Genomic DNA, 57671 nt, shown 5'->3' with positions numbered 1-57671 from the left:
CGGCGCCGGCAAGACGACCCTGCTCAACCACCTGCTGCGCAACAGCTCCGGAGCCCGAATAGGCGCACTGGTCAACGACTTCGGGGCCGTCAACATCGACGCCATGCTGATCGCCGGCCAGGTCGACGCGATGGCCTCGCTGTCCAACGGGTGCATCTGCTGTGTCACCGAGGACGGCGAGGTGGCCGAGATGCTGGGCAAGCTGGCCGCGGTCACCCCACGGCTGGACCTGATCGTCGTGGAGGCCAGCGGCGTGGCGGAACCACCGGCGCTGGCCCGCACCATCATGGCGGTCGACGACAAGCGATTCCACTATGCCGGCCTGGTCCTGGTGGTCGACGCGACCACGCCGGCCGAACTGGGCCACGGGGTGGCCGTGGCCGACCTCGTGGTGCTGAACAAGGCCACGGCGGCAACCGATCTCGACGCGGTGCGCGCTGCGGTGCGAGAACTGAACCCGGGCGTGCCCCTGGTGCCCACCGACTTCGCCAAGGTGCACCCGAGACTGCTCATCGACCCGGCGCCGCGACCGCTGCGGGCACAGATGTCCTTCGACGAACTGCTGCACGATTCCCATGACGACCATGAACACCCGGCGTATCAGAGCGTCGAATTCCGCACCGACACGCCGCTGAACCCGCGGCAGTTCATGGCCGTCCTGCGGGACCGGCCTCAAGGGCTCTACCGCGCAAAGGGTTTCGTCGATTTCGGTCCGGGACACCGGTACCTGCTTCAGCTGGTGGGTGGCTCGGTGCGATTCGAGAAACAGCGCCGCGCCGGCACCGAGTTGGTGTTCATCGGTACCGACATCGACGTCGACGGCGTGCATGCCGCGCTCGGCGAGTGCACCCGGGTCCCCGCCGACGAGCAGGCCATCCTCGGCGTCCTCAAATACGTGGTGTAGGTATCCTGACCGCTCACCCAGTTCGAGGAGTCGCGTTGTTCAAGGTCAATGAGTATTTCGACGGTGACGTCGCGTCGATCGCGTTCACGACGCCGGACGGACCCGCGACCGTCGGCGTGATGGCGGTCGGCGAATACGAATTCGGCACGTCGGCGCGCGAGATCATGCGAGTCGTCTCCGGTGCGCTGACGGTGAAGCTTCCCGGCCGGGACGACTGGGAAACCTTCGCTGCCGGAACACAATTCAGCGTGCCCGCGGACAGCAAGTTCGGCGTGCGCACCGAGGTCGAGACCGCTTACGTGTGTGAGTACCGCTGAGGTTCAGCTGAACGGCTTGCGCTGATCCAGCCGGCGTGAGGCCAGTCCCGCCGCGCGCCACGCCCGGGCCGTCCAGTCCGCATCCTCGTCGGTGACCAGGTTGCCCATCATCCGCACCGCGGCCGTCATCAGGAACTCCGATCGCATGGCCAGCGGCCCGGTGGCCGGCAGGAACCGTGGATAGGTGAGCAGCAGTGCCAGCCGCCGGGCCACCGAGAATCCGCGCGCGTAGTGCTCGGTGAGCACCGCCGGCCAGGCGTCGGTGAGGTCGCCGGCGCCCACCAGTTCGGCGGCCAGCCGGCCGGTTTCCAGGCCGTAGTCGATGCCCTCCCCGTTCAGCGGGTTGACACAGGCCGCGGCGTCGCCGATCAACATCCAATTCGGCCCGGCCACACCGGTTACCGCTCCACCCATCGGAAGTAACGCGGACAACCCGGCCCGCGGCTCGCCGGTGAATCCCCATTCTTCGCGGCGCAGCCCGGCGTAATAGGACATCAGCCGCGGCAGCCGGACGTCGGCGGGGCGCTTGGCGGTGGCCAGCGCGCCCACCCCGATGTTCACCTCGCCGTTGCCCAGCGGGAAGATCCAGCCGTATCCGGGCAGGACTTCGCCTTCGGGGGAGCGCAATTCGAGGTGTGAGGTGAGCCAGGGTTCGTCCGCCCGCGGGGTCGCGATGTATCCGCGGATCGCCACCGCATAGACGGTGTCCTGGTGCCAGGTGCGGCCGAGCGCCCGGCCCAGCGTCGAACGGGCGCCGTCGGCGACGATCAGCGTGCCCACGCCGATCTCGGTGCCGTCGTCGAGGGTCAATGTCGATACCCGGCCATCCGAACCATGCTGGACGGCAACGGCCTTGGCGCCCAACATCATCTTCGCGCCGTCGTCGGAGGCCACCATCCGGATCCGGTCGTCGAGTTCGGTGCGCGGCACGGCGCTGCTGGTCGACGGGAACGACGGGCCCGGCCAGCGGATCTCGACATCGGAGCCGAATCCGGACATCCGCAGACCGTGGTGGCGGATCCGGCCGTCCAGCCAGGTGCCCAGGCCGAGGCGTTCCAGCTCGGCCACCGCCCGGGGAGTCAGCCCGTCGCCGCATGCCTTGTCGCGGGGGAACTGCGCCGAGTCGATCACCAGCACGTCCCGGCCGGCGCGCGCCGCCCAGGCCGCGGCCGACGAACCCGCGGGTCCGGCACCGACGACCACCACATCTGCCTGACTCAGCATGCCCCCAGTATGTTGGACGAATGAGGACACCGGCGAGCGTGGTGGCGGGGGTCGACTTCGGGGATCCGGAGTTTGCCGCACGGGTGCGCGAGGGGGTAGCCCGGGTCGAGGATCTGATGTCGGTTGAGCTGGGCAAAGCCGATGAGTTGATGGCCGAGGCGGTGCAGCACCTGTTCCAGGCCGGTGGCAAGCGTTTCCGGCCGCTGTTCACGGTGCTGTCGGCATCCCTGGGGCCCCAGCCCGATCACGCCGATGTCGCGATCGCCGGCGCGGTGATCGAGCTGGTGCACCTGGCGACGCTGTATCACGACGATGTGATGGATGAGGCCCAGGTGCGCCGCGGTGCCGACAGCGCCAACGCCCGCTGGGGCAACAACATCGCGATCCTGGCCGGCGACTACCTGTTCGCCACCGCGTCGCGGCTGGTGTCGCGGCTGGGTCCGGACGCGGTGCGGGTGATCGCCGACACGTTCGCCCAGTTGGTGACCGGCCAGATGCGCGAGACCCGGGGCGCGGTGACCGGCGCCGACGAGGTCGAGCACTACCTGAAGGTGGTCTACGAGAAGACCGCGTGCCTGATCGTGGCCTCCGGACGGTTCGGGGCCACCTTCTCCGGCGCCGGGCAGGAGCAGATCGAGCGGCTGGCCCGACTCGGGGGCATCGTCGGCACCGCCTTCCAGATCTCCGACGACATCATCGATATCGACAGCGACCCCGACGAGTCGGGCAAGCTGCCCGGCACCGACCTGCGCGAGGGCGTGCACACGCTGCCGGTGTTGTTCGCCCTGCGGGAGCCGGGTGCCGACGGCGACCGGCTGCGGGTGCTGCTGAAGGGTCCGGTCGAAAACGACGCCGAGGTGGCCGAGGCGCTCGAGCTGCTGCGCAGGTCGCCCGGGATGGCGCGGGCCAAGGAAGTGGTGGCCGATTACGCCCGGCAGGCGCGTGCCGAGTTGGACCAGTTGCCGCAGGGGCCGGGGAGGGCCGCGCTGGCGACACTGGTGGATTACACCGTCAACCGGCACGGCTAGCGAGTGCAGGAACCTACGGGGGTTGCTCGGCGTTACATGGGGCGAGAACTTTCGTAGGAAGGGAAGCAGATGACCTGGCATCCACATGCCAACCGGATGAAGACGTTCGTGTTGCTGGTCGGCATGTCCGCGCTGATCGTTTTCATCGGGTCGCTGTTCGGCAACCCGTCCATCCTGTGGCTGTCGGTGCTGTTCGCGGTCGGCATGAACGCCTACGTCTACTTCAACAGCGACAAGATGGCGCTGCGGGCCATGCACGCGCAGCCCGTCACCGAGATGCAGGCACCGGCGATGTACCGGATCGTCCGCGAGCTCGCCACCACGGCACGCCAGCCGATGCCCCGGCTGTACATCAGCGACACCGACGCCCCGAATGCCTTCGCCACCGGCCGCAACCCGCGCAACGCCGCGGTCTGCTGCACCACCGGCATCCTGCGCATTCTCGACGAGCGTGAACTGCGGGCCGTGCTGGGGCACGAACTGTCGCACGTGTACAACCGCGACATCCTGATCTCCTGTGTGGCCGGTGCGCTGGCCTCGGTCATCACCGCGCTGGCCAATATCGCGATGTTCGCGGGCATGTTCGGCGGCAATCGCGAAGGAGGGTCGAATCCCTTTGCGCTGCTTCTGGTTTCACTACTCGGGCCGATCGCCGCGACGGTGGTGAAGCTGGCCGTGTCACGTTCGCGCGAGTACCAGGCCGATCAATCCGGGGCGGAACTGACCGGTGATCCGCTGGGATTGGCGAGCGCGCTGCGCAAGATCGCCTACGGCGTGCAGGCCGCGCCGCTGCCGCCCGAACCGCAATTGGCCGACCAGGCCCACCTGATGATCGCCAATCCGTTCCGGGCGGGGGAGAAGATCGGCAAGCTGTTCTCCACCCACCCGCCGATGGAGGATCGCATCCGCCGCCTGGAGAATATGGCCGGCCGCCGGCTCTGAGTGATTTCGGCGGCTGACCCGCGCTGGCCGCGGGTCAGCGCGCCGAAATCGCTGTGCGGATGGACGCTATGGTGCGTTCGGGATACTCGCTGACGTCCAGCCAGGTGAATCGCAGCACCTGCCAGTTGTTGAGCACCAGGTAGTTCTGCCGGCGCCGGTCGCTGCGAAACGTCTCCGGATCACTGTGGAAGGCCCACCCGTCCACTTCGATGGCCACCCGGCGACGCGGGAACGCGATATCGATCAGATAAGGCCCGGCCGGGTAGTTCGTCCGCCAACCGGTGATCTCGGCCAGCCGGAGTGCTTTGACCAGCAGACGTTCGGCCTGGGAGCGGGCGCCGTCGTCCGCGGCGATCAACAATCGCCTGGCCGTCGGCGAACCGTAACGGCCCTTGTTGCGTAGGTGCGCCTGCCAGAGTTCACGCATCTGTGAATCTCCCTGGAGTGCGGCGTCCATGATCGCGGGGCCGCCACCGCGTCGGGCCGCGGCTTCCACGACGGTCAAGGGCAACGCCGTCACGCAGAGTCCGCGACATGACACGAGATCGCGGGGGTCCAGATCGCGCCGGCGGACCCGGCAACCCGCACGACGCCTGCCGTGGCTGGCTCTGGGCGCCGTGACCTCGATCGTGCTCGGGGCGAACCGCGTCAATCCGTGCCACCACGCGGCGGAGAGCCCACTGGCGGACGCCCTGGGTCCGTACCCCCAGACCGCGGCGCGGATACGGGCGGCGTCGGTGAAGGGCCGATCGTCGACAAAGTAGACACCGCGGCTGCAACGGCGCCAGTGGCCCGAGGCTACGAGCCGCTGGACGCTGTCCGCGCTGAGTCCGGCGGCGCGCGCCTGCTCGAGCGTGATGACGCCGTCATGTCTTCGGAGAAGATCGTCGAGCACATCGGTTCTGACGCCGCCCGAGCGGCCAGGGTTCCCTTCCCAGCGATTTCGGCGCGCTTACCCGCGGTCACCGCGGGTAAGCGCGCCGAAATCACAAAGGGGTCAGGCCGCGCCGACCAGGGTCTCGACGAAGGTCGGGGTGACCCGCAGGACATCGGCGCTGGCGATGTCGTAGAACAACCCGATCACCTCCATGCCGGGACGTCCCGCCACCAGCGGATGCTGCGTCAGGGTCTGCACCTGCACGGCAATGTTCACCATCGACAGCTGGTCCACGGTGCTGAAACCCGCCGCGGCGGCCGACCGTGCCACCGGATGGCTACCGCCGTTGAATGCTTCCAGCGTCGGGCCGCCGTGCGCCAGCCACGATTTGAGGTGCGCGTCGTCGGGGGCGCCGTCCAGCAGCGCCTTCATCGCACCGCAGCTGGAGTGACCGCACACCACGACGGAGGACACCCCGAGTTGGTCGACCGCGAAGGCGATGGCCGCCTCGACCGAGGCGTCGGTCTGGCCGGCCGGGATCATGTTGCCCACGTTGCGGACGGTGAACAGGTCACCCGGACCGCTGCTGGTGATGATGTTGGGCACCACCCGGGAGTCGGCGCAGGTGAGAAACAGCGTCTCGGGTTGCTGCCCGTCGGCGAGCTCTTTGAGGTGCGGCCGGAGCACCGGGGCCGTCCTGCGGTGATAGTTGGCCAGGCCGTGCAGCATCGACGGCACGTGCTGGTGCTGCCACGAACTCCACGGCGCCACCCCGGACCGCTTGTCGAACGGGGTGAATCCCCGCTCGGGCGGGCCGTCCACGGCGCTGCCCATCTCGACCGCGCCGACGTCGTGGATGTGGACGCTGCCCCCGGTCGTCTCGTGCTGGCGGCGCCACGCCTCGATGGCCTCATGCGCGGCGTGGTCCATGAAGTCGACCGACAACTCGACCGTCACGTGCGCGCCGTCAGGAACGGCGGCCAGCGCGCTGGTGAGCTTGGGCAGCGACAGGAACGTGCAGGACCCTTCGACATCCACCCGCCACTGGTTGTCCGAGACCTCCGCGGTGGCGATCTTGACGCGCACCACGCGCCACACGGTGAGCGCGACGGCGAGTGCCAGGCCGATCAGCACGCCCTCCAGCAGGTTGAGGAACACGACGCACAGCAAGGTGGTCACATACACTGCCAGATCGCCTGTGCGACGGGCTGTTTCGATGTGCGCGATCTTTACGAGCTGGATGCCGATGACGATCAGCAGACCAGCCAGCGCGGCCGACGGGATGAGTTGTGCCAGCCCGGCGAACGGCACCGCGAACACCAGGATCCAGACGCCGTGCAGGATCGCCGAGGCCCGCGTCTTCGCGCCGGCGGCGACGTTGGTGGAGCTGCGCACGATGACGCCGGTGACCGGCAGGCCGCCGACGGCGCCGGAGGCGATGTTGGCCGCACCCTGCCCGATCAGCTCGCGATCGAAGTTCGTGCGGGGGCCGGTGTGCATCCGGTCCACCGACACCGCCGACAGCAGGCTCTCGACGCTGGCGATCAGGGCGACGGTCAGCACGCCGGTGGCGAACGCACCCCAGTTGCCCTCGGGCAGGCTCGGCAGCGCGAACGCGTCCAGCAGGGAACCGTCGAGCGCGACTCTGGGCACGTCGAAGGAGGCGATGACGCTCAGCGCCGTCACGCCGACGATGGCGACCAGCGGGCCGGGCACCTTGCGGATCCGGGCCGGCACCCACCGCCAGCCCACCAGGATGGCGATGACCAGCGCGCCGAGGAACAGTCCCGGGCCGTGTGCCGATACCAGCTGACCGGGCAATTCGGTGACGTTGGCCCAGGCCGAGCTGTGCGAGCTACCGCCCAGCAGGACGTGCACCTGTTGCAGGGCGATGGTGATACCGATGCCCGCGAGCATCGCGTGCACGACCACCGGCGAGATCGCCAGGGCCGCGCGGGCGACGCGGCTGAGCCCGAACAGCACCTGCAGGATGCCGGCGCACACGGTGATGGCGCAGGTGACCTTCCAGCCGAACTCGGCCACCAGGCCGGCCACGATGACGGTGAGACCGGCGGCCGGCCCGCTGACCTGTAGCGGCGAACCGCCGATCGCGCCGGCGAGGATGCCGCCGACGGCGGCGGCGATGAGGCCGGCCAGCACCGGTGCCCCGGAGGCCACGGCGATACCGAGAGACAGGGGCAGCGCCACCAGGAACACCACCAGTGACGCCGGTAGGTCATATCGCAGAATTGTTTGCCGCATGTGAAAAGCTCCCATCGAGGGATTGAGGGTACTAACGACGTCTTTGTCGTCGTTGGAATCGAAATAAGGTGCAGTGCAAGCAGTTACGACGATCTGCGGGGCAATTGCTATGAGCGAGCGTATTTATCGTGATGACATGCGGTCAAGGAAGATCCCGGCTTGCATACCGAACCCAAATCTTTGACTGTGTGCTGTCTTTCATTGTGCTGTGAAAAGTGATGTACCGCAGATTGTTTCGGTGCGTGTCACTTGCCTACGTGAAAGGTGATGTGGGTCATAGCGTTGTAACGTCTAAGAACTCGCTATGAACTTAGTGACAGGCCGCTGCATGGTCCGCAGAATGGGTGTATGGCCACGATGTCGCTACCTCCTCGTACCCACCAACCCCGCCAGGCGATTCTCGGCCAGCTGCCCAAGATCCACCGCGTCGACGGATCACCCATCCGGGTGTTGCTGGTGGATGACGAACCGGCCCTGACCAACCTGGTCAAGATGGCTTTGCACTACGAGGGTTGGGTGGTCGACGTCGCGCACAACGGCCATGACGGGGTGGCCAAGTTCGACGAGATCGAACCCGATGTGGTGGTGCTCGACATCATGCTGCCCGACATCGACGGGATGCAGATCCTGTCGCGGGTCCGGGAAGCGCAGGGGTACACCCCGACACTGTTCCTCACCGCGAGGGATTCGGTGCTGGACCGGGTGTCCGGGCTGACCGCAGGCGCCGACGACTACATGACCAAGCCGTTCAGCCTGGAGGAACTGGTGGCCAGGTTGCGCGGACTGCTGCGCCGGTCCAGCCACACCACCCCACCGGCCGACGAGGTGCTGACCGTCGGCGACCTGAAACTCGACGGCGCCAGCCGCGACGTCACCCGGGCCGGCGCGCCGATCGCCCTCACCGGCACGGAATTCGAACTGCTGCGCTATCTGATGCGCAATCCGGGCCGCGCGATCAGCCGCGCCGAGATCCTGGACCGGGTGTGGAACTACGGGTTCGGCGGCAAGTCCAGCATCGTCGACCTCTACATCTCCTACCTGCGCAAGAAGGTCGACACGGATCGGCCCGCGATGATCCAGACCGTGCGCGGGGTGGGCTACATGCTGCGGCCGTCGAACGATTCGGCGTGATTTGGTGGCCCCGGTCGCTGCGCCGGCAATTGGTGCTCGGTGTGACAGCTGTCGTGACCGTCGTGCTGCTCGCCGTCGGCGTGCTGTCGGTCTACAGCCTGCGCACGTACGTGGGCACGATGGGCGACACCGAGCTGTCCCGCTCGATGGCCGCCTTCAGTCATTCGTTTCACAAGTTCCAGCTCAAAGAGCATGTGATCGATGCCGATGCGTTGTCGGCGTTCGTCGGTCAGGCGCCGGGCAATCTGATCGCCGTGGTGCAGGACGGGGAGGTGGTGCAGTCGGCCATCTTCTCCGATGGGGAACCGCGGCCGGCGCCGCGCGCAGTGGTCGACGCACTCGACAACCTGGACTGGTCCGCGCCGGGGCCGCGGACGGTCAAGCTGCCGGAGCTGGGTGCCTACCGGCTGGCCAGCGAGGTGTCCAGCGACGGCGACGTGTTGTTGTGCGGGGTGTCGCTGGACAGCGCCAATCAGGTGATCGCCCGTAAAACGGTGACCCTGGCGGTGATCATCGTGATCGCACTGATGGTCACGGCGCTGAGCACCGTGCTGGTGGTCCGGTACGCGCTGCGGCCGTTGCGTCGGGTGGCGTCCACCGCGGCCAAGGTGGCCACCCTGCGCCTGGACGCCGACGATCCGCGGATCCATGTCCGGGTGCAGGAGCGCTACACCGATCCCGACAGCGAGGTCGGCGTGGTGGGTGAGGCGCTGAACCAGCTGTTGGCCAACGTGGACAGTGCGCTGGCCGAACTGGCCGCGTCCGACCGGCGCACCCGGCAGTTCCTGATGGACGCCAGCCATGAACTGCGCACTCCGCTGGCCGCGATACAGGGCTACGCCGAGCTGACCCGCCAGGACAGTGCGATGCTGCCGCCGACCACCGAGTACGCCCTGGCCCGGATCGAAGCAGAGGCCCGGCGGATGACGGGGCTGGTGGGGGACCTGCTGCTGCTGACCCGGCTCGGCGAAGGGCAAGACCTGGAAACCGACGATGTCGATCTGGGCGACCTTGTCGTCGATGCGGTGAACGACATCGCGGTGTCGGCGCCCTCGCACGACTGGGTGACGAACCTGCCCCAGGTTCCGGTCTGGGTGCGCGGGGACCGGGCGCGGCTGCACCAGGTGCTGGGCAACCTGCTGACCAATGCCCGGATGCACACCCCGCCGGGCGTCACGGTGACGATCGGGCTGCGTACCGAGGGCGGAAGTGCCCTGCTGACCGTCATCGACAATGGCCCGGGAATTGATGAGGAATTGTTGCCGAACCTGTTCGGCCGATTCGTTCGCGCCGACAAATCCCGGTCCCGGGAATTGGGTAGCACAGGGCTCGGGTTGGCCATTGTCGCGTCCATCGTGGAGGCCCATAAGGGATCGGTGACTGTGCAGTCCTCCTCTGAGGAAACAGTTTTCACGATCACGCTGCCGCTGGTGCCGGCGCGGCAATTGATATGAATTCGGCCTGAATCGCCATTGTTTGCATTTGATATGCATTGATGGCCATGAGTGCAAAAAGGCCATAGCCTGGAAGGGTATTCAAAAGATCCGGAAAGGTAATTACGCACATGATCAAATCACTGGCACTCATTCCCGTCGGACTGGCCGCCGCGGGTCTGGCGCTGGCCGCCCCGGCCGGCGCCGCCCCGGCCGGACCTTCGACCGCGCAGCAGACCATCAGCCAGTTGGAGGCCGAGGGATACCGCGTCATCACCACCAAGGTCGGGGCCGGCTCGATCGACCAGTGCAGCGTCAGTGGGGTCCGTCCCGGACGCGATATCACCGAGCTGAAGGCGATGCCGCGCGGCAATACGCAGGAAGTCGTGCGATATACGACGGTTTACGTCGATCTGGCCTGCGCGAGGTGACCGGGTTAGGGTGTGGCCATGCTGAGCAAGATGCTGATCGCGCTGGTGAGCGCCGCGGGCGCCGCGGTGATCGGTATGCCCGGCATGGCCACGGCCGAGCCGGCACCGGCGCCCGCCCCGCCTCCACCGCCCAACATCGGCGGCTACGAGTTGGCCAAACCCTCGGAGTTCATGCAGATGGACGGGTCGATGTACGCCTTCGTCGTCCCCGGCGGGCTCACCTGCATCATGATGCGCACCACCGGTGACTACGGCTGCGGCGGGCAGCTCCCGGCCCCGCCGGTGGAGGCCAATGCCGTCACCGGTGGACAGGTCGGACCGCCCGCATTCGTCATGAGCCGCGCGTCGATCTACGGATCGCTTGTCGGCCATGTCAACCCGCTGCTGCCGAACACCAAGATCAGCTACAAGAACGTCACCTGCGGTACCGACGGTGTGATGACCACGTGTCAGAACTCGTTCGACCAATCCGGGTTCGTGCTCAGCCCGGCGGGCAGTTTCATCATCAACCAGACCAATCCGCTGGTGGACCGTCCCGAGGGCACCGCGCGCAACCCGTTCTTCAACTGATTCGGCCCCTGGAAAAGGGGAGTGGTCAACGCCTTTCGGCAGTCGATCAGAAGCCCGAGCCGTACACCTCATGGCCGGGCTTCTCGACCATCAGCCCGTTGTAGGCGTCCTTGACGGTGGCGCCGTGGTTGATCACCCCGTCGACCTCCCGTGCGATCGGCATCGCGATGCCCCATTCCTTGGCGAACTCCATGATCACCGACGCCGCCTTCACGCCCTCGGCCACCTGATTCATCGAGGAGATGATCTCCTCGACGGTCTTGCCCTGGCCGAGTTGCTCCCCGACGTGGCGGTTGCGGCTGCGCTGGCTGGTACACGTCACGATCAGGTCCCCCATCCCGGCCAGCCCGGCGAAGGTGTCGCGATGCCCACCCATGGCCACCCCGAGTTTTGACATCTCGGCCACGGCCCGGGCCATCACCATGGCCCGGGTGTTCTCGCCGATACCCAGCGAATAGCCCATGCCCACCGCGATGGCATAGACGTTCTTCAGCGCGCCGGCCATCTCGACACCGACCACGTCGTCGGTGGTGTACGTGCGGAAACGTCTGGTGCGGAACAGTTTTCCCAAATTGGCGGCGAGGTGCTGGTCCGGCATGGCCAGCACGGCCGCTGCGGCATAGCCTTCGGCGACCTCGCGGGCGATGTTCGGCCCGGCCAGGATGCCGGCCGGATGCCCGGGCAGCACCTCGTCGACGATCTGGCTCATCCGCATGTTGGTGCCCTGCTCCAGGCCCTTGACCAGCGACACCACCGGCACCCACGGCCGCAGCTCGCGGGCCAGTTCCACCAGGACGCCGCGAAACCCGTGCGAGGGCACACCCATGACGATCACGTCGGCGCTGTTGGCCGCCTCGGAGAAATCGTTGGTGGCCTTCAGCCCCTCGGGCAGTTCGACCTCGTCACCGAGGTAGCGCGAGTTGCGGTGGTTGTCGTTGATGTCCTTGGCGGTCTCCTCGGATCGCACCCACTGCAGGGTCGGGCCGCGCCGCGCGCAGATCGACGCCACCGTGGTGCCCCACGATCCGCCACCCAGGACCACGACATTCGGTTCGCGTTGCGCTGCCATGCGGCCAGGTTAGGTCGGCCGTCGCCGCGTTGGTGGCCGATTCGATTGTTGCGCGGAAACCCTCCCGGGCTGTGCGACGATCGAATGGGTCGGTGGGGGGTGTGGCGTGGTTTCGTTGGCTTCGGTTTCGCTGGTGGCGGCGTCGCACCCGGAGGCTCTGCTGACTGCCGCCGAGCAGCTCGGCGGTCAGATCGCCGGACTCGATTCCGCCATCGCCGGCGAGCACCAGATGATCGCCCAGCTGCGCGCGTCGTGGTCGGGAGCGGCCGCCGACGCCGCGGTGGCGCGCGCCGAACAGCACGTCGCCGCGTTGCAGGAGCTACGGGGCCGCACGCTGGCCTGCCAGGCGGCGTTGCGGCGGGGCGGTGGCCGGCTGTCCTCGACCCGGACCGGGTTGTTGGCGATCGTGTCCGGCCTGCGGGCGCTGGGCTGGCAGGTGTCCGACGACGGGACCTGCACCGCGCCGGCGTTCCTGCCGCCGGTGTTCGCCGGGCTGGCGGTGGCGTGGACCGCGATCGTCCAGAAGCTGTTGGCGCTGTTCGACGAGATCGACCGGGAGACCTCGGACGCGGTGCGGGCGGCGGTCGGCGGTGGCGCGCCGCAGCGGCCGCCCGGCGCGCCACCGCCGCAGATACCGGCTGCCGGCACGGCACCCGAGGAGGTGAAGAAGTGGTGGGATTCGCTGTCCCCGGAGCAACGGGACAAATATGTCGCCGAGCACCCGGCCGCGCTGGGCAACCTCAACGGGATCCCCGCCGACATCCGCGACAAGGTCAATCAGGCTGTGATGACCGAGGACCTCAACAGGGTGCGTGACGCCGCCGCCCACCATGGCGTCTCCGAGGACGAGGTCATCAAGGACCCGGCCAAATACGGTCTGACACCGGATGACGCGACGCGCTTCTACAACGCGCGGCGCACCAGCGAGGGGCTGACCCACCAGCGCGGCGCGGATCCACAGAACCCGCGGCCGGTGCTGTTGTGGGCGTATCAACCGCTGGCCGATCACGGGCAGGGTCGCGCCGCCATTGCGATCGGCAACCCGGACAAATCCCGCAACACCGCGGTGATCGTCCCGGGCACCGGCAGCAGTGTGCGCGACGGTTGGTTGGCCGACGGCCACGATGACGCCATCAAGCTCTACGACCAGTCCGCGCTCGCGGACCCGGACGATCCCACGGCCGTCCTGATGTGGATGGGCTACGACGCGCCGGACAGTTTCACCGATACCCGCATCGCCAATCCGGATCTGGCCCGCTCGGGCGGAGCGCTGCTGGCCGCGGACGTCAACGGCCTCTCGGCCACCCACGAAGGCGCCTCGCATGTCACGGTCATCGGGCATTCCTACGGATCGACCACGGTGGCCGACGCCTTCGCCGGCAGCGGCATGCACGCCAACGACGCTGTGCTGATCGGTTGTCCCGGAACGGATCTGGCCAAGAGTGCGGCCGACTTCCATCTCGACGGCGGCAAGCTGTACGTCGGGTCGGCGTCCACCGACCCGGTCAGCTGGATCGGCACCCCCGGCGCCATCCCGGCCAACGTGCTCAATCAGCAGCTCGGCTATCCGGTCGGATTGCAGGCCGGCCTGGGAGCGGATCCGGCCGGTGACGAGTTCGGCTCGGTGCGGTTCCACGCGGAGGTCGCCGGCCACGGCGGCTTGAGTGTGCACGATCATTCGCACTACTACGACATGGGGAGTGAGTCGCTGCGTGCCATGACCGATATTGCCAGCGGCAATGCCGACCGGCTGGCGGGCGACGGGCTGCTGGCCGACGGGCGCCGCCAACCCCACATCACCACACCCGATCACGTCGACCTGCCGTTCGGAATCGATGTTCCGCTGCCTCACATCGATTCCGACGTCCCCGGTTCGCCGGCCTTCATCGACCCAGAAGCAGACCGTTCAGGAAGTTCGGTGACCACAGCTCATGAATACAAATAGGGTGGCGGCGACCATCGCCGCGGCGTTGATGCTAGGAGGGTGTGGGGTGGATAACGGAGCACGCGACCCCGATCGGCCTGCCAATCAGCTGACGGCTGAGCAGTCCACCGAGCAGGTGGTCGCCGTCGGCAGGCAGTTGAGGAAAGTGGCTGGGCTGCAGGGTGTTTCGGGTGGCTTCTCGTTCGAGTCGTGCAACGACCAGGGGGATCCGCCCTATCGCGGCAAGGTGGAGATGAGTTCGGTACTGCCCGCCGGCGTCACGCCCGACGCGTATGCGCGCCGGGTCGCCGATGCGATGGTGGCCGCCGGTTGGACCGACGGACCGCCGCCGGGCAAGAAGCCGTACGGCACCGTCATCAACAAGGACGGGCTGATGGTGGTGATGGGCCGGGCGCACGTGGCCGGCCGGGTCGCGTACACGGTGTTCGGCGAGTGCCGGGACACCACCGATCACCGCAACGACGGTGCGACGGTGGGCCGCCCGATCACCGATGAGCTGTTGAAGGACAGCTGACCGGAGCCCCTTGCCGGGCCGTTGGTCCGAACCGACGCGTGCGGCTCGCAGTAGCCGCCTTTTGGCGCGCGCGTGGGGTAGTTCGATCGATGGACATGATGGGTAGCCCGAGCGGCCGACAAATTTCGGGGGAAGGCGTTAGGCTGATCGCAATCCTTTTGAGTCTGCAAATACATTCCGATCTTATCGAGGAGAGACAGTGAAGAGCACCCTGATCGTTGCCGGTCTGATCGGAGCCGCCTCCGCCGGCGGCTTCGCCTTCGCGGCGCCCGCGTCGGCATCGTGTTCGCCCTCGTTCACGTCGATCCCGTGCACCATCGTCACCAACGTCGCGCAGGCGCCCGGGCAGATCGCCGGCAATCTCGCGGTGGCGCCGCTCGTCACGGGCGTGCGCCTGGCGCAGGCACCTGAGGAACTCGGGAAGAGTCTGGTAGCCACGCCGCAGACGCTTGCCAACAGTCTTGCCGCCGCACCCGGTCAGTTGGCGGGCAATCTGGCAGGGGCGCCGGCCCAGCTCGCCGGCGGGTTGGCGGCGGCACCCGGTCAGTTCGTCCGCGCCATCAAGAACGGCGGCGTCGATCCCGAATCGCAGTAAGCGTCCGCACCAGAGCTCGGAGCCCGGAGACACCCAGTGTCTCCGGGCTCTTTGCACTGCGCGTGTGCGCGGTCCCATCTACTTGATTTCACAAGCAGTTTCAGCGGCGATGTATTTGACTGTGCAAGTTCTTTGCCGGGCTGACCTGGCAAACTTGCACCACCGTCACGTTTGCTGGAGAAACAACAGCTCAGCGTGTCAGAAGCGGCTGTTCGTTTTGGTGGTCCAGCGATCAAAAGTAACTCACATGTTCTCCATAGTTGCGCTAGGCTGTGCGCATCATTTGCGCGCGTTTGCGGCACGTCGCCAGACCTAGGAGTAGCAGTGAAGAGCACCCTCATCCTCGCCGGCATGATCGGCGCCGCCAGCGTTGGCGGCTTCGCGTTCGCGGCGCCCGCGCAGGCGTCCTGTTCACCGTCGTTCACGTCTATTCCGTGCACGATCGTGACCAACGTGGCCCAGGCACCCGTAGTGACCGCCTCCAACCTCGTGGTCGCGCCGCAGCAACTCGCCGACAACCTCGCGGTGGCACCCGGCCAGCTCTTCCTCAGCCAGGGCTGCCCGTCCGTCGGAAACGTGACGCCGCCCTGTGGTCTGCCCGCCGCGCCGGGCCAGCTCGCCGGCGGCTTGCTGGCCGCGCCGGGCCAGCTCGCCACCAACCTCATCACCGCGCCGCAGACGTTGGCCGACAGCCTCGCGAAGGCGCCCGGACAGCTCTTCAAGGCGGTCCTCAACGGCGGCGACGGGTCCTGAGTCGCTGACTCACCGACCAAGCAAAGAGCCCGGAGACCTGCGAGTCTCCGGGCTCTTTGCGTTGGTGAACGTCAGCGGTAGTTGACGAACTGCAGCGCCACGTCCAAGTCGGAACCCTTGAGCAGGGAGATGACGGCCTGGAGGTCATCGCGCTTCTTCGAGCTGACCCGGACCTCTTCGCCCTGGATCTGCGCCTTGACGCCCTTGGGGCCCTCGTCGCGGATGATCTTGGTGATCTTCTTGGCCTGCTCGCTGCTGATGCCCTGCTTGAGGGTGCCCGTCACCTTGTAGGTCTTGCCTGAGGGCTGCGGCTCACCGGCCTCGAACGCCTTCATCGAGATGTCACGGCGGACCAGTTTCTCGATGAACACGTCGATGGCGGCCTTCACGCGCTCCTCGGTGGAGCTGACGATTTCGATAGCTTCCTCACCTTTCCACTCGATGGTGGTGTCGGTGCCGCGGAAGTCGAAACGGGTCGCCAGCTCCTTGGCTGCCTGGTTGAGCGCGTTGTCGACCTCCTGGCGATCGAACTTGCTGACGATGTCAAAGCTGGAATCCGCCATTGGATCCTCCCTCTCGGTGTGCTCTCTGGGTGGGCCGTTTTCGTCTTAGGTACATCCTCGTTGTAACCTTCTCTTCGCACCAAACCGGAGTCCGGCGGTGCGACACCCGGCAGGTTGCCCGAGCGGCCAATGGGAGCGGACTGTAAATCCGTCGGCTAACGCCTACACAGGTTCGAATCCTGTACCTGCCACACTGATCAGGCCCCCTCTTCGGAGGGGGCCTGATGTGTTTGTGGGGGCGACGGTCATCTTTACCGAATCTTGAGCCAACGCTGAGCGTGCCCATACCGGCCCCGGTCAGGCTGAGGTGAGTGCGGTGACGACGCTCGCACCGAGCGCGCGCCGTGGTCGACCCCGAAAGGAAGCCTCGTGAAAAGAACTGTGCTGGCCGGCGCGGCCGCGGTGGCGGCGGCAGTCACACTCGCCGCATGTAGCAACACCACGCCCGCGGCAGGGCCGTCATCGGCCGCGCCATCCACCTCGGCGTCGGCGACGCCCTCGGCCGCCGCGCACAACCACGCCGACGTGATGTTCGCGCAGATGATGATTCCGCATCACCAGCAGGCGATCGAGATGAGCGACATGATCCTGGGCAAGCAGGGCATCGACCCGAAGGTGACGGATCTGGCCACCCGGATCAAGGCGGCGCAGGGGCCCGAGATCGATCAGATGAAGGGCTGGCTGTCCCAATGGGGCATCCCGAGCATGGCGCCCTCATCGTCCATGCCGGGCATGGGGATGCCAGGTATGGACATGCCCGGCATGCACGGGGGCGAGGGCATGATGTCGGAGCAGGATATGGCGGCGCTGCAGAATGCTCAGGGTGTCGCGGCGAGCAAGTTGTTCTTGACGCAGATGATCGCGCATCACGAAGGAGCGATCAGGATGGCCGAGAACGAGATTCAGACCGGCCAGTTCCCGGATGCGGTGACCCTGGCCAACAACATCAAGACCAGCCAGCAGGGCGAAATCGCGACGATGAAGTCGATCCTGGGGACGTTGTAGCGGACAGTCGGCAGTCAGGTGGCCGGACCGGTGATCGGCACGACCAAGGTCAACGTCGCGCCGTGTCCGGGGCCGGCGCTGGCTGCCGTGAGGTCTCCTTGGTGCGCCTCGGCGAATGCTCTGGAGATGGCGAGGCCGATCCCGGCGCCACCGTGCTGCCGGTCCCGGGCGGCGTCGACACGATAGAACCGTTCGAAAATGTAAGGGAGGTGTTCGGCCGGAATGCCATCGCCGTCGTCGGACACCGTGATCGTGAGGTTCTGCGGGTCGGCGGCGACCCGAACGTCCACCTGGCCGCCGGCCGACGTATGCCGCAGGGCGTTGTCCAACAGATTCTGCAGCACCTGACCAATTCGTTGCGGATCCCAGCGAACCTCGGGCAGTTCGGCCGGAACGTGGCTGGTCAGGGTAACGGATTTGGCGGCATAGCCGGCCGTGGCCGCCGCGAGCGCATTTCGCACCATCAGGCCCGGAGCGCTGTCCTGCAAGGCGAGCGACGTGCCCGCCTCCTCTGCGCGCGCCAACGCCGCGAAGTCTTGTGAGAATCGCACGAGGCGATGCGCCTGGCCGCGCAGCATGGACATCGTCTCGGCGTCCATCATCCGTACCCCGTCTTCGACGGCCTGTAGATAGACCTCCAAAACTGCGACCGGCGTGCGGATTTCGTGGGCCAGATCGCTGAACATCCGTTGTCGTGTGAGCTCCACGCTGCCCAGTCGCTGCGCCATCCGATTGAAGGCGGCGGCCAGATCATCGAAGTCTCTTCCCAGGCCCGCCGGTGCAACCCGAATGTCGTAGTGCCCCGCGGCCAAGGCGCTGGCCGCCGCCGACACCTCGGACACCGAACGTTGCAGTCGGCGGCTGAAGTAGGCGCTCACCACCAGCGCGGTGAGGGCAGCCACCGCGACCGCGACCGCGGTCGAGAGCGCGGTGGCGTAGCGGTAGGCCTGTTCGGCATGGAACTGCTCGTCGGATCCGTGGCTGACACCGGCCCGGCGCAGATGTTCGCGGAACAGCGGCGGACCGACCATCGCGGCGACGACCAACGTCGTCAGCCCACCGGTCAGCAACACCAGCGCCTGGGTGCCCAGCAATCGCGCGCCCAGGCCGAACGTCGGTCGCCGCCAACCGAAAGCGCTGCGCTGCAGCGGCGTCGCGGAAGTCATGCGCCCGCGCCCATGCGGTATCCGACGCCCCGTATCGTCTGGACGAAACGGGAATTGACTGCGTCGTCGCCGAGCTTGCGGCGAAGTTGACCTATGTGGACGTCGACGAGGTGATCGTTGCCCATCCACGAATCACCCCAGACCGCCTGCAGTATCTGGGTGCGGGAGAACACCACGCCGGGCCGTGCGGACAGCGTGGCCAAGATGTCGAACTGGGTGCGGGTCAACGGGATCGGCGCATCGTGCAGCGTCACGTCCCGGCGGTCGACATCGATGGACAGTGGCCCGAACACCCGCGGGGGAGCGGTCTCCGGCGGCGCGGGGCGGGGCAGCTCGGCGAGCGCCGACACGGTGCGGGGACGGCGCAGCATCGCCCGGATACGCGCCACCAGCTCCCGTGGATTGAAGGGTTTGGTGACATAGTCGTCGGCGCCCACGGACAGGCCCACGATGGTGTCGATCTCGGCGTCTCGGGCCGTGAGCATCACCACGTAGGCGTCGGAGAACAAACGCAGCTGCCGGCACACCTCCACGCCGTCGATACCCGGTAGGCCCAGGTCGAGTACCACCACGTCGGGATCGACTTCACGAGCCAATACGACGGCGTCGGTACCGGTATGACATACCGTCACGTTGAAGTGCTCACGCTCCAGGTAACTGCCCACCACCTCAGCCAGGCCCACCTCGTCATCGACGACCAGCGCGCGAAACACCGGGCCAGGACCCGCCGATATTGCAGTGTTCATGGATGTATCGTGCCGCTTCTGTGCAGCGGCACGCCACGGCGAGCTGATTTTGTCCGGATCTTCATGATCGCCTCGATCCGGCGCCGCGTCGATCGGCCTGTACGTATACGTAGTGCTGGCGTACGTAGTCGGAACGTGTTCATCTTTTCGCCTCGGGTACTTCCATTTTCGTGACGCGGCCGAGCTGAGTGAGCGATCTACTACATTGGTCAGTAGTTGTGGCGCGACGGTTCGAGAGTCGGCGCCTTGGCGTGACCGCGTTGTGGTCAGCGGCACGCGTCGATCCGCGGGAGGGCCGGGCCGGGGCGGTAGGCTCCGGGGAACAGATGAAGGGTGTCAGCAGTGGGCGTGCGGGGTTTCGGGGATCTGGAAGCCGTGGTGATGGATCGGGTCTGGAACCGTGATCCCGACACCGTGACGGTGCGTGACATCTTCGAAGAACTCTCCGGCGAGCGGCAGATCGCCTACACCACGGTGATGTCGACGATGGACAATCTGCACACCAAGGGGTGGTTGGAGCGCGAACGCGACGGTCGCGCCTACCGCTACTGGGCCGTCATGACCCGTGAGGAGCACACCGCCCGACTGATGCGCGAGGCGCTGGTTGATGGGGGCCGATCCGAACTGGTCTTGAGCTACTTCATCGAGCAGATCGATCCGGCCGAATCCGAGAGCTTGCGCGAGGCGTTGCGCCGCCTCAGTCGCAGAACCGCGAAAGCCCGGAAGCGGTGAGCGCGCTGGCCGGGTTTGTCGCCTACAACATTGCCTTGGTGTTCGCGGGGCCGGCGCTGCTGACCCGGCTGACCCGCAGCGGCCACGCCCCGCGGGCCGCAGTGGTGGTCTGGCTCACCGCAATTGCGAGCGCGGTGAGCACGTGGATCGCCATCGCCGTGTTCGTCACCATGGATGTCATCGCCCATTGGGGGCAGCCGACTTCGTTCGTGGCGTCCTGCCTGGAGTTCCTCTGTGACGTTGCATCCGGCGCTGCCGGCCTGGTGCCACAGCTTGCGGTCGCGGCCGCGGTGCTGGCGCTGTCGGTGGTGGCGGTGATCTTCGTGGTGCGGCTGGCCCGCGTGATCATGCGGCTCAGCCGACACGCTCGCGATCACGGTGCGGCGATCAGGATGGTGGGCCGCAGGATGGCTGGGCACGATATCTACGTCGTCGACGCCGCCGAACGCGCCGCCTACTGTGTGTCGGGCCGGCCGTCGACGATCGTGGTGACCAGCTCCGCGGTGGCCGCCCTCGGCGAGCGCGAACTCGGCGCGGTGATCGCGCATGAGCGCGCGCATCTGACGGGACATCACCTGCTCATCGTCACCGTGCTGCGCGGCCTGGCAGCCGTCATGCCACGGGTCGAGCTGATATCTCGTGGCGCACGCGAAGTGGGCCGCCTGCTGGAGATGTGCGCCGACGATACCGCGGTGCGCCGGTACGGTGAGCGCGCCCTCCTGGACGGGCTACTGGCGCTGGTCGGCGCCGCTCCGGCGCACGCGCTTGGTGCCGCTGACGTCGCGGCGTTGCATCGTGCACGACGCTTGGCGGCGCCCGCCACCCAGCGTGCGCGGTGGGGAACCAAGGCCGTGCTTGCCGGTGCCTGCGTCCTCATCGTGGCCGGACCGGCAACCGTGACCGGCCTTGTGCTGTCCGGATTGTGGATGTGCACCGGGTAGCGTTCCGGGGCCCCACGAGTCAATACTCGATGATCCGCGTGACGTTCGGAGTCATGCCGCCGGTACGCACCGGTGAGATCTTGACCGGCACTCCGGTCTGTTGGGCTTCCAGCATTTGACCGCCACCGAGGTAAATGGCCTCGTGTTGCCCTCCGCCGGGCCCCCAGAACAGCAAGTCACCGCGTTTGGCCTGGGACGGTGGGATCTTGCGGCCGGCATCGTATTGATCACCGGAGTAGCGCGGCAGCAGGATGCCGACGCCGGCAAAGGCATAGCGGACCAGGCCGGAGCAGTCGAAACCGACTGTGCCGGCGCCCGAGTCGATTCCCCGACTCGGTCCCGTCAAACTGCCGCCGCCCCAGGAATACGGAACGCCCATCTGTGAGCCCGCCCGGCGGATCACGTATTCGATCGCTTGACGGCCGTAGACCCGATTGCCGCTCAAGGTCGGCGCCGGATCGGCCGTCGGTGCCAGAATTCCCAGACTGCCGAGGAACTTCCGGCCCAGATCCACCGTGGTCTGCGCCGCCTTGGCGCTCGCTTGCAGCGACGCATTCGCGATCGCCAAGGGATCCCCGGGCGCACCGGCACTGAGAACACCGGGCAACAAGGGGTCCCACGGGCCGGTATTCGGCTGCGCGTGAGCGGGACCGGTGGCGATCAGCAGGGTGGTCAGCGTAGCGCCGACGAAACCCAGCACGGCGCGGCGGACGCCACGCGTACCGCTTCGAACGTGGGCGACCGGCGCTCTCACGCCCAGTGCACGAGTCAACACGTCGTGGGTCTCCTAGTCGGCCGGATATCTATCTACGGTCAAACCAAGTACGTAGTAATGCCGTATGTATCCGTCACGCTACCGCACAATCTCCCCATCTGTAACATCACTCACAAATTCCGACGTTGTAATTCGCAGTGCGCCTTAACTATTCAGTCCGATGGCAATCGTTGGTCGCGGTTCGGTCACGTTTTCCCGTCGAAGCGGTGTCAGTGCCGGCCGTGGCTGCTCAACACCTACGTAGTAAGTCAGTATTTGATCATGCGCGCGCACTCCTCAGAGGTAGGTCCGACCGTTTTGTTCGTCGGCGAGGTGACACGTGACAAGGTCCAGACCCTGAGCATCGACGTGAAACGTCGCGAGGTGCGGCGCGACCGCGACCGCATCGTGCTGAGCCGAACGCAATTCGACATCTTGTCCGTACTGGCGCGCGACCCCGGAACCGTCTCGACCCGTGCCGAGATCGTCGCAGCGGTATGGGGTCCGGCGTGGCGGGGTAGCTCCAACATCCTCGATGTGCACATCGGTCACCTCCGCAGGCGCCTCGGTGACCGTACCGACCGTCCGCACATCCTGTTGAACGTGCGAGGCGTCGGATTCCGCCTGAACGCTAGTGGTTGAGGATCGCGCGGGTACTGGCCTCCGGGCTCAGGTCGATGCGGCGAAGCAACTGTGCGTTGAGCGCGACCACCACCGTGGACAACGACATCAGGATCGCTCCGACCGACATGGGCAACACGAATCCGACCGGCGCCAGGACGCCGGCGGCCAGCGGTACCGAGAGCAGGTTGTAGCCGGCGCCCCACCACAGGTTCTGCTTCATCTTCCGGTAGCCGGCACGGGACAGTTCGATCACCGACAGCACCGACCGCGGATCCGAGCTTGCCAGGATGACCCCGGCCGATGCGATCGCGACATCGGTCCCGGCGCCGATGGCGATGCCGACGTCGGCCTGCGCCAATGCCGGGGCGTCGTTCACGCCGTCGCCCACCATGGCCACCTTCTTGCCCTCGTGCTGCAAGCCGGATAGCTTCGCCGCCTTGTCTTCCGGTCGCACACCGGCGAATACGCGGTCGATCCCGAGCTCCGTCCCGACCGTGTGAGCGACAGCCTCAGCGTCACCGGTGATCATCACGACCTCGATGCCGAGCTTGTGCAAGGCCTCGACCGTTTGGCGCGATTCGGGCCGAACCTCGTCGGCCAGCCGGATACCGCCGATGACAACCCCGTCGCGCACGACGTGCAGGATGATCGCTCCCTCGGCACGCCACGCCGCGGCAGCACCGACTTCGTCGGCTCCGACCTCCGCGAGCAGCCGAGGGCCTCCCACCCGCACTTCGTGGCCGTCCACGGTCGCGGTCACACCAACGGCGGGCGAGGACGTAAAACCGCTTGGGCGAGACAGTTTCAGTCCACGATCCTGTGTGGCGCGCACGATGGCGCGCGCCAGCGGATGTTCACTGTCCGATTCGGCCGCCGCGGCAGCCGCGAGTACCGCATCGCCGTCGAGGTCACCGATGGGCTCGACCGCGGTGACGGTGGGTTCGCCCTTGGTCAGGGTGCCGGTCTTGTCGAACAGCACGGTGCCCACCGTGCGCATACTCTCCAGCGCGAGTCGATCCTTGATCAGCACACCGCCGCGTGCCGCCCGCTCGGTTGCGATCGAAACCACGAGCGGAATGGCCAAACCCAAGGCGTGTGGGCACGCGATCACCAGCACGGTGATGGCCCGCACGACCGCGGCATCGGGATGCCCGGCAGCCGTCCACACCGCGGCGGTGACAGCGGCTGCGGCCAGGGCGAACCAGAACAGCCAGCCCGCCGCGCGGTCGGCGAGGCGTTGGGCCCGGGATGAGGAGTTCTGGGCCTCGGTGACCAGCCGCTGAATACCGGCCAGGGTGGTGTCGTCGCCGGTCGCCGCTACCCGGACCCGCAAGCCGGAATCGGTCGCGACCGTACCCGCGGTCACATTGTCACCGGTTTCCCGCGATACCGGCCGTGATTCACCGGTCACCATCGACTCGTCCATGTCCGCCCGGCCGTCGACGATCATGCCGTCGGCGGGGACGCTGGCTCCGGGCCGGACCACGACGACGTCACCCACGCGCAGCTCGGAAACGGCCACGGTGACCGTGCGGTCGCCGTCGATCTTCTCTGCTTCGTCGGGTAGCAGAGCAGCCAGCGAGTCGAGGGCGGAGGTCGTCTGGGCCAGGGAACGCATCTCGATCCAGTGCCCGAGCAACATGATGGCGATAAGCAGCGCCAGTTCCCACCAGAATTCCAGTTCGTGGTGCAGCAGGCCCAAGGTGGCACCCCAGGACGCCAGGAAAGCGACCGTGATCGCCAGCCCGATCAGGAGCATCATTCCCGGTGCGCGAGACCGGATTTCGGTGATCGCTCCGGTGAGGAAGGGACGTCCGCCCACGACGTACATGAGTGTACCGAGGACGGGGGCGACCCAGCGGGAGCCGGGGAAGTCCGGTACTTGATACCCGATCAGCATCGCGAACATCGCCGAAAAGCCCACCACGGGAATCGCGATGATCAGGTTGATCCAGAACAGCTTTCGGAACTGCGCGACGTGGTCGCCGCCGTGACCGCCGTGACCGCCGTGTCCGGCATGTTCGTCGTGGTTTGTCTCGACGGCGTGGTGACCGCCGTGCGGATGGGTCATCATGGCTCCTTCTCGTGCGGCTGGTATCAGTGACCGCCGGAATGTCCTTCACCGGGGGTCGGCGGAACCGCTGGGACGCCGCTCGAGTCGCGCGCGGCGTCAACGACAAAGGTGGCGGTGTGCACCGCGCCGTCGATCCGGAAGTCGAGGTAGAGCAGATAGCGCCCCGCGGTGGGGGCGGTGGCTGCGAACGAGACCGCAGGGCCGCCGATGTCGCCTTGTTGTGGTTGCGCGCCCTCCGGGTGGACATGCAGGTAAGCCATGTCACCGTCGCGCAAGGCGACGAGGTGGCCGAACGCCCCCAGGTATGGCTGCAGTGTGGTCACCGCCTGGCCATCACGGCTTATCGAGGCCGTGAGGCGACTCTGGCTGCCCGCGATCAGGGTGCCGTCCAATCGCACGGTGTACCCGCCGACCTGGTCGCTCATGCGCGTGGTCGATGGATGCTCCGGGGTGAATGGGCCGGCCACGTCGATGGTGCGGGTGAGCGTCAGTTGCGTACTGCCCGGGCCGGCGGGCACAAAGTCGGCGAATGCGCGATAACTTCCTGCCGCGCTCCATCTCCACGGTATCGACCAAGTGCCCGTGCCCCTGTCCAACACGGGGTGCACGTGGGCGAAGTTGCTGCCATCGGAGCGAACCAGGATGAGGTGCAGTTGTTTTTCGTGCACGGGCACGTAGTCGACGACGGGGTTGCCCGCAGGGTCGAGAATGGAGAAGGTCAGCGCACCAAGGTCGCCGACGGTGCGCGGAGCCTGGATTGGATTCAACGTATATCCGCGTTCTGCCAGTGACAATCCCGGGGCGGCGGCACCGTCGGGCGCGTGGCTTCCCATTGCGCTGTGGTCGCCGTCGGAGGGCGACGCGGCATTCTGCCCCGACGGGACCGTCGCTTCCGGGCCCGACAGCGTCGCCGCGGCGTACCCACCCGCGAAAGTGATCGCCAGTCCGGAAGCGAAGGCGACCAGCCGTCCCGCGGCGTTCATGACACCCGCACCGCGAGATATCCAGCTGCACCGACCGCTGCCAAGACATCCGCGTCATCGATGGAGTCGCGGGCCGAAACGCTCAGCTTGCCGGTCTTGGCGCTGACTTCGACGCTCTGCACATTCGCGATCCGGCCCACCTCGGTCCTGACCGATGCTTCGCAGTGGCCGCACGACATTCCGGTGATCTGGTACTCGCTGGTGCCCATCCTGGCCTCCGTTCTCGATACCCCGTGGGGGTACGTTCCATATCACCATATACCCCTATGGGGTATGCGTAAAGCGCGTCGGACCTGAATTGCGGAGCGATGGGTCACAGTCTACGTAGTAAATACGTAGATCGGTGCGCGAACGGACCCGGGTGCCGTCGGCTCCGTCATCGCACGTTTGCCCGATGGGCCGGACGTCCGAGCCGTCAGAATGGTCGGGTGGTCATGTCGCGCGCCGGCGGCGACTCGTTCGCCTCCGGGGCATGGCGCGTGAGGGGTGGTTCCAGCAGGCGGGCGTCGGTCTTCGGTGGATTCATGGCGCCACTCGATTGTGCGGCCGTGGGCCGCAGTTGGGTGCGCGCCCCGTCCGCGCCGTGGGGTGAAGTCGAGATATCGTCAAAGTGCTGGGCGCGCAGTGATTTTAAGTAGGTCATCGTCGGCTGGTGCACGCTTCGCCAGCCGCGCTTCGTGGCGCGTGCGCCGGGGTTGGCAACCGGAGTCGGGTGATCAGCTAAAGGGGCAGCTAATGGGCTTTCTCGTAGTTCACCGGGCCACTTTGCAGGCGCATTCGGTTCGCCAGAAGGTGATCGGCGAGAGGGTTTATCAGCGATGGTTTCGGTCGGAAAGGTAGCCGGGGTGAGTCGGTCGATTTTCGGCCCCACCGTCGCCAAGGGTTCATGCAGCCTGAGCTTTCGTCAGGTGGTAATCGAGATGGACTGTGGCGCACAATGATATGCCAATGTGTCCGGTGTTGCTATGCGCGCGCATCGCATTTGCTGCGCGAATCGATGTGCGCCGATATTGGCTGCGGGCCAGTACGATTCGGGGGTCGGCCGGAGTGCGGTCATTCGTATCCGGTGGCGGCGAGGGTGTGGTACGCGATCGGGTGTGCTGGTGGTGTCGCCGAAACCGGGTGTTTGCGGTCGGTCGTGCCTGCTTTGATGTGGGCGGTTCACGTTGTGAGCGAACAGCTTTCGATCGCAAACATCACTATGCATCGACGTTCGCCATGTCGTAGTGTCGGCCGCACACGGGGGGCGCCTGGTCTCGCCTGCGCTCCGGTTTCGTGGATACCCACAAAGGAGGCGCAGTGACGGCACGTCACCGGGTGAAGAAGAACAAACGCACCACCAAAATCCTGGTGGTGCCCGCCGTCGCGGCGCTGCTTGTGACGGGGGCCGTCCAACCACCAATGACTCATCCCGCGCCGACAGAGGTGCATCAGCCACACCGAGCCGTCTCTGCCGACGCCGTGGCCCTGGCCGCACTGGCGCTGTTCGCGGTGCCGGGTGCCGGAGTCAACTTCCCTCCTGGGGCGCTCGCCGAGCAGGACGGCGGCATCTGGCAACGCATCCAGGACGTCACGCTGCTCACCGATCGGACCCGCTATCCAGGCGACGTCACGGCGGCGTCACTCGACTCCGGGGCCAGCTGGCTGACCGAGCTGATTCTGGCGAGGGACCACTCGACCACGGTCAGCGGGATCGACACCGGATCGTTCGGCGGCCGGGTCGCCGCCGAGGCGCTGAACCGGGTGGCGGCCACCGGTTACGACATGTCGAGTGTTTTTGCGGTGTTCTACGGAGACTCGAACACCCCGGGTACCGGGCTCTTCGATCGGTACCGCCCGACCGAGCCGACCTTCGGATCCGACATCCCCGGTGGAGCCGTCCCGTTACCCGACGGGACGTACCTTCGGGTCAATCGTGAGTACGATCCCATCGCGTATTTCCCGCGGTATCTGTGGAATCCGGTCAGCTGGCTTCAGATCCTGGCCGGGTTCGTGTTCGAGCATTCGCGGCTGGGCAGTTTCGATTTCGATGATCCGGAGAATGTGACCACCATCGACGGGAACGTCGTCACGGTACGGGTCAACAGCCCGGTCATGCCGATTCTGATGCCGCTCAAGCTGATCGGTGTGCCGACCAGGATCATCCAGGCGCTTCAAGATGTGATGCAGCCGATGGTGGAGAGCACCGGAATGTACGAGACGGGAAAGGTGGGCTTGCTGCCCACACCCCAGAAAGTGGTCCAGTACCTGACGGCCATCGTCAAGGGGTTCGAGAAGGCCGGCCAACGGCTGGCGGGCACTCTGCCTCCCGATGGGCCGCCGAATCCGCCGCCCACGACCGACGCACCCACGACGACGTCGGAGATCATCGACGCGATGGAAGCGCGTGACAAGGAGCTCAACGGAACGACCGCGTCGACCGCACGGTTCTCGACCGCTCGGGCGGTGGCCCCGGGCGGCACGGCTGCCGTCGCTTCCGCGGGGCCTGCGCCGACGACGCCGGTGGTTGCCTCACCAGCGGAGGGCAAGACGGAAGAGGTTTCTAGACCCGAGGTTTCCGGAGCACCGGTTCAGCCGAAGGACAACGAGTCGGTTCACGACAACGCACCCACCCCGAGCATCCCGGCCCCGGATGAACAACCCAAGACCACCAGCCCCGAACCTGGTACCGACAAGGCCGACGGTTCGCAGACGCAACACAGGCCCTCGCTGACTGCACGGAAACCGAAGCGTAATGCACCCAAGGCCACCACCGTCTCCGATCCGCCACCCCCGAACACCTCCGCGCCTGCTGCCGAAGCCGGCAAGGATGGCGACGGCGACGCCAAATGAGAACGGCCGGAAGCGTGTCCGGGTAGGACAGGCTTCCGGCCGTTGGTCGGAATCGATCTGATCAGTTGCCGGGCTGCACCTCGGCCGCGGCCTGCACGACGGTCGCCGCAGGAGCCGGGATGCCGAGACGGCCCACCACGAAGTCGGCTGCCTGGTCGGCCATTCCGTTGCTCTTGTACGAGCTGTGGGCGGAGCGGTCCAGACCGCCGGGGTAGCAGACCGGGTCGCCGGCGGCGCACAGCTGAATCGTCTTCGCGGCGTAGGCATCACCGATGGTGATCGGGGGAGCGCTGCGGTCGGCCAGGCTCAGGAACCAGTTGTCCGGGGTGCCGAACAGGGCGACGGCCGCGACGTGGGAGGCCACGGAGGCGGGCATCGGACCGGTCAGGCCGGCGGGCAGCGCCACCCCGGCGGGCACCACGCTGGAGGTGGTGTAGCCGGCGACCGCGGCGCCCTGCGAATACCCGCCGAGCACGATCTTGGTGGACGGGCACTGGGCGGCGATCGCCTGAATCCGGTTGGCCGCATCGGCGACTCCGTCCACGGCCTGCCCGAAGTCCAGCGACGCTGGGTAGTTCACTCCGTACACGTCCACCGTCTTGCCGGGCAGGCGGGCATTGAGGGCGTCGACGAACGACTGGCCGGTGGCTCCTACGCCGGGGCCCTCGAAGGTGCCGCGGGCGAACACCACCTCCACGGTCGCGCACGAATCGTCGGCGGCGCTGGCCGTGGCGGCGGGCCCGGCGAACAGGCCGACGGCGATCGCCGCCAGCGTCAGCGTGCTGAACAACGTCGATTTCGCGATGCGGGCCGGCAGTGATGCGCTCATGAGATGGTCCCCGTCCTTGGGTCTTCGTAGCCATCGCTTCGTAGAGGTGGCATCTGAGAGCTATAAGTCGGGATTCGTGAGCTGCGATTCCATGCGTGTCAAGTGATTCATCTCACCAGCGCAAAGGTCGCTCGCAGGGATGTTTCGCGGTGCCGGCGATGTTTGCCCGCGAACCGGGACGTCCGCCGGGTTACGGACTGCCCGGAATCGTGGTCACCGGCGCTTCGCCGGAATGCCCACTTCCGCCGGAGCCGCCGCTGCGCGACGACCCGCCCGACGATGACTCGCCGCCCGATGACGGCGCTTTGGTCACCGGCGGCGCCTCGACGGTGACCGCGGGTGCCGGCTCCGGCGCCGGTGTGGACGCCGGCTCGGGAGCGCGAGTGGGTGCCGTGTAAGCGGGCTCCGCCGGGGTCACCGGGGTCACCGGTGTCACCGGCTCGATCGGGACCTCGGGGGACGACGTCGGTGGCGCGCTGGATGTGGCCGTGGAAGTGGAAGTGGCAGTCGTGGAGGTCGTCGGCGAGGTGGTGGTCGTCGTGGTGGGCGTGGTCGACGTCGTCGTGGGAGTGGTCGTCGTGGTCGGCGTGCTGGTGACGGTGGTGGTCACGGTGGTCGGCGGGGTCCACGGATTCAGGGGTGGGAACACCACGATGGGCGGAAGGGGGATCGGGATCGCCGGAACACCGACCGGCGCCGGGGGTGGCGGCGGTGCCTCGACAGGTGCGGGCACCTGCGGAGCGGGCGCCAGGGCGGGCGGACTCACGCTGCGGGACCGCACCGCCGGGGCGGCCGGCGCCGCGGCCGGCGGCGTGAGGACCGCGACCGGCAGCGCCACCGGGTCCGGTTCGTGCGGAACGGGCGGGAGATAGCGCCCGGGCACGGTGTCCGACTGTGCGGGTGGCGGCTGTGCGCTCACCACCGCCGCGGGCCGGATGTTCACCGCCACCGTGACGGCCAGGGTGGCGAGACTGGCCACCAGGAATCCCACCGCGCTGCCCATCAGGATCAGCCGCGGCGGCGGAGCCGGAATGGCCGTCGTGTAGTCGGCGTCGTCTTCCTGCTCGGGCACGAACTCGGCGAGCGCCTCATCCGAGATCTCGTTGTACCCGGGCCAGGGTTCGTCGTCGGAGGCCTGCGAATACGCCAGCTGGGGAGCCAGTTCGGTATCGGCAGAGTTGACCGGGGTGGCCTGGGTGGCCGCCACGACTGGCGCGGCCTGGGTGGCCTCCAAGACCGGGGCGGCCTGGGTGTCCGCCACGATGGGCGCCAACTGGGTGGCCGCAGCGGCGGGCACCACCCCGGCGGCTTCTGCGCTCTGGGCGGCGCCGCGTGCGATCGCGTAACCCGCATCGACCGGTACCTCGACGGGCGTCGTCGAACGAAGTTCTGCGGCAATCGAATCCAGGTCCAGACGTTGCCCGGTCAACATCACCTTGACCTGTGTCGGCGCCTGCTGCAGCACCGCGGCGCACGCGACGGCGGCCCCCGCGGCGCCGATGGGCACCGACGCGAGTACCGACGTCAGCTCCGAATCCCTGTCGACCACCGTCAGCGACACCGTGTCGTCGGCGGCCAGCAACAGCGAAGCGTCGGCGCCCTGGCTGCGGGCCAGCGCCACCGCGGCTTCGGCCTCGGTCACCACGTCGACGTTCTGCACCCCGGCCTGCACCACCGTCTGACGCAGCGTCTCGGCTTGGGCGGGGTCGGGCAGGCACAGTCGTGTCGCGGCGAGCCTGTTACCCGAGTCGGTCACCTCGCGGTAGGTGCCGATGATGGTTTCGGCGAGCTCGGACAGCGCATCGTCGGGCAGATCGAATGCGTACTGGTCGAACACCTGGGTGCCCGGCGACCCGATCATCGCCAGCCGCGCCACTCGACCGGTGACCGCCACCCCGAGGACTACGTCCACGGATCCACTCCTTGCCTCATGCGTGCTTTGCCACCCCGACGCTTCGACCGTTCCAAGCTACCGCACAGCCCGGGCGTCGAGCAGAAGTCAATACGCTGGTGGTCTCACCCATGGAAGGATCTGGCTTGTGAGCGACAGCGTCGGCTACGTACCCCAACGCACCAACCGGGTGCGCGACGGACTGGCCGTCGCCCTGCTGGTCCTCGCGGCGCTGCTGCCCTGGAACCTGCGGTTCGGGCTGGGAATCGGCGGTAGCGACGGGTGGCTGGTCGGCGCACTGGCCGCGGCCGGTGTGTCGGCCGCCGGCGCGGCGCTGCTACCGCATCTGCGTCCACTCACCGACATCCGGCGCGTGTGCCGGGCCCGGCTGCTGCTGTGCAGCGGTTACCTGGTGATGGTGATCGCCTTCGTCGGTTACCACCTGGTGCAGACGGTGCAACACGGCGGCACCGGTGCGGTGCCGCCGGGCGTCGGGCCGGGCATGCTGCTCGGGGTGGCCGGCGCGCTGCTGGCAGCGCAACCGCCGATCACGTCGATCACCATCGAGGACAACGGTTTTCGGCTCTGGTACGGAGTGGCGCGGATGATCGGGTTTCTGTCGATCGCGCTGGCGATCCTGTCGGTGGCCTTCAACCTCTACTGGCGGCTGCGGTACCTGTTCGTCACCGAGGGCACCTTCGGTGGGCATGACGTGGGTGTCGTGCTCACCACTGTGCTCTACGGCGCCGAGGCGCTGGCGGCACTGGTCATCGCCTCGCGGTGGCTGACGGAGCGGACGGCCGCGGCACGCCTGGCGACCACGGCGCTGGGCCTGTCGGGCGCGGTGGCGGCCACGCTGGTGTGGCTGACCGGCATCGGGCGCGATATCGACGCCTTTCACGGCATCGCCCAGAACACGTCGACCGCCGCGATCGGCTACGAGGGCTACCTGGCCTGGGCGGCCGTCGCGGGAATCGTCGCGCCGACGACGCTGTACGCCGTCTTCCTGATCAAGCCGCCGACCATCGGCGCCTACCGGGGCGCCGCGCAGAAATGCCTGACGCTGATCGCTTTCTGGGCGTTCGCGTCCGCCGCGCTGCGGGTGGTCGACTACCTGGTGGCACTGTCGCTGGATCTGCCGCGGGCGGCCTACGACAGCGTCGCGATGACGGTCTTCAATCTCGTTGCCGCGCTGCTGGCGCTATGGCTGCACCGCCACCTCGACAACGTCGCGGTGGCGGCGGCCTTCAGCGGCGTGCTGTTCGTCTTCAGCGTCGCGAACGTGGCGATCGGGGTGGCGCTGGCGCCCCGCTACGACGTGCCGGCCCCGGACGCGGTCTATGGCAACAATCTGGCCCAACAGATCACCAGCACCTTCGACGTCACCGTCAGCGTGCTGAGCCTGACCGTGTTGGCCGTCGTGCTGTTCACCGGACCGCTGGCGGGCTATGTCATCGCACGGGGTCGGCGTGGCGACGGGGGCAACCAGAGGGCCGACGTTCTGGCCCCCGAACCGCCGACCGTCGTCCGCCGAGAACAACCGGCCACGGTGCCCAGAATCGTTCGGCGCAGCGAAGATTCGACGACCGTGCTGGAAGCGCCCGCCACCACCGTTCTGGACGCGCCCACCACCGCGATCCGGATCCAGCGCAGGCCGTCAAAGCCGCGATGAGCCGGAGCGGTCAGTCGCGCCGGTTCAACGCCCAGATATGGGTCGACAGTGCGGTGGCGAACGCACACCACGCCGGGTACAGGCCCAGTGGCGCGGCCTTGGCCCCGTTGACCCGCACGGCGCGACGAGTCAGATCGGCGCTGCTGATGGTCAAGGCACCCGCGGCCAGCGCCGCGGTCCCCAGCTTGCGCCGGCTGAAGAAGATCCAGGACCATGCCGCGTTCAGCGTCAGATTGGTGACGAGCGCGGCCGTATAGGCCTTGCGCTGCGCTGTCTCGCCCCGGGCCGCGAGCTCGTCGAGCGTGGCAGCCGAGGTGACGGCGATGTCGGCGTACAGGGCCGGCCACACGATCGGAAAGGCTTGGCGCGGAGGCTGATACGGCGGCTTGCGCAGATGCTCGTACCACGGGGACTGGGCGGGACGACTGGCCAGGCCGCCGATCACGGCGGTGGCGGCAACTGCGGCCACGGACGGGATCAAGGTGCGAAGTGCCATACCGACCAACATAGGTGAAGCGCTAGATCATGTCGTTGCGCGTCAACCACCGCATCACCGGCCAGCCGACGAACACCGGTAGCCAACAGGTCAGCACGCGATAGAGCAGCACCGAGGGCACCCCGATGGCGGCAGGCACACCGAAGGCGGCCAGACCACCGATCAGGGCGGCCTCGACCGCGCCGACGCCACCGGGAGTCGGCGCCGCCGACGCCAGCGTCCCGCCGACCATCGTCACCACCGTGACGGTGACGAAAGAGGTGTCACCGCCGAACGCTTCGACACTGGCCCACAAGGCCAGCGCCGCGCCCAGCGTGGTGCCCGCGGCACCCAGCACGATCAGCCCCAGCCGCTTGGGCTCCCGGGACAGTTCGACGAGATCCCCGGTCACTTCCTTGAGCTTGGGCCGCAATGACGAGGCCAGCCAGCGGCGCAACTTCGGCACGGCCAGAAAGAACCCGACCAGCCCCAGGGCGACGCCGGCGGCCAGGTACAAGACCGTCGTGCTCGGGACGAAATGCGACAGGTTGGCCGAGGCGCCCGCCAGCGTCGTGAACATGATCAGCAGCAGCAGGTGCACGATCACCTGAACCGTCTGCTGCAGGGCCACCGCCGCGGTCGCCCGCAACGGGGTCAGGCCCGCCTTCTGCAGGAATCGGGCCGACAATGCGAGGCCGCCGACGCCGGCCGGGGTGGTGGTGGCCGCGAACGTGTTGGCCACCTGCATGATCGACAGGTTGCGCAGGCTGACCAACCCGTCGGCGCAGGCCCACAGCGCCGCCGCGGCACCCAGGTAGGTCAGGGCGGACACCGTCAGGCCGAGCAGGGCCCACCACCAGTTCGCCGAGCCCAGTTCGGAGAAGAAGGTCGGCACCGTGCTGATGAACGGATACGCCACGTACACCAGCGCCACCAGCAGCACGAGCTGGATCACCTGGACGCGGGTGAAACGGGTGATGGCCTCGGGCCTGATCTGGCCGGCGCCGGTCTGGGTCTGCACTTCCTCGCGGGCCGCCTTGATCACCGCCACGGCGTCCGGGACGTTCTCCCGGATCCGTTTCGGTACCGCCGATTTGGTGAGCCGCCGTGATGCGGTCAGTACGGCGTCGCGGCCGAACGCGTCGATCGCGGCCGTGACCGCCGTCGGCGAATCGTAGAGCGCCGAGGTGGTCACCAGCAGATGGGCGATATCGGACTGCAGTTGTTGTTCGGTGGCGCCGTACTCGCTGTAGGTGAATCCGCCGAACCGCACCGCGCCGTCGTCGACGGTGATCTCCTTGGCGCGAAGGTCGCCGTGCGAGATGCCGTGCTCGTGCAGCACCCGCAGCGCCGCCCAGACCGCACCGGCGGAGGTGCCGGTGGAGGACAGCGGTGCGCCGCGCGCGGGTTTGCGGGAGTAGATGGTCCAGCCGCGGTCCAGTGCGGCCATCGCCACCGTCGACGTGTTCGCCAACTCCAGATCGCCGATGGCGATGGCCATCAGTGCGCGGTGCTCGACGGCACGGCGCATCGAGGTCTGCAGGGGAGCGGTTTCGTCGTCGCGCAACCGGAACTTGCCCCACAGCTGCCGCATGGCGCCGCCGCTGCGCTGATTGGGCCCGTACAACTCGACGACTGCGGTGGCGTCGGCGCTGGTGGCCGCCAGCACCAGCGGTCCCGGCCCGGGCGGGCGGATGACCGCCAGCGTGGTGACGATGAAACCACGCCGGTCCAGAGCCCGTATCGCACCGTCCAGCGGGACTTCCAGGGCCGGGGTGCCCACCACCCAGACGACCAGCGCGCCGACGAACCAGCCGACCGCGAGCCCGAGCAGGGTGCGCGCCGGGACCACGGCGCTGACCACCAGGTGGATGGGCACGAAGGCCAGCAGCAGCGTCCACCACCAGCGCCGCAGCCGTCGCGACAACCATGGACCGGACACCGTGAGCACCGCGGCCAGCAGCGCGATCCAGCGGGGATCGTCGAGGAACTGGGACAGCTGGGTGTCCAGCCGGTCGGACAGATCGAAATGCCATTGCGGGGCGGCGATGCCGTTGCCCGAGATGGACAGCGACAGGACGGCGAGCACGCCCGCGGCGCCGTAGGCACCGAGCAGTTTCCACTGCCGCGACAGCACCAGGCTGACCAGGATGACGAACGGCAGCGCCAGGATGGCCACGCCGTAGGCCAGGTAGACGAGGTTGGACTGGGTCGGGGTGAGCACCCCGATGATCTCTGAGACCGACCGCTCCAACGCCACCCAGTCGTTGCGGGTGATCAGCGAGCTGGTGATCACGGTGGCCAGGAACAGCGCGGCGAGCAGTAACCGCAGGATGTCGTTGGTGCGCCGGGTCAACGGTTGCAGCAAGCTCCCGGTGACACTGATGTCCCGGCCGTCGACACGCACGTGGACAACGTAACCGCTCCTCGCGCGAAGCACGGGTACCGGCGCTGTGGGAGGATGCGGGGTATTCGCGGCCGGCGTGTAGACGTCCGTCTGGCGCACCGCACCCGGGGCGAGCGAAGCGACGGGGAAGTTACGCGGGGAGAGCGAAGCGACGGGGAAACGAATCAGACTCGGACAGTTTGGAGCCGCTATGCGTGCGAATCGACTATCGGGACCGCTGTTCGCGGCCGTGCTGGCGCTGGCTGCCGTCCTGGCGGCGGTGGTGGCCACGCTGGTGCTCGCCGGTGCGACGCAGTGGCACGTGGCCGCCTCGGTGGCCGCAGGAGCCGCGTTCGGCCTGCTGTTCGGCGCCGTGAGCTGGGCCTGCGCCGTGGGACGGTCGGCGCTGCCGGGCCGGGTGGCGGTCGCGGTGGTGCTCGGTGTGGTCGCAGGTGAATTGGCCGCGATGGTGCTTTTCGCCGGGCCGATCGACCGTGTGCTGGCGGCGCAGGCGGAGTCCGCGCCTGCGGTGGTGCAGGCATCGGCGGAGCTGGATGAGGCGAGTCGGGCCCGCGCCCGGCTCGACGACGCGGTCGTGGCGGCCACCAAGGCGCGGGACGAGGCCCTGGTGGTGGCCCGCTGCGAATTCAATCCCTCGCCGCAGTGCCCGCGCGTCCGCATCACCGGCGTGCCGGGGGCCGGACCCGAGACCCGCACCGCCAATGACTTCCTGGCCGACGCGCAGCGTCAGGTGAGCGCCACCGTCGCCGACCGCAGCGCCAGGGCGCCCGGCCTGGACGCCGAGGTGGCCGACCGCCAGGCGGCGCTGTCGTCGGCCCGACGCGGCGAAGCGGTGAGCGGTCCGGGCGCGCGCTGGTCGGCGCTGAACGGTTACACCGGGGCGCACCCGGCAGCGCTGGTACTGCGGGTCCTGGTGGACCTGCTCTTCGTGCTGTTGGGTGTGCTCCCGTTGCTCCTCCGGTTGTGGCGGGGTACCGCCACCGCCGAACGGGAGAAGGAGCGCGCCGAGCTCGACGCCGACACGTCGATCGCGGTCAAGCGGGCCGAGGTGCGCGCCACCATCGAGCAGATGTGGGCCGAGCAGGAACTGGAAAGCGCCCGGCTGGCGGTCGCGGCGCAGAACGAGATCGACCGGGCCCAGCAGCGCCGCCGCGTCGCGCAGGCCCTGGATGCGCCCGAACAGGTCCGGTCGGTGCCGTCGGAAATCGTTCGTCCGGCGGCGCTGCCGGCCGGACCGAATCTGCCCGCCGTCACCGAACCGCAGCGCGGGGGCGCATTGTCGGCGATCCCGGTCATTCCCGATGTCACCAAGGCTGCCGTGCGGTGGATCCGGCCGTTCGTGCCGCCCATCGTCGCCGGAGCCATCGACAACGCCACCAAGCCGCTGCGCCAGGTCTTCGAGGAGACCGAGGAAATCCACTTCACCTTGCGGCGCACCCACAAGGTGACCGTCGAGTCCGACGGACCGGAGCCCGCCGGTGCGCCCGGCTGGGTGGAGGCGCCCAGGATCGGCCGGATCACGGCCCAGCGGGGCCCCGGGCCGGCCGATGCGGAGCACCTGCCGGAATTGCCGGGGCGCAGGCAACTACCGCCGTCTTAGCGTCCGCCTGCGCACGTGACGACAATTTTGCCACCGTGATGTAGCTTCGATCGACGCTGCGACGCAGCTGGAAACGCGACACAGGGGCCAGCGCCGAGAGGGAACACGGTGGACGCGACACCTTTCGGGCACTATCAGCTTCAGGAGCTGATCGGGCGCGGCGGGATGGGCGAGGTCTACCAGGCGTACGACAGCCGGACCAAGCGGATCGTCGCGCTCAAGGTGCTCCCGCCCAACCTCGCGCTGGACGCCGTGTTCCAGGCTCGTTTCCGGCAGGAATCACAGGCCGCGGCGGGTGTCAGCGACCCGCATGTGGTGCCGATCCACGGATTCGGCGAGATCGACGGCCGGCTGTATCTGGACATGCGACTGATCGAGGGGCGCACCCTCGGTGCGATCCTGGCCGACGCGGACACGCCGCTGGAAGCCGAGTTCGCGGTCAAGGTGGTCGAGCAGGTGGCGTCGGCTCTGGATGCGGCCCACAAACAGGACCTGATCCACCGCGACGTCAAACCGTCGAACATCTTGATCACCAAGCAGGACTTCGCTTATCTCATCGACTTCGGTCTGGCCCGGGTGGCCGGCGAGGTCGGGATGACGACGGCGGGCAGCACCCTGGGCACCCTGGCCTACATGGCACCCGAACGGTTCGACGGCGGGCAGGCCGATCCGCGGGCCGATATCTATGCACTGACGTGTGTGCTCTACGAATGTCTCACCGGGGCAAGGCCGTACCCGGCCGACAGTCTCGAACAGCAGATCGCCGGGCACATGATCTCGCCGCCGCCGAAGCCCTCGGCGCTGAACCCGCGCCTGGAGCCCTTCGATGACGTGATCGCCAAGGGGATGGCGAAAAGCCCGGGCAAGCGCTATCAGTCCGGTGCCGAATTGGCCGCCGCCGCACGGCGGGCACTGAGCAGACCGGTTCGGGTGACCGGGTCCGGCCGGCATTCGGCGCCGTCGGTGCGCACCCGGGCCAGGCGGTTGCCGCAGCGGGCCTTGGTGGTGGCCGGGGTGCTGGTGCTGGTGGGGGCCGGCGCGGTGGCGGCGTGGCAGTGGTGGGGTCCGCACCGGGCCGCCGAACCCGGGGCGCCCGGATCGGTCCCGGCGATCGCCGCCACCGTGCCGGCGGACATCCGCGCGACCGGCAAACTGGTGGTCGGGGTGAATGTTCCGTACGCGCCCAACGAATTCAAGAACTCCGCCGGGGAGATCGTCGGCTTCGACGTCGATCTGATGAATGCGGTGGCCCGCACCCTGGGGTTGACCCCCGAGTACCGCGAGACCGAGTTCGATCAGATCATCCCGTCGGTGAACAGCGGTGCCTACGACGTAGGGATGTCGTCGGTCACCGACACGGTGGAGCGTCAGAAGGTGGTCGACTTCGTCACCTATTTCGAGGCCGGCACCCTGTGGGCGCAACGTGCGGGACAATCGGTCCGGCCGGATTCGGCATGTGGACTGCGGGTGGGTGTGTCGGTCAGCGTTCTGCAGGAGACCGTGGAGATTCCGGCCAAGAGCGATGAGTGTGTTGCTGCCGGGTTGGCGCCCATCCAGAAAGTGGTCTACAACCGGCAGGACGATGTCACGGCCGCTCTGATCGCCGGTGATGTGGTGGCCATGTCCGCGGATTCGCCGGTGACGGGCTTCGCCATCAAGCTCAGCGGTGGAGCTCTGGTTCCGGCCGGCGAGGTGTTCGACGCGGCGCCCTACGGTTGGCCGGTGGCCAAGGGTTCGCCGCTGGCGCAATCGCTGATGCAGGCGCTGACACATCTGATCGCCACCGGCGAGTACAAGACCATCGCCACCATGTGGGGCGTGGAGAGGGGCATGGTGCCCGAACCCGTGCTCAACGGCGCGGCCCGCTGAGGCGTAGGCGCATCCATTGACAGGCACGCACCGGGGCGTTGACGCCAATCTGCAGGCGAGCCGAATTTTGTTGCGATTCTACGATTTTCGCGTCTACTTGGCAGCGAGACAGTCATGACTCACATCACCGAACCTCGGCTGATCGGCAATCACGCCGATATGGGGCCCACGGTTGCGGCGCCCGCCGACCGTGCCCAAGTCGTCGCCGGCGTCGTACCCGCCCCGCGCCGTTAGCTCGCCTGGTCCGTGCGCAGCCGCACCAACCGTGTCGTCGAGCTCTCGTCCAATTCCACGGTGTCGGTGCGGGACCGCAGGAAATCACTGAAAGAGCGGAAACCCAACGACTTTTCGCTGAACGACGGATCCATCCGCTTCATCTGCGCCTTCACCGCGGAGTTGTGCAGCCAGTCGACGTCGTCCTTCTCCGAACCGATCTGCAGTGCACGGGTGAGCAGTGCGGTGGCCGACACCTGCGGGTCCGGTTCGTCGTCCTCGGCCTTCGCCGATCTCCGGGTGACCTGCTCGGGTTCGTTGACCTGGGCCTCGAGCGCCGGTACGCCGGGCAGGGCGTCGTAGACGACGAACTCATCGCAGGCGGCCGCCAGTGCGCGGCTCGAGGAGCCCGCCACCCCGATGCCGACCACGTAGCGGCCGAGCCGCTTGCAGCGTTGTGCCAGCGGAATGTAGTCGGAGTCACCGGCCACGATCACCACGTGGGTCAGGTCGGGCAATCGGAACATGTCCTCGACAGCGTCTACGGCCAACCGGATATCGGCGCCGTTCTTGCCGTAGGCGGCCGCCGGGAACAGCTGCACGAGGTCGACGGCCCGGCCGACCAGTTGTTGCCGATAGCCGGCGTTGACATCGGCCGACCAGTCGGCGTACGCCCGGGTGAGCACCAGCGTGCCGAACGACGAAGCGAAGTCCAGCACGGCGCCGAGGTCGACGGTGGCACGGGCCAGCTGGCCGGACTCCAGGCCTTTGGCCTTGTCTCGCTGAAATGAATTGCGCCCGTTGACCTGGTCGTACCTCGAGATGACGATATTGTCGAAGTCGAGGTACACCGCAACGCGGGCGGCGGCGGTATCCGTCATGAGATCAGTCTTGCCTATCGGACCTCGCCGTGGCGCCAATCGCCCCCGACGCCTAGGCTGGAGCCATCAACTCCGGTCGCCCGCACTCAGCGGCCGCACAAGACGAACCGGGTGCTCAGGTGGCAATTAGTGATATCGCGGCGTATGCCCATTTGAGCCGCGAAGATATCGAAGCGTTGGGAATCGAGCTCGACCTGATCCGTGCGGATGTCGAAGGTTCGCTGGGCGAGCGGGATGCCGCATACATCCGCAAAGTGATCCTGTTCCAACGCACTTTGGACGTGGCGGCCCGGCTGGTCATCGCCGCCAGCCGCACCAAGGCGGGTTGGCTGGTCGGCACCGCAGCCCTGGGCTACGCGAAATCCATTGAGAACATGGAGATCGGGCACAACGTCGGGCACGGCCAGTGGGACTGGATGAACGATCCCGAGATCCACTCGACGACGTGGGAATGGGATATGGCGGGCCCGTCCGCTCAGTGGCGTTACTCGCACAATTACCGGCATCACGTGTTCAGCAACGTCCTCGGAGTCGACGACGACCTCGGGTTCGGCGTGCTGCGGGTGACCCGCGATCAGCCCTGGAAACGCGAGCATCTGTTTCAGCCGTTGCGCAACCTGTTGCTGGCCCTGATCTTCGAGTGGGGTATTGCCCGCCACGGCATGCACTCCGGGCGGGAGCGGGCCACCACCGAGGCCGGCAAGCGGGCGGTGACCCAGGTGATGCTGCGCAAGATCGGGCGGCAGGTCGCCAAGGATTACGTGCTGCTGCCGGCGCTGAGCCTTCGTCGGTGGCGTCGGACCCTGGCGGCGAATGCCACGGCGAACCTGCTGCGCAATCTGTGGGCGTACCTGGTGATCTTCTGCGGGCATTTTCCCGACGGGGTGCAGCAGTTCGCCCCGGAGGTCCTCCAGGAGGAAAGCCGGGCGGAGTGGTACCTGCGACAGCTGCTGGGTGCGGCCGACTTCAATGCCGGTCCGGTGCTGGCGTTTTCCAGTGGGAACCTGTGCTACCAGATCGAGCACCACCTGTTCCCCGATCTTCCGAGCAACCGATACGCCGAGATCAGCGTGCGGGTGCGCGAACTGTGCGAGAAATACGGTCTGGCCTACACCACCGGGCCGCTGGTCGGCCAGTATCTGCAGACCGTGCGAACCAACTTCCGGCTCGCGCTGCCCGACGGTGGCTGGGCCGCCCTGGCGCGGCCCGAGCCGGCCTGACCTTCGGCCGCTTCGCTGCCGCCGCGACGACGAGTGCCGCGCCCCATCGGCGCCGTTGCCGAAACCGCACTTAGTCAGCCGGTCGGCAAGGGATTTCAGGCCGATCGGCAAGTCTCAAACGAGCCGCCGACCTGCACAAATGCGCATAAGCAAATCGCCACCGAATCGTGTCCGCAGGTTGGTGTGATTCAGCGCACCACATGCGCTACATTGTGACGGCAGTCATAGGAAAGGGTTGACATGACCGGAGCATTGTTAGCAGGCCTGCTGGTAGTTCTCGGCCTCGGTTCCATCGCCGCCGTCGTGGCAGCCGCCATCCTCGGCTACGGCACACTGGCGTTGGCGATCGGCATTCTGTCCAGCGCCGCCTTCGCCGCGCGGACCGTCTGACCTACTGCCGCAGGCGCAGTCCCAAACCCGTCGCGCGCACGGCCTGACGGTCGATCGCCGCGCGGATCTCCGCCGGCGAGCCGACCACCCGAACCGTCTTCTTGGCCCGCGTCACGGCCGTGTAGAACAACTCCCGCGTCAGCAGCCGCGAATCCTCCGACGGCAGCAGCACCGTCACCTCGTCGGCCTGGCTGCCCTGGGATTTGTGGATGGTCATCGCATGCATGGTGTCGACGTCGGTGAGCCGACTGGTGGAAAACGAGGACGCACCGATCGCCACTCGCATGCCCTCCGGTGTCGCGACCGTGACCCCGGTGTCGCCGTTGTACAGCTTGAGCCCGTAGTCGTTGGCGGTCACCAGCACCGGTCGGCCCGGATACCAGGCGGACCACATCGGTTCGCCGGTCGCCTCGGTGAGCCAGCGCTGCACCTGGCGATTCCACTGAGTCACCCCGAACGGGCCGTGTCGGTGCGCGCACAACAGCCGGTGCTCATCCAGCACCGCCGTCGCCTCGCCGACATCGCCCAACAGGGCCGCCTCGCGCAGTCTGAGCGCATGGGGTAGCAGGACATCGCGCAGTGACTCGCTGCCGCGCACCCAGGTGATGTGCGGGCCACCTGCCGCCAGCACCGCCAGGGCGGTATCGGCGTCGCCGGTGCGGATCGCGGTGGCCAACGCACCGATCGACTCGCCGAAACGATGCGATGTCCGCAGGGCTGCAACACGATTCGCTCCCAAGCCGTCGACCAGGTCGGCCAGCACCGCCCCGGCCTCCACCGACGCCAGCTGATCGGGATCACCGACCAGCAGCAGCCGGGTCTGCGGCCGGACCGCCTCCAGCAGCCGGGCCATCATCGTCAAGGACACCATCGACGCCTCGTCGATCACGATGACATCGTGTGGCAACCGATTTGCGCGATGGTGCCGGAATCGCGACGACGTATCCGGCCGCGAACCGAGCAGCCGATGCACGGTGGTGGCCGACAGTCCCGTCAGGCGCGCACGGTCGTCCTCGTGCAGCCGGTCCACCTCGGCGACGACCGCCTCCTGCAGGCGCGCGGCCGCCTTACCCGTCGGTGCTGCCAACGCGATCCGCGGGGCCTGCTGACCGGCCAACGCCGCCTGCTCGGCGAGCAGCGCCAGCAGCCTGGCCACCGTCGTCGTCTTGCCCGTCCCCGGGCCGCCCGTCAACACCGTAAGTCCTTGGGACAGCGTGAGATCTGCCGCCACCCGCTGCTCGTCGAAGCCGGCCGGGAACAACCGGTCGACATCCGGCACGGGGCCGGGCGGCCGGACCGCCAGCAACGCCAGGGCGTCGTCACACACCTGCTGCTCCTCGCGCCAGTACCGGTCCAGATACAGCAGATCGCCCAGCAGGTGCAGCACCGACGGCGGGCCGATCAGCGGACTGGCCCGCACGGCGGCCAGCCAGGCGTCGGCGTCCTTGCCGAGTTCGGCGGCGGCGTCGCGCAGATTCACGCACACCGAGCCCGCGCGCAGTGCCCGGACCGCCAGCGCCACCGCCAGCAGCACCGATTCGTCGGTCTCCCCGGTGAGCGCCGTCAAACGTTGTGCCACATGGGTGTCGGCCGGTTCGAACTCGGTGATCATGCGCCCTCCAGCAACGCCGACAGGTCGGTCACCAGCGCCGCCGGAGGTGCCCAGCTGAACACCCCGGCCGGATGCCCGTCGACGACGGGAGTGTCGGGCCCGCACATCCCGCGCACGAACAGATAGACCACCCCACCGAGATGCGTGCCCGGCTGGTATCCGGGCAACCGCCAGGACAGGTAGCGGTGCAGCACCACGCTGTAGAGCAGGGCCTGCAACGGATAGTCCGAATGCAGCATCGCCTCGACCATCCGCGCCGGGCCGTAGTCGGCTGCCGTCAGCGGCGCATCCGCGGTGCCCAGCCAGTTCGTCTTGTAGTCGACGACGATATATTTCGTCTCCCGGTCGCCCGCTATCCGCAGCACCACGTCGATCGAGCCGGACAGATATCCGCGCAGCGACTGCCGGGCCAGCGAGCCCGTCGACAACCGCTCGGCGTAACAGGCCAGCGGATCATCGGCGGACAGATGCCGGCTCAGCAGGGCGCCGACATCCGAAAGCCGGGGTAGCGCACCATTGTTGTGGTCACCGCCGGCCAACGGGAACTCGAAGTCCAGCTCGCACAGCCGGTCCGGTAAGCCGATCTGCCGCAACGTCGCCCCGGGGGCAAGTGGCCCGAGCGGGGTGTCATGCATCGGCACCATCGCCGAGGCGATCTCGTCCGCTCCGGCGGCGACCGGCCAGCGTGCCGCGTGCGCTGCCACCTGAACCCGTAGTTCCGCGGCAAGGTCGCGGGCGAGCGGATCGGCGGTCTCCAAGACGGCATGCACCAGGGATCCGAAGGTGGCCCCGGTGGGTAGGTCGGCCATCGGCGATGGGACGTCGGCCCCGGCAGCGGGGGACACCAGCGCGATATCGGCGATCTCGTCGTCGAGTTCGAGCAGCTCCGGCTCACTGGAGACACCGGCGGGCCCGGCCTCCTCGGCGGCCCGCAGCAGGCCGGAGTACGACGTGCGGCGCCACGTCGTGTCGATGGACCGGTGGAAGTGCCGTACCGCCAGATCTGTCGCCGGAGCCCGCACCGGGGCCGGGGTGAACGGCGCGATCAGCGACTCTTCCAGCGACGGTCCGCCGGCTTGTTCCCACGCCCGAAGCCGGGCCAGCGCATCGGCATCGGAGATCTTGGCAGGCGCGCAGACGTCAGGCACCTCGGCGGTGCCGGGTGCCCGCCCGCGCAACAGCCGCGACAGGCCGCCGTTGGGCTCGTAATACGACGGTGCCCACCACGCCACCACCTGGGACTGGGCCCGCGTCAGCGCCACGTAGGTCAACCGGCTGTCATTGGCCGCGGCTTCGGCTTTCCCCGCGCGCACCACCGCCGGTGCGGCACCGCCCAGGTGCAGGCAGCGCACCGAGTCATCATGGTAGAGAACAGGATCCGGGTCCGGTGTATACCGGTTGAACGCGAACGGCAGGTAGACGATCGGGTACTGCAGACCCTTGGACCCCCACACCGTCATGATCTGTACCGCGGCGGCGTCGCTGTCCAGCCGGCGATTCCGTTCGGCCGCGCCGCCGGCACCGGAGCTCTGGGTGCGTAGCCAGTCCCGCAGCGCGGGCAGCCCGAATCCTTCGGTGTGCGCGGTGTCCTGCAGCAGCTGGGTCAGGTGCGAGAGATCGGTCATCAGCCGCTCGCCGCCCTGCCGGGACAGCACCCGATCACCCATCCCGGCCAACTGTGCCGCCTCGAACACCGCGGCCACCCCACGTTCCCGTGCGTGGCCGGCCCAGGTACGCAACGTCTCGGCCACCCGGTCGGTCAGCCGGTCGCCGCCGGCGGCGAGCGTCTGCGCGGTCGCCCCGAAGAAAGCGGTGGACGCCGCGGCGCGGACCAGGCCCGGGCGGTGCGGCTGGTCGAAGGCTTCCAGCAGACACAGCCAGTCGGCGGCGGCTTCCGAACCGAACACATCGGTGTCGCCGGTGTACACCGCGGGGATCCCGGCCTCGGCCAAGGCATCCGAACATGCCCTGGCGTCCTTGTGGGTCTCGACGATCACCGCGACGTGGCGGGCCTGAAGGGTTTCGCCGTCGAAGGTGGCGCCACTGGACAGCAGGGCGCCGATGTCGGCGGCCAGGTCCTTGCCGATGTGGGTGCGTAACTGGTCGATCGGGATGATCCGGGTGCCGGTGTTGCCGCGGCCGACGACGCGCAACCGGAACGGGTCGTTGTGTGGCGCACCGGCCAACCGGTGCCCGCGGTGATGGGCCTGCACCGGATGCACGACGATGCCGGGACCGCCCAGCTGAGGCCCGCCCAGCACCGCCTGCAGCCGCTGCACCAGTGCGTCGTCGCTGCGCCAGTTGGTGCCCAGCGTCTGCTTGTCCCCGGCGGTGGCGGCCGCGCGCAGGTAGGTGTCGATATCGCCGCCGCGGAACGCGTAGATCGCCTGCTTGGGGTCACCGATCAGCACGAGGGTGGAACGCCCGGTGAAGGCGCGCTCGATGACCTGCCATTGCACCGGGTCGGTGTCCTGGAATTCGTCGACCATGACGACCGGCCAGCGTTGCGGCATCCGGACCCGGGCCGCGGACGCCGGACTGTCCAGCGCTGCCGCCAGTCTGGTCAGCAGATCGTCATAGCCCAGAATGCCACTGCGGCGTTTGCGGATCTCCAACTCGGCCAAGACATTCCCGGCGAAGGACAGGCAGACGGCGGCATAGGAGTCAGGTTCTGGATCGGTGGGGCGCAGCTCGGTGGCGGGGTGATTGACCACCTCGCGGGCCAGCTTCAGCGCCGCGCGGTAGCTCAGGGCAGGGTCGTCGCGCTGCATGCCGAAATGTGCCAGGTACAGGTCGTCGACGATCTCGGCGACCAGGTCGTCCAGGCTCTCCACCAGCGTCACGCCGCTGTCACTGTCACCCGCCACGCCAAGGGATTTCAGCACGATATGGCAGAACTGGTGGGTGGTGGCGATGGTGGCGGCGTCGAAACCGGCCAGCGCGTCGTGCAGGCGCAGCAGGCGTGCCTGTTGATCGGCCTCGACGAGATATCGTTCCAGATCGTTGCCGGCGCGGGCCGGATCCTGCAGCGCGGCTAGCGCGCTGACGATCTGGGCGCGCACCCGTTCGCGCAACTCCTGGCTGGCCGACCGGCTGAAGGTGATCAACAGCATCTCGTCGAGCTTGGCCACCCCTTCGGCGACCATCCGGGTCACCAGCCCGGCCAGCGCGAACGTCTTGCCGGTGCCCGCGCTGGCCTCCAGCACCGTGGTGGACAGGGCGGCCGGTAGCGGGCCGAGCAGATCGAATGTCTTCACCACACACCACTTTCGGCGTGCAGCAGGGGCAGCCACAACCGTTGTGCGTACTCGTCGAGGCCGGCCAGATCGCCGAGCCGGGCGCCGCGACCCCACACCCGTTCGACGGCCCTGTCCTCGCACTCGTTCTTCCAGCGATAGTTGGCCGCCTGCTCGGGATCGTCACCGGCAGCACGCGCGGCCGCCCACGCATAGGACGTCTTGACCGGCAAGGGCAGCGGTGTCCGGCGGCCCTCGTCGTAGAGCGCGACCAACTCGCGGAGCACCGGCAGTGCCGAGTCCGGGGCGGTCAGGGTCTGTACCCGCGGTGTGTTGCCGCGCTTGGGCCGCCCGATACAGGTGGCTGCCCATGCCTGCTTGCGGTGGTGGGCGGCCAACGCCAACAACGGGATCCAGGCCTTCAGCAGATGCTTGCCGTCCAGCTTGGAATACGTCACGAACGACAGCCGATTCCCAAAGACGGGCGTCACCGTCCCGGTCAGCCGCCGGCCCGGCTGCAGTTCGATGGCGACGTCGAACACCGCCGCGTCCGTCGTGCGCTGCCGCAGCGCCTCGACGGCGAGCTGGGCGGCTTGGTCGCGGATCTCGGTGGCGCGCCGCCAGCCGAGCCGGCCGGGTGGGAGGGTGCCGCGGCGCCACTCGGCCTGCTGGGCGTCCTCCGGCGTCAGCCCGGCCATGATGTCGGCGAGCATTCGGTCACCGACCGTCCACTCCTGCAGCGCATCGATGGACACCGGCATCTCATCGGACACCCCGTCCACGTCCCACGGCAACGTGTAGTCCAGGGCCCGGAAGAAACCCTTCACCGGATCGTTGAAGAAGCGGACCAGTTCGGCCAGCTCGACGTCGGTCTGCGGGGGCGCAGGCAGCCGGCCCGATACGAACGCCGGTCGCGGATCGCGGTGCCCCGTCATCGCTTTGGCCGCCGTCAGCACCGTCGGGTCGAAGGTGAACGGCCGGCCGGTCGCGTCCGGCTCGACGTTGCGGATATCGAAGGGCTGCAAGGGATGCCTGGTGAGCACGTGCGCTCCGCCCGTGCAGGTGAGATCCAGGGTGTCGATCAGTTCGGCGATCGGGACCGCCGGCGGACGGCTCTGCCCGGTGTACTCGTTGGCACCGGTGTAGGTGATCACCAGGGTCTCGGTGGCCGCGCCGATGGCATCCAGCAGCAGCTGGCGGTCCTCGGAGCGGATGTCGCGCTCGCCGGTCATCGGATCGCGGGCCAGGATGTCGTCTCCGTCGATGGCACCGAGCCGCGGGAACATCCCGTCGTCCAGCCCCACCAGGCACACCACCCGGTGCGGCACCGACCGCATGGGCACCATGGTGCACACCGTCAGCGTGCCGGTGCGGAAGTTGGCCCGGGTGGGCCGGCCCGCCAGCCGGCGGTCGAGCAGGGCACGAATATCGCTGAGCCGCAGCGCGGTACTTCCATCGGCAGTGCCGAGGATGGCGGCGAACTCCTGCGCAACCTGGGCGCGCGGCCAGTCCTCGTCGTCGAGTGCCAGCGCGTCGACTCCGGTCTCCAGCGCGTGCAACCACTCGGCGAGCGGCCGGATGCCGCTGAGCGCGACGACCGTCCGGTGCAGCTGATCGACGAACTCGGCGAACCGGCCGGCCAACTCGACGCGATTGCTGCTCACATCGTCCAGCGGCAGCGTGGTGCCCAGCCAGGTGCGCGAGTCGTCCGACAGCGCCACCCCTGCCAGCACCCGGTCCATGCCGAAACGCCAAGTGTTGTGCAGGAATTCGACGCCATAGGGGGTGCGGTGCCGCTGATCGAAACCCCAGCGGATGTTGGCCTCCCTGACCCACGCGGTGATGGCTTCGAGATCGTCGTCGGTGAACCCGAACCTTGCACGTACGGGTAGAGCGGCGGCCAGATTGAGAACTTCGCTCGCGGTGGCCCGCCCGCAGGCCAGGTCCAGCAGCTGCGCGGCCACCGACAGCAGCGGATTGGTCTGCACCAGCGCGCGGTCGGCGAGCCGCACCCGCAGCCGGTGCGCCGGATGAGCCCCATGCACCACCTCGCCGAGCCCGAAGCCGGCCGAGATGAGCGGGGCGAAGGTCTCGATGTCGGGGCACATCACCAGGATGTCGCGGGGTTCCAGGGTGGTGTCGTCGGCGAGCAGGCCCAGCAGGACTTCACGCAGCACATCGACCTGTCGGGCCGGACCATGGCAGGCGTGCACCTGCACGGACCGGTCGGTGACCCGGTGGCTGCGTCCCGCCGGGCGCGTGCGGTCGGCGGCGATATCGGATTGCAGCCAGCCCAACAGGGTGTCCGGATATGTTGGGGCCGGCAGATATTCATCGGTGGCCGGCGTGGGCAGTGCGCGCTGCAACTCCCGCAGATCACGGCCGAGGGTGGCCAGAAGCGGATGGCCGACGTGGCGGTGGCTGGTGTCGTCGCGACGCGGGATCCTGGTCCGGTGCCCCGCCAGTGACCGCCACATGTGGTCGCTGGGGTGAGGCAGCCAGAGGTGCAGATCATGGTGGGTGGACAGGGCATCGAGCAGCTCCACCTCGGTGACCGGCAGCCTGGTGTGGCCGAACAGCGACAGCCGCTGCGGTAGCCCATCCGACGGCGCTTCTCGCAGCCGCGCAACGGTTTTCGATTGCCGAAACGATGGCGGATCGGTGTCCATCCTGCCCAGCAGCGCCTGCCACAGCGGCGGCTGCCACGACAGGTCCGCATCGACGCCGTCCCAGTCGGCCAGTAGCTCCGGGCGCTGGCGTGCGTATGACGCGAACAGTCCGGCCAGCCGGCGCGCCACGGCGTACCGGCGGCCCTGCCGCAGTTCCCGTTCCTCACCGGCCTCGAACTGGCCCAGGTGGGCGGCCAGCGGGGCGCACCAAGGCTGATCGAGGTTCTCGTCGATGGCGGCCAGCAGTGGCCACACCAACGCGTCCGGTGACCACGGGTCGTCCTGCGAGGACCCGGTCAGTTCGGCGATCAGCGAACGCGGGCTGGCGAACTGCACCCCGGCGCACACCCCGAGCCGGTCCGACAGGCGCTGACTGAGCCAGCGTTCGACGCCCTTGGCCGGGACGAGCACCAACTCCGGTGCGAACGGGTCGGCCGGCGCTTCGGCGAGAAGGGCACCCAATCCGTCGGCGAGCAGATCCGTGCGCTCGGCGCGGTGCAGGTGCAGGGCCATCTCAAGTCACGATAGTCACTCGGCGGCACCGCCAGGTGCAGGTATCGAGTGCCCGCCTACTGCACCGAGAGCGCGAACTCCTCGGCCAGCCCGTCGATTCCCGCGCGGATGGCCTCGATGGCGGACGCACGCGCTTTCAGCTTGCTGGCCACGTGCGCCTTCAGTTGCAGGGTCGCCGCGTACTCCGCGGCCACCGCCTGGGCGCGGGCGAGCACCTCGTCGCGTTCGACGATCTCGTCGAGCCAGCCGCCGGCGATCGCGGCGTCACCGGTGAAGGTGGCCGCCACCGATACCGCCCGGGAGAACGCCGCGCGGGTGAGCCGTGCGCGCATGATCTCGATGGCCGCGATGGGCAGCGTCATCCCGATGGCCACCTCATTGGCCTGGCAGCGAGACTTCGCCGAACCCACCCGGTGGTCACCGCTGAGCAGCAGGAACGACCCCATCGCAATGGCGTGCCCGGTGGCCGCGATCACGATCGGCGCGGGAAAACTCAAGACGCGCACCGACAGCTCGAATCCGGCGGTCAGCATTCCCAGACCGGCTGCGGCGTCACCCGAGGCGAACACGCTCAGTTCGAAGCCGGCGCTGAGCACCCGCGAATTACCGGCCAGCACGACGGCTTTCACGGTGCCTGCCGCGATATCGGACTCCGCCTGATCCAGCGCGCCGTCGACCGCCGCCAGCATGTCGGGCGAGAGGGCGTTGACCTTGCCGTCGTCCAGCGTGATCGTCGCGACGGATTCGTTGACCGAGTAACTCACCGGGGTCGTCATAGCTGCGGATGTTACGGAGCGTGGTTGCGAATTCCGATCGCGGGGCTCGAATGGTGTCTGCCCGCGGGCCGCTTCTCCTCGATCCACGGGAACGACAGCTCATTGGTCTCGTCGACCTGGCGGGTACGCCAGCGGTCCTGGGTCTCGCGCACCGCGCGGTTCATCCGGTCGATCTCGGCGCGGAACGCCTCGGGCTGGGTTTCCTTGGATGCGTAATGGAAGTAGGTGAGCAGACTGCGCAGCAACTCCAGCTTCTGCTTCTCGCGTTTGGCCAGATCGTGGTTGAGCATCAGGTCCAGTCGCTGCACCGGCGGCAACGTCGCCCAGTCCAGCTCCACCTCGGTCTCGTACTCCTGGGGCTTGCCCTTCTGGCGCTTGGGGCGGTCGCGGTAGGTCAGGGTGCCCTCGAACCGGGAGCCGATCTCACCGCCGAGTTCCTCGCGGCTGATGGCCGAATCCCAGACAGTTCGCCATTCCTGGCCGGGCGCAAGCTGCTTGAGTTCGCTGGGCAGCCGAACTGCGGTGACCTCGGGCGGCCCGTCGTGATAGGCCTCCTCGTAGCGGCCGACCGTGAGCGGCGTCGGGAAGAGGAACTCGACATCGTGTGCCGAAGACTTGCCGAAATTGCGCACGACGAGTTCGATGACGTGCCAGTCGCTGGCGTTGGGCTCCATGTACATCACCACATGGGGCCGCAGCTCATCCCGCTTGAGCTGGCGATTCCGCTTGAGCACCCGCGCGACGAAGAACAGGGTGGCCACCGCGAGCAGCAGGCCGGCCCACGCCGCGATGGTTAGCCAGGTGGCGGACCCGAGGCCGGCCAGGTCGGTCCATCGATCGCGAAACCACTGCACAACGCACCCACCTGTTCGTCCGATTGCGCTCTGGACAGTAGCGCTTCGCTCAGTGTCGCGTAAACAGCGTTACTTTTCATTGCCAGCCGGCCGCTGGCAAGGGCAGTTCGCGCTAGCTCAGGCCCAGGACGGCGCCGGCGCTGGAGATGTCGCCGTGCACCTGCAGCGATTCGGGCACGCTGCCGGGCGGTACGTCGTAGGCGATCGACACGTCCACCGGTTCACCCGGGTACACGACCGTCGAGGTACCGCCGAGGTAGAAGGTGGCCTCGGTGTCGGCCGAGTAGGTCTGGCCGCCTGCCGTGAGGACCTGCTGATCGGCGACGAAGGCCGCGGGCGTCTGACCGGTGTTGGTCAGTGTCAGATGCACCACGACGAATTCGCCCGTCGCGGTCTTGGTCAGCAGGTCGTTGTCCGGCGCGACCACGGTGGGACCGATGTCGATGCCGTTCTGGGTGAACGTGACGTCGCCGTCGACGGCCGTCCCGGCGGCCGGTGCCGCGGTCGGGGTGGCGGACTCGGTTTCCGACGGGGCCGACGCCTCGGCGGACTCGGCGGTCGACGATGTCGCCGAGGAGGTGCCGGGCAGGCTGAGCTGGCTGGATTCCGGCTTGTGCAGCACGAAGGCGTACACCAGCACCGCGACCAAGGCGATGAGCAGCACGCCGACCGCCGCGAGGTAACCCTTGAGCAGGTTTGCGTTGCCACCGCCGGACGCGGCGGGAACGGGTTCGGCGAACGGGGCTGTGGGGGCTTGGCCGTAGAACGGCGCCGGGGCGTAGGTGGGCACGACCGTGGTGGGCTGCTCGGGCAGCTCCACGGCGGTGGTCTCCTGTTCCGGCGGCTGGGGCGGCTCGGCCTGCTCGGCGGGTTCGGGTGCCTCCGGTGCGGGTTCTTCGGCGGATTCAGTGAGCTCGATGTCGACGGTCGGCTGCTCGCTGGCGGCCTTCTCCCACGACGGCATCTCGAAATCGGTCGGCCACGGCGGCAGTTCGGTGGGCCAGGAGGACGGCTCCGCCGGCGCCTGCGGTGGCTCGGGAGCGGGCGGCTGGTCCGGCGTCTGGGACTGATGTTCGGTCCACCCCGTGCCGTCCCAATACCGTTGACCACCCGTTCCCTCGGGGTCGGGGTACCAGCCGGCCGGGGTCGGCGGTGTCGTCATCGCAGGGCTTCCTCCCCATCATGCGCCGCGGAGGCGCTGTGACCCCGCACGATAGCCGAGCCCGGATAGTGCCGCGAGACTTTTGCCGGCCGCATCGGCCCGGTCAACCGCCCATGAGCATGCGCCACTGGTCCAGATTGCTCGCCCGGTAGACGTAGTTCGACCGGGTCACCGACGACAGCGGGGCGCTCGGATCACTGGAGTACCAGTGGCCGGGAAACACCGTCGGGTCACCGGACAACCGCGCGAGGGCTTGCAGGCTGCCGAACATGTCGTCGACATTGCCGCCGGGGAAATCGGTGCGCCCGCACCCTTCCAGAAACAGCGTGTCGCCGGCCACCAGCCGGCCGTCGAGCAGGAAGCACTGGCTGCCCGGGGTATGGCCCGGAGTGTGCAGCAGTTCGATATCGATATCGCCGACGGCCACCACGTCGCCGTGCTGGTGTGCGGTCAGCTCGCTCGGCGCGATCCCGGTGACCTGCGAAACCCATTCCGCCTCAAGGGTATTGACGTGCACCGGTACGCTGACGCGCTCCAGGAGTTCGGCCAGGCCCTTGAGTTCGAAGCCCATCATCGAGCCGCCCACGTGATCGGGATGATGATGGGACACCAGCACACCCGACAGATGCATGCCGTCGGCTTCCAGGGCGTCCACCAGGTCACCTGCCGCGTACGCCGGGTCGACCACCACGGTGTCGCCGGTCTGCCGGTCGCCGATCAGGTAGGCGAAGTTGCGCATCTGTTCGGCGATCGGGTCGCCCGCGGCGTAATCGCGGCCGGACAACAGCTGACGGAAGTACAGGCGGTCTTCGGACATGGGGACAGAGTAGGACGGCGGCCCGTGACGGAGATAACCGCAGGTCCAAAAACCGCATGTCATGAGGTGTTTAACCGCACAGGCAGAAATGTCGCATTGCAGATGCGTAATTACTAGCGTCGGACGCATGCACCTCACCCGGTTCACCGACCTCGGACTGCGGACGATGATGCTGCTCGCCGCCGCGGAGACCGACGACCGGCGAATCACCACCCGCACCATCGCGAACGGCGCGGACGCGTCGGAGAACCACATCGCCAAAGCCGTCTCGCGGCTCGTCGAGCTCGGCATGGTCAACGCCCGGCGCGGCCGCGTCGGCGGACTCGAACTCACCGACGCGGGGCGGCACGCCTCGCTGGGATGGCTGGTGCGCCGGCTGGAAGGCGACGCGGAAGTCATCGACTGCGCGGGCGGCGCGCACCCGTGTCCGCTGATCCCCGCGTGCCGGTTGCGCCGCGTCCTCGCGGAGGCCAAGGACGCCTTCTATCGCCAGCTCGACGACTACACCATCGACGACCTGTCGGGCAGCGCCCTGCTGCCGCTCATCTCCATCCCGCTTGTCCACCCCGAAAGGAACCGTCCATGACCGTCACCACCGGCACCGCCGAGCTGGACCCGGCCCACGCCGAGATCGTCACCGCCACGCTGCCGCTGATCGGCGCCCATATCGACGCCATCGCGCAGGCCTTCTACCGGCGCCTGTTCGACAACCACCCGCAGCTGCTGCGCAATCTGTTCAACCGCGGCAACCAGGCTCAGGGTGCGCAGCAGCGGGCGCTGGCCGCGTCGATCGTGACGTTCGCCGCCCATCTGGTCGATCCTGCGCTGCCGCATCCGGTGCAGCTGCTGTCCCGGATCGGGCACAAGCACGCCTCGCTGGGCATTGTCGCCGAGCAGTACCCCGTGGTGCACGACAACCTGTTCGCGGCGATCGTCGAGGTGCTCGGTGCGGACACCGTCACCACGGAGGTGGCGGCCGCATGGGACCGGGTCTTCTGGATCATGGCCGACGCGCTGATCGATCTCGAACGGTCGCTGTACGCCGAGGCCGGCGTCCGCGACGGGGATGTCTACCGGCGCGCCCAGGTGCTGGCACGGATCGACGATCCGTCCGGCGCCGTCCAGCTGACCGTCGCCCCGCTGACCGCCGAGGCTCTGTCGATCGCCCCGGGTCAGTACGTGTCCGTCGGTGTGACCCTGCCGGACGGGGCCCGCCAGCTGCGCCAGTACAGCCTGATCAATGTCAGCGGCAGCGGCGAACTGACCTTCGCGGTGCGGCCCGCCGGTGAGATGTCGACGTGGATCAGGGACAACGTGGCGGTCGGCGATCTGCTCGATGTGACGATGCCGTTCGGTGACCTGCCCACCCCGCCGCCGGGGGCCCCGTTGGTGCTGATCTCGGCGGGCATCGGCATCACCCCGATGATCGGCATCCTGGAAGCGGTGCCGCCGGCAACCCGCGTCGTCGTGCTGCACGGCGACCGCAGCGAGCAAACCCACCCGCTGCGGGAACGCCAGAAGGAGTTGGTGGCCGCATTGCCCGACGCCACCCTGGACGTCTGGTACGAGGACGGGTCGGCAGGAGCCCATCGGGGCTTCGTGCAACTCGACGAGGTCGACCTACCCGCAGGCGCCGAGGTCTATCTGTGCGGCGCCGACGGCTTCGTCAAGGCCGTCCGCGATCAACTGGTCGCACGGGGAGTCGAGCGCGTGCATTGCGAACTCTTCAGCCCCAACGACTGGCTGCTGTAGCGGCTGGGCCGGCATCGGCCGGTCCGGGGTCGCTGGGGTTTCGGCAGGGCACGACGCGTCGGCGACCAGAGTGGGTAGGGTGGGATTTTGTCGGAACAAGCCTCGAAGAAGCCGATTACGCTGCCGTTTTGGCATGGCAAACCGCGAGAATGTACCCTCTTTAAGGCCCTAGGGCTGATGCAGTGCAAAAGATGTGCAAGGCCCCCTTAGCTCAGTCGGTAGAGCGTTTCCATGGTAAGGAAAAGGTCAACGGTTCGATTCCGTTAGGGGGCTCGGTGGACGCAAGGCGTATCTCCGCCTACGTCTATTCGGGGCGGTGTAGCTCAGCTGGTTAGAGCGCACGACTCATAATCGTGAGGTCGGGAGATCGAGCCTCCCCACCGCTACAGGGAACAACGAGAGGCAACTGACGTGGCGTCGAGTACCGACGTACGGCCGAAGATCACTTTGGCCTGCGAGGTGTGCAAGCACCGCAACTACATCACCAAGAAGAACCGGCGTAACGACCCGGACCGGCTGGAGATCAAGAAGTTCTGCCCGAACTGCGGTCACCACCAGCCCCACAAAGAGTCGCGCTGACGCTCAACCGTGGCACTGTCGTCGAACATCGTCGGGATGCACTACCGGCATCCTGACGTGTACGAGGTCGGCCGTGAGAAGGTCCGCGAGCACGCCGTCGCCGTCAAGAACGACGACGCGTGCTTTCGCGATGAAGCTGTCGCCGCCGAGCTCGGGCATGATTCACTGCCGGCGCCGCTGACCTTCATCTGCATCTTCAGTTACACGGCGCAGACCGCGTTCTTCGACTACGCCAACATCGGCATCCAGGACGCCCAGATCGTTCAGGTCGACCAGGAGCTGAAGTTCTACAAGCCGATCCTGGCCGGTGACCGGCTGCACTGCGACGTCTATGTAGATTCTGTTCGGCGGGCGCACGGCACCGACATCATCGTCACCAAGAACGTCATCAGCAACGACAAGGGTGACGTTGTCCAGGAGGCCTACACGACCCTTGCCGGTCGTGCAGGAGATGGAGAAGAGGGTTTTTCTGATGGCTCTGCGTGAGTTCAATTCGGTCAACGTCGGCGACACCCTTCCGGAGAGGGTCATCCCGCTGACCCGGCAGGACCTGGTCAACTACGCCGGCGTGTCCGGTGACCTCAACCCCATCCACTGGGATGACGAGATCGCCAAGCAGGTCGGCCTGGACACCGCCATCGCGCACGGCATGCTCACCATGGGCCTGGGCGGCGGCTATGTCACCTCCTGGGTCGGCGATCCCGCCGCCGTGACCGAGTACAACGTCCGCTTCACCGCCGTCGTCCCCGTCCCCAACGACGGCGTCGGCGCCGAGATCGTCTTCAATGGCCGGGTGAAGTCGGTGGAGCCGGAGACCAAGTCCGTGACCGTCGCGCTGTCGGCCACCACCGGTGGCAAGAAGATCTTCGGCCGCGCCATCGCCATCGCGAAGCTGGCCTGATCGATGGCCATCAACGCGGGCATCCTCGGGATGGTCTACAAGTACCCAGAGGTCTTCGTCGTCGGACGCGAACAGGTCAAGCAGTACGCGCGGGCGGTGAAATCCGACGATCCGGCTTCGCAGGACGAAGCGGCCGCCGCCGAGCTGGGCCACGACACCCTGGTCGCGGGCCCGACCTTCCCGTCGATTCTCGCGTTGCTGGTGCAGCAGGACTTCTTCCGCAACGTCGACGTCGGCGTCGAGACCATGCAGATCATCCAGGTCGATCAGCGTTTCGTGTACCACCGGCCGATCAAGGTGGGCGACCGGCTGCACGCGCATCTGGAGATCAAGTCGGTCGATGAGCGGTTCGGCGCCGACATCGTCGTCACCCGCAACGTCCTCACCGACGACGACGGCGCGACGATCATGGAAGCGTTCACCACGCTGATGGGTCATGAGGGCGACAATTCGGTGTCGATGCAGTACGACCGGGAGACCGGTCAGGTGCGACGGTCGGTGGCCGCGGGGGATTAGTAACTAGCACTTGGGCCGATGTACACTCGGTCCTCGGGGTTTTCCCACATCAGCGCGCTGTCCGTCGGTTCGGAAATCGGCCGGTCGGGGAGCGCGCGAATTGTGTGAGGCCCGCTTTGAAGGGGCGTAGCTCAACTGGCAGAGCAGCGGTCTCCAAAACCGCAGGTTGCAGGTTCAAGTCCTGTCGCCCCTGCTCAACTGAATACTCGACGAGTGTGGACACTGGTAGGTGACCACCCGAACCAGATGAAAGGCATGCGGTGAGCGACGAGCGCGACAGTGCTGGCTCCGAAGGCACCGAAGCGACGGACATCGAGGATGCGGTCGGCCAGACCGCCGTCGTGACCCGTCCGCTGCGCCCGACCGGAAAGCGGACGCGGCGCGCTGCGGCGGCCCCGGTCGAGGACGACGACGTAACCGAT

Annotated in this window: 52 protein-coding genes and 4 tRNA genes (2 of these 56 only partly in view); 33 read left to right on the top strand and 23 right to left on the bottom strand. The window is 67.7% G+C overall.

Annotation, left to right across the window (positions count from 1 at the left end):
* Together ACXPWS_RS25850 and ppnP are read left to right on the top strand one after the other, a co-directional pair.
* Nucleotides 1-904, top strand: the 3' portion of a protein-coding gene (locus ACXPWS_RS25850; protein ID WP_458709378.1) for a CobW family GTP-binding protein. Its footprint begins 35 nt before the window's first position; the window shows 904 of its 939 coding nt (coding positions 36-939); its start codon lies beyond the left edge, outside the window; it ends in the stop codon at nucleotides 902-904.
* A gap of 35 nt (nucleotides 905-939) precedes the next feature.
* Nucleotides 940-1221, top strand: a complete 282-nt coding sequence (gene ppnP / locus ACXPWS_RS25845; protein ID WP_458709377.1) for a pyrimidine/purine nucleoside phosphorylase — start codon at nucleotides 940-942, stop codon at nucleotides 1219-1221.
* A 3-nt stretch (nucleotides 1222-1224) separates the two neighbouring features.
* Here the strand turns inward: ppnP and menJ are convergent, their stop codons facing one another.
* Nucleotides 1225-2445 (bottom strand): menaquinone reductase, encoded by a 1221-nt coding sequence (gene menJ / locus ACXPWS_RS25840; RefSeq protein WP_458709376.1) that lies wholly within the window; start codon nucleotides 2443-2445, stop codon nucleotides 1225-1227.
* A gap of 20 nt (nucleotides 2446-2465) precedes the next feature.
* Here menJ and grcC1 point away from each other — a divergent pair, with 20 nt between their 5' ends.
* On the top strand, nucleotides 2466-3473 hold the full coding sequence (gene grcC1, locus ACXPWS_RS25835; protein WP_458709375.1) for a nonaprenyl/(2E,6E)-farnesyl/geranylgeranyl diphosphat synthase: 1008 nt from the start codon (nucleotides 2466-2468) through the stop codon (nucleotides 3471-3473).
* Nucleotides 3474-3542: 69 nt separating this feature from the next.
* Nucleotides 3543-4415 (top strand): zinc metalloprotease HtpX, encoded by an 873-nt coding sequence (gene htpX / locus ACXPWS_RS25830; RefSeq protein ID WP_458709374.1) that lies wholly within the window; start codon nucleotides 3543-3545, stop codon nucleotides 4413-4415.
* 34 nt (nucleotides 4416-4449) lie between these two features.
* On the opposite strand, the gene ACXPWS_RS25825 is transcribed toward htpX, so the two are convergent.
* Both ACXPWS_RS25825 and ACXPWS_RS25820 read right to left on the bottom strand, forming a co-directional pair.
* Nucleotides 4450-5310 (bottom strand): type IV toxin-antitoxin system AbiEi family antitoxin domain-containing protein, encoded by an 861-nt coding sequence (locus ACXPWS_RS25825; protein ID WP_458709373.1) that lies wholly within the window; start codon nucleotides 5308-5310, stop codon nucleotides 4450-4452.
* Between the two features lie 102 nt (nucleotides 5311-5412).
* Nucleotides 5413-7554 carry a SulP family inorganic anion transporter gene (locus ACXPWS_RS25820; protein WP_458709372.1) on the bottom strand — a complete coding sequence of 714 codons (2142 nt, stop codon included), beginning with the start codon at nucleotides 7552-7554 and terminating at the stop codon, nucleotides 5413-5415.
* 348 nt (nucleotides 7555-7902) lie between these two features.
* Here ACXPWS_RS25820 and ACXPWS_RS25815 point away from each other — a divergent pair, with 348 nt between their 5' ends.
* The 4 genes from ACXPWS_RS25815 (at nucleotide 7903) to ACXPWS_RS25800 (ending at nucleotide 11119) form a co-directional block, all read left to right on the top strand.
* Nucleotides 7903-8685: a response regulator transcription factor gene (locus ACXPWS_RS25815; protein WP_458709371.1), complete on the top strand. Its 783-nt coding sequence runs from the start codon at nucleotides 7903-7905 to the stop codon at nucleotides 8683-8685.
* Complete coding sequence (locus ACXPWS_RS25810) at nucleotides 8682-10139, top strand: sensor histidine kinase (RefSeq protein WP_458709370.1); 1458 nt, start codon at nucleotides 8682-8684, stop codon at nucleotides 10137-10139. The genes ACXPWS_RS25815 and ACXPWS_RS25810 overlap by 4 nt, the downstream gene beginning before the upstream one ends.
* A 110-nt stretch (nucleotides 10140-10249) precedes the next feature.
* A complete protein-coding gene (locus tag ACXPWS_RS25805) occupies nucleotides 10250-10549 on the top strand; it encodes a hypothetical protein (protein ID WP_458709369.1) in 300 nt (99 codons plus the stop codon).
* An 18-nt stretch (nucleotides 10550-10567) separates the two neighbouring features.
* The gene (locus ACXPWS_RS25800) at nucleotides 10568-11119 is read left to right on the top strand and encodes a hypothetical protein (protein WP_458709368.1); all 552 of its coding nucleotides are present in this window, start codon (nucleotides 10568-10570) and stop codon (nucleotides 11117-11119) included.
* 46 nt (nucleotides 11120-11165) lie between these two features.
* On the opposite strand, the gene ACXPWS_RS25795 is transcribed toward ACXPWS_RS25800, so the two are convergent.
* Nucleotides 11166-12188: an NAD(P)H-dependent glycerol-3-phosphate dehydrogenase gene (locus ACXPWS_RS25795; RefSeq protein ID WP_458709367.1), complete on the bottom strand. Its 1023-nt coding sequence runs from the start codon at nucleotides 12186-12188 to the stop codon at nucleotides 11166-11168.
* Nucleotides 12189-12417: 229 nt separating this feature from the next.
* On the opposite strand from ACXPWS_RS25795, the gene ACXPWS_RS25790 reads away from it, so the two are divergent.
* The 4 genes from ACXPWS_RS25790 to ACXPWS_RS25775 all read left to right on the top strand — a co-directional run bounded on the left by ACXPWS_RS25790 (nucleotide 12418) and on the right by ACXPWS_RS25775 (nucleotide 15995).
* On the top strand, nucleotides 12418-14133 hold the full coding sequence (locus ACXPWS_RS25790; protein ID WP_458713695.1) for an alpha/beta hydrolase: 1716 nt from the start codon (nucleotides 12418-12420) through the stop codon (nucleotides 14131-14133).
* 46 nt (nucleotides 14134-14179) lie between these two features.
* Nucleotides 14180-14647 (top strand): hypothetical protein, encoded by a 468-nt coding sequence (locus ACXPWS_RS25785; RefSeq protein WP_458709366.1) that lies wholly within the window; start codon nucleotides 14180-14182, stop codon nucleotides 14645-14647.
* A gap of 199 nt (nucleotides 14648-14846) precedes the next feature.
* Nucleotides 14847-15242, top strand: coding sequence for a hypothetical protein (locus tag ACXPWS_RS25780; RefSeq protein WP_458709365.1), 396 nt, complete (start codon nucleotides 14847-14849; stop codon nucleotides 15240-15242).
* Nucleotides 15243-15566: 324 nt separating this feature from the next.
* Nucleotides 15567-15995 (top strand): hypothetical protein, encoded by a 429-nt coding sequence (locus ACXPWS_RS25775; RefSeq protein WP_458709364.1) that lies wholly within the window; start codon nucleotides 15567-15569, stop codon nucleotides 15993-15995.
* A gap of 71 nt (nucleotides 15996-16066) precedes the next feature.
* Here ACXPWS_RS25775 and ACXPWS_RS25770 read toward each other — a convergent pair whose 3' ends face one another.
* Nucleotides 16067-16558, bottom strand: a complete 492-nt coding sequence (locus tag ACXPWS_RS25770) for a YajQ family cyclic di-GMP-binding protein (protein ID WP_458709363.1) — start codon at nucleotides 16556-16558, stop codon at nucleotides 16067-16069.
* A 108-nt stretch (nucleotides 16559-16666) separates the two neighbouring features.
* Here ACXPWS_RS25770 and ACXPWS_RS25765 point away from each other — a divergent pair.
* A tRNA-Tyr gene (locus ACXPWS_RS25765) sits at nucleotides 16667-16749 on the top strand.
* Nucleotides 16750-16927: 178 nt separating this feature from the next.
* Complete coding sequence (locus ACXPWS_RS25760; RefSeq protein WP_458709362.1) at nucleotides 16928-17563, top strand: DUF305 domain-containing protein; 636 nt, start codon at nucleotides 16928-16930, stop codon at nucleotides 17561-17563.
* Nucleotides 17564-17577: 14 nt separating this feature from the next.
* On the opposite strand, the gene ACXPWS_RS25755 is transcribed toward ACXPWS_RS25760, so the two are convergent.
* Both ACXPWS_RS25755 and ACXPWS_RS25750 read right to left on the bottom strand, forming a co-directional pair.
* Nucleotides 17578-18729 carry a sensor histidine kinase gene (locus tag ACXPWS_RS25755; protein ID WP_458709361.1) on the bottom strand — a complete coding sequence of 384 codons (1152 nt, stop codon included), beginning with the start codon at nucleotides 18727-18729 and terminating at the stop codon, nucleotides 17578-17580.
* Nucleotides 18726-19475 carry a response regulator gene (locus ACXPWS_RS25750; protein WP_458709360.1) on the bottom strand — a complete coding sequence of 250 codons (750 nt, stop codon included), beginning with the start codon at nucleotides 19473-19475 and terminating at the stop codon, nucleotides 18726-18728. Before ACXPWS_RS25750 ends, ACXPWS_RS25755 begins: the two co-directional genes overlap by 4 nt.
* A 342-nt stretch (nucleotides 19476-19817) precedes the next feature.
* On the opposite strand from ACXPWS_RS25750, the gene ACXPWS_RS25745 reads away from it, so the two are divergent.
* Entirely contained in the window at nucleotides 19818-20207 is a 390-nt protein-coding gene (locus ACXPWS_RS25745) for a BlaI/MecI/CopY family transcriptional regulator (RefSeq protein ID WP_458709359.1), read from the top strand.
* Nucleotides 20204-21148 (top strand): M56 family metallopeptidase, encoded by a 945-nt coding sequence (locus tag ACXPWS_RS25740; RefSeq protein WP_458709358.1) that lies wholly within the window; start codon nucleotides 20204-20206, stop codon nucleotides 21146-21148. The genes ACXPWS_RS25745 and ACXPWS_RS25740 overlap by 4 nt, the downstream gene beginning before the upstream one ends.
* Nucleotides 21149-21167: 19 nt before the next feature.
* Here ACXPWS_RS25740 and ripB read toward each other — a convergent pair whose 3' ends face one another.
* The gene (ripB, locus tag ACXPWS_RS25735) at nucleotides 21168-21848 is read right to left on the bottom strand and encodes an NlpC/P60 family peptidoglycan endopeptidase RipB (protein WP_458713694.1); all 681 of its coding nucleotides are present in this window, start codon (nucleotides 21846-21848) and stop codon (nucleotides 21168-21170) included.
* 387 nt (nucleotides 21849-22235) lie between these two features.
* Between ripB and ACXPWS_RS25730 the strand changes: the two genes are divergently transcribed.
* On the top strand, nucleotides 22236-22544 hold the full coding sequence (locus ACXPWS_RS25730; RefSeq protein WP_458709357.1) for a winged helix-turn-helix domain-containing protein: 309 nt from the start codon (nucleotides 22236-22238) through the stop codon (nucleotides 22542-22544).
* Here the strand turns inward: ACXPWS_RS25730 and ACXPWS_RS25725 are convergent.
* The 3 genes from ACXPWS_RS25725 to ACXPWS_RS25715 are packed head-to-tail and all read right to left on the bottom strand — an operon-like array spanning nucleotide 22534 to nucleotide 25792.
* Nucleotides 22534-24597: a heavy metal translocating P-type ATPase gene (locus ACXPWS_RS25725; protein ID WP_458709356.1), complete on the bottom strand. Its 2064-nt coding sequence runs from the start codon at nucleotides 24595-24597 to the stop codon at nucleotides 22534-22536. The two genes, ACXPWS_RS25730 and ACXPWS_RS25725, sit on opposite strands and share 11 nt — an antisense overlap.
* A gap of 26 nt (nucleotides 24598-24623) precedes the next feature.
* Entirely contained in the window at nucleotides 24624-25583 is a 960-nt protein-coding gene (locus tag ACXPWS_RS25720; RefSeq protein ID WP_458709355.1) for a heavy-metal-associated domain-containing protein, read from the bottom strand.
* A complete protein-coding gene (locus tag ACXPWS_RS25715; protein ID WP_458709354.1) occupies nucleotides 25580-25792 on the bottom strand; it encodes a heavy-metal-associated domain-containing protein in 213 nt (70 codons plus the stop codon). Before ACXPWS_RS25715 ends, ACXPWS_RS25720 begins: the two co-directional genes overlap by 4 nt.
* Nucleotides 25793-26882: 1090 nt before the next feature.
* Here ACXPWS_RS25715 and ACXPWS_RS25710 point away from each other — a divergent pair.
* Nucleotides 26883-28415, top strand: a complete 1533-nt coding sequence (locus tag ACXPWS_RS25710; RefSeq protein ID WP_458709353.1) for a PE-PPE domain-containing protein — start codon at nucleotides 26883-26885, stop codon at nucleotides 28413-28415.
* Between the two features lie 61 nt (nucleotides 28416-28476).
* Here ACXPWS_RS25710 and ACXPWS_RS25705 read toward each other — a convergent pair whose 3' ends face one another.
* Together ACXPWS_RS25705 and ACXPWS_RS25700 are read right to left on the bottom strand one after the other, a co-directional pair.
* Nucleotides 28477-29244 (bottom strand): cutinase family protein, encoded by a 768-nt coding sequence (locus ACXPWS_RS25705; protein WP_458709352.1) that lies wholly within the window; start codon nucleotides 29242-29244, stop codon nucleotides 28477-28479.
* 190 nt (nucleotides 29245-29434) lie between these two features.
* Nucleotides 29435-31156, bottom strand: coding sequence for a hypothetical protein (locus ACXPWS_RS25700; protein ID WP_458709351.1), 1722 nt, complete (start codon nucleotides 31154-31156; stop codon nucleotides 29435-29437).
* A gap of 127 nt (nucleotides 31157-31283) precedes the next feature.
* Between ACXPWS_RS25700 and ACXPWS_RS25695 the strand changes: the two genes are divergently transcribed.
* Entirely contained in the window at nucleotides 31284-32807 is a 1524-nt protein-coding gene (locus tag ACXPWS_RS25695) for a DUF7937 domain-containing protein (protein ID WP_458709350.1), read from the top strand.
* A gap of 10 nt (nucleotides 32808-32817) precedes the next feature.
* Here the strand turns inward: ACXPWS_RS25695 and ACXPWS_RS25690 are convergent, their stop codons facing one another.
* Nucleotides 32818-33303, bottom strand: a complete 486-nt coding sequence (locus ACXPWS_RS25690) for a TspO/MBR family protein (RefSeq protein ID WP_458709349.1) — start codon at nucleotides 33301-33303, stop codon at nucleotides 32818-32820.
* A gap of 22 nt (nucleotides 33304-33325) precedes the next feature.
* On the bottom strand, nucleotides 33326-35689 hold the full coding sequence (locus ACXPWS_RS25685; RefSeq protein WP_458709348.1) for a flippase-like domain-containing protein: 2364 nt from the start codon (nucleotides 35687-35689) through the stop codon (nucleotides 33326-33328).
* 190 nt (nucleotides 35690-35879) lie between these two features.
* On the opposite strand from ACXPWS_RS25685, the gene ACXPWS_RS25680 reads away from it, so the two are divergent.
* Nucleotides 35880-37289 carry a DUF4407 domain-containing protein gene (locus ACXPWS_RS25680; protein ID WP_458709347.1) on the top strand — a complete coding sequence of 470 codons (1410 nt, stop codon included), beginning with the start codon at nucleotides 35880-35882 and terminating at the stop codon, nucleotides 37287-37289.
* Between the two features lie 108 nt (nucleotides 37290-37397).
* Nucleotides 37398-39158 (top strand): serine/threonine protein kinase StpK7, encoded by a 1761-nt coding sequence (gene stpK7, locus ACXPWS_RS25675; protein ID WP_458709346.1) that lies wholly within the window; start codon nucleotides 37398-37400, stop codon nucleotides 39156-39158.
* A gap of 230 nt (nucleotides 39159-39388) precedes the next feature.
* On the opposite strand, the gene ACXPWS_RS25670 is transcribed toward stpK7, so the two are convergent.
* Complete coding sequence (locus ACXPWS_RS25670; RefSeq protein ID WP_458709345.1) at nucleotides 39389-40252, bottom strand: NYN domain-containing protein; 864 nt, start codon at nucleotides 40250-40252, stop codon at nucleotides 39389-39391.
* Nucleotides 40253-40371: 119 nt separating this feature from the next.
* Here ACXPWS_RS25670 and ACXPWS_RS25665 point away from each other — a divergent pair, with 119 nt between their 5' ends.
* Both ACXPWS_RS25665 and ACXPWS_RS25660 read left to right on the top strand, forming a co-directional pair.
* Nucleotides 40372-41472, top strand: coding sequence for a fatty acid desaturase family protein (locus ACXPWS_RS25665; RefSeq protein ID WP_458709344.1), 1101 nt, complete (start codon nucleotides 40372-40374; stop codon nucleotides 41470-41472).
* A gap of 240 nt (nucleotides 41473-41712) precedes the next feature.
* On the top strand, nucleotides 41713-41862 hold the full coding sequence (locus tag ACXPWS_RS25660) for a hypothetical protein (protein WP_458709343.1): 150 nt from the start codon (nucleotides 41713-41715) through the stop codon (nucleotides 41860-41862).
* Nucleotide 41863: 1 nt separating this feature from the next.
* Here ACXPWS_RS25660 and recD read toward each other — a convergent pair whose 3' ends face one another.
* From recD to ACXPWS_RS25625, 7 genes are all read right to left on the bottom strand, one after another.
* A complete protein-coding gene (gene recD, locus ACXPWS_RS25655) occupies nucleotides 41864-43474 on the bottom strand; it encodes an exodeoxyribonuclease V subunit alpha (protein WP_458709342.1) in 1611 nt (536 codons plus the stop codon).
* Nucleotides 43471-46731, bottom strand: coding sequence for an exodeoxyribonuclease V subunit beta (gene recB / locus ACXPWS_RS25650; protein ID WP_458709341.1), 3261 nt, complete (start codon nucleotides 46729-46731; stop codon nucleotides 43471-43473). The genes recD and recB overlap by 4 nt, the downstream gene beginning before the upstream one ends.
* Nucleotides 46728-49892 (bottom strand): exodeoxyribonuclease V subunit gamma, encoded by a 3165-nt coding sequence (gene recC / locus ACXPWS_RS25645; protein ID WP_458709340.1) that lies wholly within the window; start codon nucleotides 49890-49892, stop codon nucleotides 46728-46730. The genes recB and recC overlap by 4 nt, the downstream gene beginning before the upstream one ends.
* A 56-nt stretch (nucleotides 49893-49948) precedes the next feature.
* Nucleotides 49949-50668 (bottom strand): crotonase/enoyl-CoA hydratase family protein, encoded by a 720-nt coding sequence (locus ACXPWS_RS25640; protein WP_458709339.1) that lies wholly within the window; start codon nucleotides 50666-50668, stop codon nucleotides 49949-49951.
* A gap of 11 nt (nucleotides 50669-50679) precedes the next feature.
* Nucleotides 50680-51522: a hypothetical protein gene (locus ACXPWS_RS25635; RefSeq protein ID WP_458709338.1), complete on the bottom strand. Its 843-nt coding sequence runs from the start codon at nucleotides 51520-51522 to the stop codon at nucleotides 50680-50682.
* A 112-nt stretch (nucleotides 51523-51634) separates the two neighbouring features.
* Complete coding sequence (locus ACXPWS_RS25630; protein WP_458709337.1) at nucleotides 51635-52684, bottom strand: DUF4352 domain-containing protein; 1050 nt, start codon at nucleotides 52682-52684, stop codon at nucleotides 51635-51637.
* A 103-nt stretch (nucleotides 52685-52787) separates the two neighbouring features.
* Nucleotides 52788-53501, bottom strand: a complete 714-nt coding sequence (locus ACXPWS_RS25625) for an MBL fold metallo-hydrolase (protein ID WP_458709336.1) — start codon at nucleotides 53499-53501, stop codon at nucleotides 52788-52790.
* A 127-nt stretch (nucleotides 53502-53628) separates the two neighbouring features.
* Here ACXPWS_RS25625 and ACXPWS_RS25620 point away from each other — a divergent pair, with 127 nt between their 5' ends.
* The 10 genes from ACXPWS_RS25620 to secE all read left to right on the top strand — a co-directional run.
* Nucleotides 53629-54087 (top strand): RrF2 family transcriptional regulator, encoded by a 459-nt coding sequence (locus ACXPWS_RS25620; protein WP_458709335.1) that lies wholly within the window; start codon nucleotides 53629-53631, stop codon nucleotides 54085-54087.
* Nucleotides 54084-55253, top strand: coding sequence for a globin domain-containing protein (locus tag ACXPWS_RS25615; protein WP_458709334.1), 1170 nt, complete (start codon nucleotides 54084-54086; stop codon nucleotides 55251-55253). Before ACXPWS_RS25620 ends, ACXPWS_RS25615 begins: the two co-directional genes overlap by 4 nt.
* Before the next feature lie 200 nt (nucleotides 55254-55453).
* Nucleotides 55454-55526, top strand: a tRNA-Thr gene (locus ACXPWS_RS25610).
* 39 nt (nucleotides 55527-55565) lie between these two features.
* Nucleotides 55566-55639, top strand: a tRNA-Met gene (locus tag ACXPWS_RS25605).
* Between the two features lie 25 nt (nucleotides 55640-55664).
* On the top strand, nucleotides 55665-55832 hold the full coding sequence (gene rpmG / locus ACXPWS_RS25600) for a 50S ribosomal protein L33 (RefSeq protein WP_023985310.1): 168 nt from the start codon (nucleotides 55665-55667) through the stop codon (nucleotides 55830-55832).
* Nucleotides 55833-55841: 9 nt separating this feature from the next.
* Nucleotides 55842-56318, top strand: coding sequence for a (3R)-hydroxyacyl-ACP dehydratase subunit HadA (gene hadA, locus ACXPWS_RS25595; protein ID WP_458709333.1), 477 nt, complete (start codon nucleotides 55842-55844; stop codon nucleotides 56316-56318).
* Nucleotides 56305-56733: a (3R)-hydroxyacyl-ACP dehydratase subunit HadB gene (hadB, locus tag ACXPWS_RS25590; RefSeq protein ID WP_458709332.1), complete on the top strand. Its 429-nt coding sequence runs from the start codon at nucleotides 56305-56307 to the stop codon at nucleotides 56731-56733. Before hadA ends, hadB begins: the two co-directional genes overlap by 14 nt.
* A gap of 3 nt (nucleotides 56734-56736) precedes the next feature.
* Entirely contained in the window at nucleotides 56737-57249 is a 513-nt protein-coding gene (hadC, locus tag ACXPWS_RS25585; RefSeq protein WP_458709331.1) for a (3R)-hydroxyacyl-ACP dehydratase subunit HadC, read from the top strand.
* Between the two features lie 120 nt (nucleotides 57250-57369).
* Nucleotides 57370-57442 (top strand) — tRNA-Trp (locus tag ACXPWS_RS25580).
* Nucleotides 57443-57509: 67 nt separating this feature from the next.
* Nucleotides 57510-57671, top strand: the start of a protein-coding gene (secE, locus tag ACXPWS_RS25575) for a preprotein translocase subunit SecE (RefSeq protein ID WP_458709330.1). Its footprint extends 291 nt past the window's final position; the window shows 162 of its 453 coding nt (coding positions 1-162); it begins with the start codon at nucleotides 57510-57512; its stop codon lies off the right edge, out of view.

This window comes from Mycobacterium sp. BMJ-28 (assembly GCF_054404835.1).
This window is presented reverse-complemented; position numbering and strand designations above follow the sequence as displayed.

Coding starts and splice junctions, on each gene's coding strand:
- menJ (WP_458709376.1), bottom strand. CDS start 2,445: ATGCTGAGTCAGGCAGATGTGGTGGTCGTCGGTGCCGGACCCGCGGGT.
- grcC1 (WP_458709375.1), top strand. CDS start 2,466: ATGAGGACACCGGCGAGCGTGGTGGCGGGGGTCGACTTCGGGGATCCG.
- htpX (WP_458709374.1), top strand. CDS start 3,543: ATGACCTGGCATCCACATGCCAACCGGATGAAGACGTTCGTGTTGCTG.
- ACXPWS_RS25820 (WP_458709372.1), bottom strand. CDS start 7,554: ATGCGGCAAACAATTCTGCGATATGACCTACCGGCGTCACTGGTGGTG.
- ACXPWS_RS25815 (WP_458709371.1), top strand. CDS start 7,903: ATGGCCACGATGTCGCTACCTCCTCGTACCCACCAACCCCGCCAGGCG.
- ACXPWS_RS25805 (WP_458709369.1), top strand. CDS start 10,250: ATGATCAAATCACTGGCACTCATTCCCGTCGGACTGGCCGCCGCGGGT.
- ACXPWS_RS25800 (WP_458709368.1), top strand. CDS start 10,568: ATGCTGAGCAAGATGCTGATCGCGCTGGTGAGCGCCGCGGGCGCCGCG.
- ACXPWS_RS25795 (WP_458709367.1), bottom strand. CDS start 12,188: ATGGCAGCGCAACGCGAACCGAATGTCGTGGTCCTGGGTGGCGGATCG.
- ACXPWS_RS25790 (WP_458713695.1), top strand. CDS start 12,418: ATGATCGCCCAGCTGCGCGCGTCGTGGTCGGGAGCGGCCGCCGACGCC.
- ACXPWS_RS25770 (WP_458709363.1), bottom strand. CDS start 16,558: ATGGCGGATTCCAGCTTTGACATCGTCAGCAAGTTCGATCGCCAGGAG.
- ACXPWS_RS25755 (WP_458709361.1), bottom strand. CDS start 18,729: ATGACTTCCGCGACGCCGCTGCAGCGCAGCGCTTTCGGTTGGCGGCGA.
- ACXPWS_RS25750 (WP_458709360.1), bottom strand. CDS start 19,475: ATGAACACTGCAATATCGGCGGGTCCTGGCCCGGTGTTTCGCGCGCTG.
- ACXPWS_RS25725 (WP_458709356.1), bottom strand. CDS start 24,597: ATGACCCATCCGCACGGCGGTCACCACGCCGTCGAGACAAACCACGAC.
- ACXPWS_RS25720 (WP_458709355.1), bottom strand. CDS start 25,583: ATGAACGCCGCGGGACGGCTGGTCGCCTTCGCTTCCGGACTGGCGATC.
- ACXPWS_RS25715 (WP_458709354.1), bottom strand. CDS start 25,792: ATGGGCACCAGCGAGTACCAGATCACCGGAATGTCGTGCGGCCACTGC.
- ACXPWS_RS25705 (WP_458709352.1), bottom strand. CDS start 29,244: ATGAGCGCATCACTGCCGGCCCGCATCGCGAAATCGACGTTGTTCAGC.
- ACXPWS_RS25690 (WP_458709349.1), bottom strand. CDS start 33,303: ATGGCACTTCGCACCTTGATCCCGTCCGTGGCCGCAGTTGCCGCCACC.
- ACXPWS_RS25680 (WP_458709347.1), top strand. CDS start 35,880: ATGCGTGCGAATCGACTATCGGGACCGCTGTTCGCGGCCGTGCTGGCG.
- ACXPWS_RS25670 (WP_458709345.1), bottom strand. CDS start 40,252: ATGACGGATACCGCCGCCGCCCGCGTTGCGGTGTACCTCGACTTCGAC.
- ACXPWS_RS25660 (WP_458709343.1), top strand. CDS start 41,713: ATGACCGGAGCATTGTTAGCAGGCCTGCTGGTAGTTCTCGGCCTCGGT.
- recD (WP_458709342.1), bottom strand. CDS start 43,474: ATGATCACCGAGTTCGAACCGGCCGACACCCATGTGGCACAACGTTTG.
- recC (WP_458709340.1), bottom strand. CDS start 49,892: ATGGCCCTGCACCTGCACCGCGCCGAGCGCACGGATCTGCTCGCCGAC.
- ACXPWS_RS25640 (WP_458709339.1), bottom strand. CDS start 50,668: ATGACGACCCCGGTGAGTTACTCGGTCAACGAATCCGTCGCGACGATC.
- ACXPWS_RS25630 (WP_458709337.1), bottom strand. CDS start 52,684: ATGACGACACCGCCGACCCCGGCCGGCTGGTACCCCGACCCCGAGGGA.
- ACXPWS_RS25625 (WP_458709336.1), bottom strand. CDS start 53,501: ATGTCCGAAGACCGCCTGTACTTCCGTCAGCTGTTGTCCGGCCGCGAT.
- ACXPWS_RS25620 (WP_458709335.1), top strand. CDS start 53,629: ATGCACCTCACCCGGTTCACCGACCTCGGACTGCGGACGATGATGCTG.
- ACXPWS_RS25615 (WP_458709334.1), top strand. CDS start 54,084: ATGACCGTCACCACCGGCACCGCCGAGCTGGACCCGGCCCACGCCGAG.
- hadB (WP_458709332.1), top strand. CDS start 56,305: ATGGCTCTGCGTGAGTTCAATTCGGTCAACGTCGGCGACACCCTTCCG.
- hadC (WP_458709331.1), top strand. CDS start 56,737: ATGGCCATCAACGCGGGCATCCTCGGGATGGTCTACAAGTACCCAGAG.